Below are 57671 nucleotides of genomic sequence, written 5' to 3' on the forward strand. Positions count from 1 at the left end.
GAATAAAACTGAATTTAAATGGAATGAGCCCGATGGAATATCGAGCTCATTATTACAAATCTAATAACTAAATTCGTCCAAACTTTTGGGGGCAGTCCAGATTTACTCCGCCTTTTCTTGTTTAATCTCCATCCAGCAAATTACCTATTCCGCCAAGTATACTTCCCTCCTCTTTACGGTTCACTGTTCCGTATTGCAATATTCTGCCAGCCAGCCTGCTGATAGGTAGTGTTTGTATCCACACTTTTCCGGGTCCTCTTAACGTAGCAAAGAAAACTCCTTCTCCACCAAACAAAGTGTTTTTTATTCCTCCTACAAACTGAATATCGTAAGAAACTCCGGGGGTAAAAGCCACAATACAACCGGTGTCAATTTTCAGAAGTTCTCCAGGCTGCAGTTCCCTTTCAAATACATGTCCGCCGGCATGCACAAAAGCCATCCCATCTCCTTCAAGCTTTTCCATAATAAAGCCTTCGCCACCAAACAAACCTGTTCCTAATCTTCTCTGAAATTCAATTCCGATACTAACCCCTTTAGCGGCACATAAAAAAGCATCTTTCTGACAAATAATGCCGCCTCCTAACTTTAATAAATCAAGCGGAATGATCTTGCCTGGATAAGGAGAAGCAAATGAAACTTTCTTTTTTCCGTTTCCAATATTTGTAAATGCTGTCATAAACAGGCTTTCGCCGGTTAGCAGCCTTTTTCCTGCACTAAAAAGCTTTCCTAAAAATCCTGAGTTCTGCTGGCTTCCGTCCCCGAAAATAGTTTGCATTTGTATGCCTTCTTCCATCATCATAAAGGCTCCGGCTTCTGCTACTGCAGTTTCCTGGGGATCTAACTCCACTTCAACATATTGCATTTCTTCTCCATAAATACAATAATCGATTTCATGATTTCTTAACATAAGCGCTAAAATTTATTTTAACAATAGACCTTAAAATTACGCATTTGTTACATGCTGCTTCTGGAGGTTTATGGAATTTCTGTTTTTATTTTATCTTTTAGTTCGGCAAGTTTGGTAGATAATTTAGGATCTAAAACCTTCATATCCTTATTTACCAGAACAAACACAGGAACACCATTTCTCCAAACTTTATCATTAGGAAAAAGGTCTTCTAATGTCTGTTTAAGAACAACCTTATGTGCCAGATAAACGTCCGGGCCACTAAAGGCTAATTTATATTTATCAGCAGAAAGCGAAGATTTACCAAGTACCTTGTTTATTTTTTCATCGTCTTTACTTACAGCAACAACAACAAGCTGAGTGGTAGCCGGGTTAATCGTCTTTTCAAACTCTGGCAGTGTTTGCGACAGGGTTTTACGGCAGGGGCCGCACCAGGTAGTCCAGAAATAAACCAACGTGTAATCTTTTTTCTTAATTAACGATTGAAGGCCCGAAACATCAATAGTATTGTCTTCTGAATTCTTTTTTGTGGTACAACCATTTATTAAAAAGGCGGAAAGGAGGAATAGTATAAGTATTTTTTTCATTTTATTCTACGATAAGGTTTAAATTTATGTAACTTAAATCATCCAAACACTTTAACTTCCTTAATTGTTCAGAAATCAAATTTTAATTAACCTAAGATCTTTAAGCCATGAAAAAATTATTCTTACTTCTTTTACTGTCTGCTTTTGTTTTCCAGGTGAACATTTATGCGCAGGATCAAAACGATAAAAGTAAACGTCCCAGCCCTCCTGCAAAAGTTTCTCAAACCCTTTCTTCCGGTTTGGTAGTTACTATTGATTACAGCCAGCCCTCAGTAAAAGGGAGAACTGTTGGAAAAGACATTGCGCCTTACGGAAAAGTATGGCGAACCGGCGCTAATGAAGCTACAGTATTTGAAATCAGTAAAGATGCAAGCCTTAATGGAAAAGCCTTAAAAGCAGGCAAATATAGTCTGTACACTATCCCTGGAGAAAACTCATGGGTTGTTATTTTAAATAAAGCCTGGAAACAATGGGGAACTGTTTATAACGAATCTGAAGACGCTCTTCGTTTTACCGTTAAACCAACAAAAGCTCCTTCATTTACCGAGAAGATGACTTTTACCATTTCTAAAACGGGAGTTGTAAGCTTAATGTGGGGAAATTCTCAGATTAATTTTACTGTAAAATAAATAAGAATATATTGCCAACGCAGACAGGGTTTAAACTCCTGCCTGCGTTAATGCCAACTTTCTCATTCAACATTTACGCTTTTAAAGCTGTTACTGCGCCGATAATAATTATGGCAGGATGCGTAAATTTTTGTTCAAGCGCCAATTGAGGCAGATCGCTTATTTTTCCACGAACTGATTTTTGCAGAGGCAAAGTTGCATGCTGAATAATAGCGGCAGGAGTTTCTCCCTTTCCTGCTTCTTCATAAATGGCAGCAATCTCAGCTAATTTCTTCATTCCCATATATACAACTACGGTAGCTTTGCTGTCAAGTGCCAGTTTAAGGTCTGTAGATAAAGCACCATCCTTTTTAGTTCCGGTTACAACCCAGAAACTTTCGCTTAAAGTACGATGAGTTAAAGGGATATCTTCATAACCTGAAGCCTGCATACTGGTAATTCCAGGAATAAAAAATGTATTAATACCATTTTCTCTTGCAAAAAGGATTTCTTCATATCCCCGTCCAAAAATAAACGGATCTCCACCCTTTAAACGCACTACCATTCCTCTCTCGAATGCCTTTTCCTTAATCAGTTCATGTATTCTTTCCTGCGATGTATAGTTGCCATAGGGTTGCTTACCTACATATATTTTCTCACAATCTTCGGAAGTAAGGTTAAGCAACTCTTTATTAGCAAGATTATCATAAAGGACAACAGGCGTATTTTGCAGAACTTTATATCCTTTAAGAGTAATTAATTCAGGGTCGCCGGGACCTGCTCCTACAATATATAGTTCAGGTTGGATTTTCACTTCGGTCATTTAGCGCTAAATTATGGCCTTTTTTTATAAGCAATATAAAAATTATGTAAGACTTGAATTCTCTGCATATTCCTACCACACGCCTTTATATTCTTTTTGTAAAATATGTAAAAGTATAACACAAACTATAGCCCTGATTTGTAGAAATGAAACATTATATAAACTTATGGCATCAAATTTTTTTAGTGTACTGATAGATGACGAACTTATTACATTAGAACGAAATCGGGTGATTTCAATTGAACCGTATGAAAACGGAACAAAAATATTGCTGGAAGCCTCTCATTTGGAAGAAGAACCCTTCACTTATTTCTGCGCCGAGTCATACGACAAGGTAATGCAATCCTACTTATCAAGATAAAAACGAACAAGCTGCAATATTACTTGTTATAGCTATAAATCCAACAACATGACAGATATTAAAGGAAATCAATGGGTTAAGCCAAATAATAAACCCTCAGAGCAAAATTCGGAACCACGGAACGAGGAAAATGAAAACATTATAAAAGGAGCGCAGCAGGAAGATCAGTTGGAAGGATTGAAGCCGGATGCAGAAACAGACCGGAAAATTGCCAGTGAACCAGCGGATGAAAAAAGAAAAGAAGATGAAGATTCTTCCGGCCCGCAAGACTAACTATACCTAGCCTTCTATTGTTATTTTAAACTTTCATACCTTTGTTATGTCTTTAAATCTTATGAGAATAGTACTTCTTGGCTCATAAGAAAAAGTAAAATCATTTAAATGTATGAAGATTAAATTCGTATCAACTTTAGTTATCGCGTTTGCCGGTACTGTTTTCCTAAAAACACAGGCAGCAGAACCTGTTTTGAATCCTGCTGATTCAACCTTTGATGTAGCTGCAGAATCTTTTGCCGATCTTCAGCTACTCCGTTACCGAGTACCGGGCTTTGATGAGCTTAGTTTACAACAAAAAAAGTTAGCTTATTATTTGTCGGAAGCTGCTTTAGCCGGCCGGGATATAATTTACGATCAGAAAGGAAAATACAATCTCCTTGTCAGAAAAACCATCGAAACTATTTACGGCACTTATAAAGGCGACCGAAAATCTGCAGATTGGGATAAATTTAAATCGTATGCAGGCCAGGTGTGGTTTAGTAACGGCATCCATCATCACTATGGAAACGACAAGTTAATCCCCCAATTCTCTTTCCAGTATTTTACGCAGCTAATTAAAAATTCAGACGCCAACAAATTCCCTTTAAATAAAGGTGAAAATGTATCCGCACTTGCAGAGAGGTTAAAACCGGTTATTTTCGACCCCAAATTTCAACCAAAATTAGTTGATCTTTCACCAAATATTGACAACATTGTTGCCTCCTCAAATAATTTCTATGAAGAAGTAACTCAAAAAGAGGTTGAAGACTTTTATTCTAAATTCGACACAAAAGGCGATGCTCCATCCTGGGGATTAAACAGCAAGGTGATAAAAAAAGACGGAAAGATTGTTGAAAAAACCTGGAAAGTGGGAGGAATGTACAGCAATGCAATTGAAAAGATTGTTTACTGGCTGGAAAAAGCGATACCTGTTGCCGAAAACAACCAGCAGAAAGATGCATTACAGAAACTTGTAAAATATTACCGTAGCGGAGATTTAAAAGATTTTGATGCATACAGTATTGCCTGGGTTGCTGATACTGCATCAAGAATAGATGTGGTAAATGGCTTTATTGAAGTTTATAACGACGCAATAGGAAAAAAAGGTAGTTTTGAAAGTGTTGTTTCTTTAAAGGACATGGAAGCAACTAAAAGAATAAAAGCGATTGCAGACCAGGCACAATGGTTTGAAGATCATTCTCCCTTAATGCCTGAACATAAAAAGAAAAAAGTAAAGGGAATTACTGCCAAATCTATTACTGTTATTATGGAATCGGGCGATGCAGCACCCTCTACTCCTATCGGAATCAATTTGCCAAATGCCGATTGGATCCGCAAGGAACATGGATCCAAGTCAGTTTCGTTAGGTAATATTATCCATGCCTACAATCTATCAGGCAGTAAAAGCGGTGCTTTAGACGAATTTGCCTTGAACGATACTATTAAAAACAGGATCAGAAAATACGGCGCCTTAGCATCCGACCTCCATACTGATATGCACGAATGTATCGGTCATGCTTCTGGCCAAATTAATCCCGGCGTTCAAACTACCGATAAAACACTTAAAAATTATGCTTCTGCACTGGAAGAGGCCCGGGCCGATTTAGTTGGTTTATATTACATAATGGACCCCAAACTTATTGAATTGGGAGTTATGCCGTCTTTAGAAGTTGGAAAAGCAGGCTATGACAATTATATCATGAACGGGCTTATCACCCAGTTAACACGCATAAAATTAGGAAACAACCTGGAAGAAGCACACATGAGGAACCGTCAGCTGAATGCTAAATGGGTTTACGAAATGGGGAAAAAAGATAATGTGATCGAGATGATTAAGGTGAACGGCAAAACCTATACGAAGATCAATGATTACAATAAACTTCGTGACCTGTTCGGACAGCTGCTTCGCGAAATACAACGAATAAAATCGGAAGGTGATTACAATGCAGGAAAAAATCTGATTGAAACTTACGGAGTAAAAGTTGATCAGGATTTATTGAAAGAGGTATTGGATAGGTATTCTAAACTGGACATTAAACCCTATAAAGGATTTATACAGCCGAAATTAGTTCCAATTATGAAGGGTAATGAAATTATTGATGTAAAAGTAACGTATCCTGCTTCATTTTATCAGCAAATGATGGAGTACGGAAAAAAGTATTCCTTTCTTCCAGTTATGAATTAACTATTACTGATTAATTTTAATCAAATATGATACAAAAAAGAAGAGGCGGATCATTCCGCCTCTTCTTTTTAATACTGATGAAAGCCCTGCGAAACAAATTCAAGAACTGTAGGCAAAGCAGTTCTCCAGTACGTCCAGTTATGAGCCCCATCCCTCACACGGAATTCATGCGGAATTTCTTTTTTACGCATTGCAATGTGAACTAGGCTGTTTCCTTCGTACAGAAAATCATCATCACCACAATCAATATACCAACGGATTGCCTTTTTCTGTTCCGGCGTATTTAATTTTTCAAGCAGCGAAAGTGCATTATGGTTGTTATAATAGTTTTGGATAGCTGAATCAGCCACGTCAGGATTATCTTTTTTAATACGTGCAGTTGCTTCCTGTAAAGAAAGAGGACCAATATAAGCACTAAGCGGACAAGCGGAAGAAAACAATTCCGGATGGTGCAGCGCATACATAAAGGTGCCTCCCCCACCCATTGATAACCCGGCAACAGCACGATATCTTCTATCATTTTTTATTCTGAATTTCTTTTCAACATAAGGCATTAACTCCTGGAAAAAGAAATCTTCGTACCGCCATTCTCCTTTTACATCATTAAAATAACCACGCTGGCCGGTATTTGCATCTGGCATCACAATAATCATGGGGGTTGCTTTTCCCTCCCTGATTGCCTGATCTGTAATATTTAAAACTTCCCCGAATTGCACCCAGCCTGTCTGGTCATCTCCGGCTCCATGTAAAAGATAAAGAACAGGATAGGATCGTTGTGAAGTTTCATAATCCGGTGGTAAATAAATTGCAAACTTGCGGTCAGCTTTTAAAATTTTAGAAGGAAGAGATAGATTATCGGATACTTTGCCTGTTTGTGCAGCCAACAGATACGGAATGAGCATAAAAACCCACCCCCAAAAAAAGGAAGCTTTTTTCATCATCGGTTTAAGAAAATTGGTTATAAGTGGTAATATCTTTAAAGACCTAAATTAAGCAAAAAGATCAGTACTCAAATAACGATCGCCTCTGTCGCACACAATAAATACAACAAGTCCTGATTCTAATTCCTGAGCAAGTTTTATCGCAGCAAAAGCAGCTCCACCGCTACTCATTCCTGCAAAAATACCTTCCGTTTTTGCAAGTTGTCTACACATTTGAGTAGCATCGCCTTGTGAAACATCAATTGTCCGGTCTACACGTGACGGATCAAAGATTTTAGGAAGATATTCCACCGGCCATCTCCTGATACCCGGAATAGAAGATTCTTCTGTAGGCTGGCAACCAACAATTTGTATAGCAGGATTTTTTTCTTTCAGAAACATCGAGTTTCCCATTATAGTTCCGGTTGTACCCATTGCACTTACAAAATGAGTGATTTGTCCGTTAGTATCACGCCATATTTCAGGACCGGTTGTTTTATAATGCGCCAAATAATTATCTGCGTTGGCAAATTGGTTCAGCAGAAAATAATTTTCTTTTGAAGCTTTTTCTTCCGCATAATCCCGGCAGATCTCGATACCTTCCAATAAGGTAACTTTTGCTCCGAAAGCTTCCATTGTTAATGTTCGTTCCCGTGATGAATTAGACGGCATTACCAGCTCTATTTCAAGATCAAACAAACGTGCAATCATGGCTAAAGCAATGCCTGTATTTCCACTGGTAGCTTCTATCAGTTTAGTACCCGATTTAATTTCGCCGCGTTCTATTGCACTTCGAATCATATTAAGTGCCGCCCTGTCTTTTACACTACCTCCCGGATTATCTCCTTCAAGTTTTGCAAAAATTTTAACATTGGGATTTGGGTTCAGCTTTTGAATTTCAACCAGCGGTGTATTTCCAACCAGGTCTATAATAGTTGCCATCTTGTTTATTCGTTAATCTGTCTTTCTATAACCTTAATACTTGGCTGATGATATACTGTTGAATAAGGGGGAACACTTTTGGTAAGCCATACATTACCACCGATAATGCTGTGATGGCCAATAACCGTTTCGCCACCTAAAATAGTTGCACCTGAATAGATGACGGCATGATCTTCAACAGTTGGGTGACGTTTTGTTGAAGCAAGGCTTTTATCAACACTTAAAGCTCCCAAGGTTACGCCCTGGTACAATTTAACTCCATTTCCAATAACGGAAGTTTCGCCAATTACAATACCTGTCCCGTGGTCTATGTATAAATATTCACCGATAGTAGCTCCGGGGTGAATATCTATACCGGTTTTTGAATGGGCAAATTCAGTAAGAATGCGTGGTAAAAGCGGGATATCCAATTTTAACAAGGCATGAGCCAGACGATAGAAAGAAATTGCAAAAAAACCGGGATAAGCCCTGATAACTTCAAATTCACTTTTAGCTGCCGGATCACCTTCCAGTATAGCATTAATATCTGTATTTAACAGCCGGTATAATTCAGGCAGTTCTCTGAAAAATATTTCTCCTTTTGTAACATTATTACAATCGCGGCATGCTGTAGTAGCATCCATTATCCGTAACAGCTCCTTCTCCAACCGTAAAAACTCCGCTTTTATTTCATACACAGTAGAAAAATGATTCTTTGCCTGCTCGGGATAGAGCAAACGGATAAGCTGGAAAGCCCACGCTGCAATTTCTTCATTGGAAGGAACTGCTTCTACTGTTTTTTGCTTCTCAAAGATATGATTGTAAAATTCCTTATCCATCAGCGGATTTATAAGATCATTGCCTGATGCAAGTTTAGGAAAAAGAATCTCTTCTGATTGTAAAACTTCCAAATCTATTAACAGTTTTCACTGTACTACTCAAAATTTTACAAATTGTTTTACTTGTAAGAAAATTTTTTATAACCTTTAATTAACTCTTATTAAAAAAATTGCCCCCTGTTTTTTCTTCAAATGTTTTATTACTTTTGCCGTTCATGAAGACAAACCTCTCATTGTTGTTAAAACTTCTGTTCTTCTAAGTAATTCCTTAAGATTTATTCCCTTACCAATAAAGCATAACATTTATTATGTCTTATCCTGAAATAGAAAAAAGAAAAACATTTGCAATCATTAGTCACCCCGATGCCGGTAAAACAACTTTAACGGAAAAATTTCTACTTTTCGGGGGTGCAATCAATACAGCCGGGGCGGTTAAAAGAAACAAGGCGAACCAGAATACCACCTCCGACTTTATGGAAATTGAAAAGCAAAGGGGAATTTCGGTTGCTACTTCGGTGATGGGATTTGAATATAAAGGAAAAAGGATCAATATCCTGGATACTCCCGGTCACAAAGATTTTGCTGAAGATACCTATCGTACCCTTTCTGCCGTAGATAGTGTTATCCTTGTTGTTGACAGTGTAAAAGGAGTTGAGGAACAAACAGAAAAACTGATGGAAGTATGCCGCATGCGTAACACTCCCGTTATTGTTTTCATAAACAAGCTTGACCGTGAAGGTAAAGACCCTTTTGACCTGCTGGATGAAATAGAAAACAAGCTGAATATAAGTGTATGTCCGCTTTCATGGCCCATTGGGCAGGGGCACACGTTTAAAGGGGTTTATAACATCTACAATAATCAACTGAATCTTTTTGAACCGGATAAATCAAAGGTTACCGAACCTGTTATACAAGTTACTGACTTACACGATCCTATACTTGCTACTCATTTACAACCCAAGCAGCTGGTTAAGCTACAGGAAGATAAAGAACTTGTTGAAGGTATTTATGGTGAGCTCGACAAGGAAATGTATTTAGAAGGCCTGTTAGCACCGGTATTTTTTGGAAGTGCAATTAACAATTTTGGAATCAGAGAGCTTTTAGAGACATTTATTGAAATAGCTCCGAGCCCCAAAAGTCGGGAAGCCAACGAGCGTATGGTTGAGGCAACGGAAAAAAATCTGACTGGATTTATATTCAAAATCCATGCAAACCTCGACCCCAATCACCGTGACCGTATTGCTTTTCTAAGAATCTGTTCAGGCAAATTTGAAAGGAATACCTTCTATTACCATACGCGTTTAAATAAGAAACTTAAATTCTCCAACCCCATGGACTTCATGGCCAACGAAAAAAGCTTAGTTGAACAAGCATGGCCCGGAGACGTGGTAGGATTGCATGATACGGGAAATTTTAAGATTGGCGACACCTTGACAGAGGGAGAAAATTTACAGTTTAAAGGAATACCGAGTTTTTCGCCGGAAATTTTCAAAGAGGTTGAAAACCGCGATCCCCTAAAAACCAAACAATTAGAAAAAGGCATTCAGCAACTTACAGAAGAAGGTGTAGCACAATTATTTGTACAGCAACCGGGAAACAGAAAAATAATCGGCACAGTTGGCGAACTTCAGTTCGAAGTAATCAGTTTTAGGCTGGAACACGAATACGGCGCAAAATGTGCCTTCAGAATGCTTCCTTTTAAAAAATCAAGCTGGCTTACTGCTACAGACAAGAAAAACCTGCAGGAGATCGTTCAACGCCGGGCATCTAATATTGCTTACGACAAAGAAGGAAATCCGGTATTTCTGGCTGATAACGACTGGGCGATAAATCTGGCTAAAAGAGATTTTCCGGATGTTGAGTTTCATGCCACTTCGGAATTTAAGCGAGGATAATCTTGCCCCTGATTATGCTTTTTCTGCTTTAAGCATACGTATCATTGGCCCAAAAAGCATGCGTTTTGATAATGCATTTATTGTTTGGGCTATGCGTTTGGTTTTTGTCGGTTCAGTTTTTGCGCTTTCAATCCAGTTAATGAAGTAACTTTGGTTTGATTTGGAGAGGCCATTGAAAAATTGAAACGCTTCTGCGTCATCTTCGAGGCAAACCATTAAATCAGGAGGAATCTTTATAGAAAATTCAAAATCTGCTTCCAGTTTTACACGTACCAATGCTCCGGCACGTTTTCCAATACCTTTTCTAAATTTTTCATTCAGCGCCATTATAAAATTCCCCTCTCCCATTGGAAGCAAGGCAACACCGGATATGGAATACGCATCTAAACACCCTTTAACCCTGAAAGTCTGTTTGTTTCCCGGCTTTAGCTGCTGAGCAATATCTGCAGGAATTTCAATATAGGTCCAGCCGGTTTTTTCACCTTGCTCCTCAAACTGTAGTATCAATGTATCGAACTCAATCATACCAGCCTATTCTTCATAAAACTCCCGAAGTGAAGCAAAATAAGTATGCTCCCACCCTTCTTTAATATCGGCATAATCGTTATCGGGAATATTTGAGTGTCGCAATTCCACAGAAGTTCCATGTTTATCAGGATGAAGGATAATAGTTACTATTGATTCCTGTTCCTGATCTCCGAAATACCATTGCTGTACAATTTTCTTATTTTCAATAAACTCTATATTTTTTCCTGCAATACTTCCATCCCACAAAGAAAACTCCGTACCAGGCACAGCTGCCATTTCTGCATGTTCTCCCGTCCATAAATGAAGTGTTGCTTCGTTTGTAAGGGCAAGATAAACTTCTTCGGGGGTAGCCGGAATGAGAAAATATTTTTTAAAATCTTTCATAAATCGCTTTTTGCAATTTTATTAATCCTTTTTATTTATTTTGTTAAAAATCGGATTTCTTTTTTATCGAAACCATTCTCTCTTTTAATCAGGAACCATGAAAAAATTCTTTATTATTCTTTTTCTTATCGCCGGAAATTTATATCCTGTTATGTCGCAAACTGTTTTACCTCTGTATCCAGATAAAATTCCTAATTCAATTAAAACTGCTAATGAAGAAATCAGTGACAAAAATAATCCCCGGCCCTTTATACTTAAAGTATCACAACCAACATTAACCGTTTTCCTTCCCGAAAAAAGTAAATCAACAGGAACAGCAGTGGTAATTTGCCCGGGTGGAGGATACAGCGGGCTGGCCATTGAACATGAGGGATATGAGGTAGCAAAGGAATTTAATAAGATAGGGGTTGCTGCATTTGTATTAAAATATCGCATACCTGATACGAAAACAATGCAGGATAAAACTATCGGGCCTTTACAGGACGCCCAACAGGCTATTAAAATGGTTCGCCAGCGGGCAAAAAAGTGGGCAATTGATGCCGGAAAAGTTGGAATCATGGGTTTCTCAGCCGGAGGACACCTTGCTTCTACTGCAGGCACTCATTTTAATAAAGCGGTGATTGAAAATAAAGAAGGTATCAGCTTAAGGCCAGACTTTATGATTTTAATTTATCCTGTAATCAGCTTTCAGGATAACCTTACTCACATGGGATCAAGAAATAACCTGATAGGTGAAAATCCACCGAAAGAAACTAAAGATCTATACTCCAATGAACTGCAGGTTAATAAAGAAACGCCTCCTTCATTTCTGGTACATGCAGGCGATGATGATGTGGTTAAAGTTGAAAATTCGTTATTCTTTTATAATTCCTTACATAAAGCAGGAGTGCCTGCAGGAATGATTATCTACCCGAAAGGCGGACATGGCTTTGGCCTGGTAAATCCAACCACTGACAACCGTTGGTTCAATGCCTGTGCCGACTGGTTAAAGAGCAGCAATCTGCTGAAAAAGTAGATAAATATTTTTCTGCCCACAACTTCTTTTAGCGCTTGGGGTTACAATAGCATGCGTAAGCTTTTACAAAAACTATTAAGAAAGCCGGTAAGCTACCTGGCAGAAAAATATGCCTCCAGACCTGATCAAACACGTGTTCACGAATCACTTACACAACTTTACAATCACATTGTAACCAATCCTGGCAAAAAAGGTCCCGTTATCCGCTTCACGAATAAGGAAAAGTACATTATTCTTTCAGATCAGCATAAAGGAGCTAAAGACGGATCGGATGATTTTGCTTTTGCCGAAAACAATTACCTTTCAGCTTTAACCTGTTACAATAAAAACAATTTTTGTTTTATAAGCCTCGGAGACAGCGAAGAGCTTTGGGAAAACAGCCTGGAAGCAGTAAAAAAGAACAATACAGCTTCTTTTGAGAAAGAAAAAGTATTTGCTGAAAGAGATGCTTTTATAAAGATTTTCGGCAATCATGATCTCTATTGGGACAATGATCCGCTGGCCTCCTTCAACCTCGAATCTATCTACAAACAAAAGGTAAAAATATACGAAGGTTTAATTTTAAAAACTTCAATAAAAGGAAAAGAACTGACTTTCTTTCTTACTCACGGTCACCAGGGCGACTTGCAGAGTGATGGAAACTGGTTCAGTAAGTGGTTTGTAGCTACTATATGGGCTCCGCTTCAAATTTACCTTCGTTTAAATCTGAATACTCCTGCATACGATGATCATTTAAAAACTGCTCACAATAGGTTTATGTACGATTGGGCTGCAAAACAAAAAAATGTAGCACTGATTACCGGGCATACGCATCAGCCTGTTTTTGTTTCATTGACACTGCTTGAAGGGTTATACCGACAGTTAGCAATAGCAAAAGAAGCTAACCTGAAGGAAAAAATAGAAAAACTGAACGAAGAACTTAAAAACAGGGTAAAACGAGGTGAAGTAATTCCTGATTTCACTGCCTATAAACCAACTTATTTCAATACCGGGTGCTGCTGTTTTAATGACGGAGATATCACGGGAATAGAAATTGAGAATGGCTTCATCAGGTTGATTAAATGGGAATATAATGAAAATAAAACTTCAGTTAGGGTATTATTAGATGAGATTGAACTTGAATGTTTATTAGATAAACAAGGAGTTTTAGAACAAAAAAATGATTTAAAAGAAAAAATTTAACCTAAAAGAAAACATATCGGTAATTTTATTGTTACATCTACAACCAACTAAACCTGCTGATATGAAAATTCTATTATTCAGAGCATCTTTTTATATGATGATTATTATGTTATCGATAATAACATCTTACATCCTGTGGAAGATAATTATTTGATAAAATTTCTTTTGCTGGTATTATAGAAAATTAACAGGGAGGCAACGATCTCCCCGTTAATTTTTCTACAGAAATTTTAATATGGTTTTGATTCCCTGGATTTCTCTTCCGCTTCCTCAACCGCGGTGTGCGAAGAAGTTGAACCAATGGGTCCTTTTTCAATACTTTCGCTTGCATTCTTCAGTCCTTCTGCCACACGCCTTCCATATTCAGGGTCGCACTTACTGAACATTTCAATCATTTTATCCTGAATATGTTTTTGAGTTGGCTTTAATGTATTTACCAGGTTTTTAATCAGGTCATCCCGTTCCCAATCCTCAAATATTCTGAAGCGTTCTCCGGCTTGTTTAAAATCATTCGTCCGGTCTATTTTTTGCCTAACCAGAGGAGCATTATATTGGGGAGTATAATCTTTTCCTGCTTTTGGTGCTTCCTGTAAACCGTTTAAAGAAGACGGTTCATAATTTACGTGCGGATTTACGCCGGGTACCATGTCCTGGTGGTAAGCCATTTGTCCATCCCGCTGATTGGTAGCTACGTGCGTTTTTGGAGCATTTATAGGCAGTTGCAAATAATTAGTTCCTACACGGTAGCGCTGCGTATCGGAATAAGAAAAAGTACGCCCCTGCAACATTTTATCATCCGAAAATTCCAGTCCGTCAACTAAAACTCCGGTACCAAAAGCCGCTTGTTCCACTTCAGCAAAATAATTTTCCGGATTTTTATTTAATACCATTTTCCCCACGGGCAAAAATGGAAACTGGTCTTCGGGCCATATTTTAGTATCATCTAACGGATCAAAATCCAGTTCAGGATGTTCATCATCACTCATCACCTGGATACAAAGTTCCCATTCCGGATAATTTCCCTGTTCTATTGCTTCATAAAGGTCCTGCGTTGCATGATTAAAGTTCTTTCCCTGGATATCCTGAGCGTCCTCCTGCGTTAAATTTTTAATTCCCTGCAAAGGCTCCCAGTGGTATTTCACTAATACAGCCTGTCCATCCTTATTCACCCACTTATAAGTATTTACTCCCGATCCCTGCATTTGCCGGTAGTTTGCAGGAATGCCCCAGGGCGAAAAAACAAAAGTCACCATGTGCATCGCTTCGGGTGTATTGCTAATGAAATCGAAGATGCGCTCACCATCCTGCTGATTTGTAACCGGGTCGGGCTTAAAGGCATGAATCAGATCAGGAAACTTAATCGCATCACGAATGAAGAAAACTTTAAGATTATTCCCAACAAGGTCCCAATTGCCATCTTCCGTATAAAATTTAACGGCAAAACCGCGGGGATCCCGTAATGTTTCCGGCGAATGTCCGCCATGCGTTACCGTTGAAAAGCGAACAAAAACGGGTGTTCTTTTACCTTTTTCCTGCATTAGCTTTGCCCTTGTGTACTTCGATGCAGGTTCATTTCCAACTGTTCCATAGGCTTCAAAATATCCGTGTGCCCCAGCCCCTCTTGCGTGTACAACTCTTTCGGGAACACGTTCCCTGTCAAAATGTGAGATCTTTTCAAGAAACTGGTAATTTTCTAAAGTTGCAGGGCCCCTGTTTCCAACAGTTCGCAAATTTTGATTGTCTGTCACCGGATGCCCCTGCCGGGTTGTAAGCGTGTTCGATACTTGCTGTGAATCATTTCCTTTAGATTCCATGTCTTTTTGTGGATCGCTCTGATCCGGGCTTAAATTTTGTTCAGGATTCATAATTCAGGATTTAAAGATGAAAGAGATAAAGAATTTTGATGCAAATAAAACACTCTCTTTTTACACCTGTTTGATCTTTCTGATTATAAAACTTTATGGCTCATTACTAATATCTATAAGAGTACAAGCAGGCTAAATGAGGTTTTTTTATGTAGTTTTGATTCTTTCAATTTTTTTAAAATATGAAATTTAAGCTGGGAGATTTTGTACGTTTTGTTGATGAACGCCGGGAAGGATATGTAACAAAAATTTTCGATGAACAAACGATTGGTGTAACCGGAGAGGATGATTTTGAAATACCTGTTTTAGCTTCAAAGGTTACTTTTATTCAGGGCAGAAAACTTTCGGATACGGAAGAAAATAAAACAGAAGAAGCAATACCCGCAGAAGAATTTCAAACAAAGGGAATTTTTTTGGCTCTTATTACCGATCAGCGTATCGGCTCTGTTGTTCACTTTCACGTAGTAAACGAAACATCTTTTCAGTTGTTGTTGAGTTTTACCAGCGAAAAACCGAATCAGTATAAGGGAGAATTTGCAGGTATAATAGCCCCTCAATCATCTGCAAACGTATTTTCTGCTAATTTAAACGAACTTGGCAACTGGCCTAAGTTTTATATAAAAGCGCTTTATTTTAGCAGACAGAACCAGAAACCACCCGAACCACTGTTATGGGAAGAGAAATTTAAAGCGAAAGATTTTGCGGGTGCAAAAAAACAAGTAGCCTTATTAAACCAGCAAGGATGGAGCTTTAAATTAGATAAAGAAGATCTGGTAATTGATGCGGAGAAATTAAAAGAAAGCTTTTATAAACCTGCGGAAAAAAAAAAGGAAATTGAAAAACCTGCCAGGGAGATAGATTTACATATTGAAAAGCTTCGTGACGATTATCAGTTTCTCAGTAAAACAGAAATTTTAAATACGCAGCTTGACAAGTTTAAGAAAAGTCTGGATGCCGCTATTGTTCATAAATTACCTTCGCTCGTTTTCATTCATGGCATAGGAAACGGCACACTTAGAAACGAAATTCATAAGCTTTTAGGAAAGCACCAGCAGGTAAAAACCTTTATGGATGCAAGAAAAGAAAAGTTCGGTTACGGTGCTACGGAAGTTATATTAAAATAATCAGTTCTTCCCCCGAACCAGTTCGTAAGAGTGATCGATCATTTCTAATACCAGTGAAGAATTAATTGACCCATCAATAACAACGGTATTCCAGTGTTTTTTATTCATGTGGAATCCCGGCTTAACGGCATCGTGTTCTTCCCTAAGTTGTATCGCCCTCTCGGGATCACATTTAACATTAAATTGTAAAGGCGAACTGCTAAGTCCGGTAAGAAGGAATATTTTTCCCTTAACCTTAAATACAAGTGTGTCTTCTCCAAAAGGGAAACCTTCTTCTGCATCTTTTTTTGACAAACAATATTCACGTAATTCTTCAATATTCATACAGATCAAATTAAAGAAGAATTCTGAAAATTCATTCTAATTAAAAATACTGTGTATTAATTTTTTTGATGGGAGATATGAATACATTACCCGAATCCTTCAGTGTATGTTTTGATTTAAGAAGATGCAGGGGAATACCAGAAATGATATACTGATTCATCTTTTCACTAACCGGAACTCTTTTTATTGAATCTGCTTTCCGATCCAGAAGGATACTGTTTTTACGAAAAGCGTGTAAAATTTTCTTTTCTGGTCGTGCTGAATCAGAACGCTTCGATTCTTTTTTTGAACAGGCTTCATGAAAGACAAAAAATACTGCGAAAACGAAAAGAAAGAAGTAATAATTTTTCATAGCTTGGTATAGATAACACTTCCCATAATTACACTCCAATAAATCAGCATACTATGAAATGAAACAAGGCATGAAGTAACATGTTTTTTACTTAAAATTGCTGTTTATTCTGAACATTAAACTTTAATCTTGAACCCTCAAATATAAAACCATCATTCTATGCCATTTAACTTTTACCGGAGTATAACTTTTAAAGCAATTTGCGCCTTTTTTTGTTGTACCTTTTTTTTATTTTCCTGCAAAAAAAGATCAGGCAAACCTAAAATCCTCGTATTTAGTAAAACCGCGGGTTTTCATCATTCGTCTATTCCCAACGGAATAGCTGCAATTAAAAAATTAGGTGCAGAAAACAATTTTGAAGTAGATACTACCACTAATTCCAATTATTTTACGGAAGATTCGCTTAAAAATTACGCTGCTGTTGTTTTTTTAAACACCACCGGTGATTTATTAAACAGTTATCAGGAAGCTGATTTTGAACGTTACATCCAGGCAGGAGGCGGTTACGCAGGAATTCATGCCGCAACCGATGCAGAATATAATTGGGGATGGTATGGCCGTCTTGCAGGTGCGTATTTTGACAGTCATCCCGAACAGCAGGAAGCCGTGCTGAATGTGGTTAATTCGGATCATCCCTCAACAAAGCATTTACCTAAAACCTGGAAAAGAAAAGACGAGTGGTATAACTTTAAAAAGATCAGCAAGGATATTAATGTGCTGATAAAGATTGATGAAAGCAGTTATAAAGGCGGTAAGAATGGCAACAACCATCCCATGGCATGGTACCACGAATTTGACGGAGGCAGAGCTTTTTATACCGAACTTGGCCATACAGAAGAATCCTACGCAGACCCTTTATATTTAAAACATATTCTTGGCGGAATTCAATATGCAATTGGTGAGAATAACGAGTTAGATTACGACAAAGCAAAAACATTGCGGGTTCCGGAAGAAGACCGTTTTACCCGAACTGTTCTTAGCCAGGGCGAGTTTTATGAGCCTACCGAAATGGCTATTCTTCCTAACCTTGATATTCTTATTTCACAGCGGCATGGAGAACTGATGATGTACGATCACGATACCAAAAAGATCAAGCAGGTTGGCCTGTTGAACGTTTACTGGAAAACAAGCGTACAGGGGGTTAATGCCGAAGAAGGACTATTGGGTTTAACAGCCGACCCCAATTTCAAAGAGAACAGCTATATCTACTTATTTTACAGTCCTGCAGATACTTCCGTTAATCGTTTGTCGCGGTTTGTTTTTAAGAACGATACACTGGACATGAAGTCTGAGAAAGTAATCTTACAGTTTTACTCACAGAGAAATATTTGCTGCCATACGGGAGGATCACTTGCTTTTGGCGCCGATAATCAACTGTTCCTTTCTACTGGTGATAATACTACACCTTTTGATCAGCCAACGAAATTTTCCAACCACGGCTTTGCCCCTCTTGATGACCGGCCAGGTTACTTAAATTTTGATGCGAGGCGCTCGGCTGGAAACACCAATGATCTGAGAGGGAAAATACTTCGTATCAAAATCAATGCAGATGGAACGTATTCCATACCCAATGGTAACTTATTTGCACCCAATACTGCTAAAACCAGACCTGAAATTTATGTAATGGGCGACAGAAACCCTTATAGAATTTCAGTTGATAAACGAACAGGATTTTTGTATTGGGGAGAGGTTGGACCAGACTCTAACAATGACAGCCTTGAAACCAGGGGCCCCAAGGGTTACGACGAAGTTAACCAGGCAAAAAAAGCTGGTTACTTTGGGTGGCCGCTATTTATCGGAAATAATTACGCCTATCGCCAATACGATTATGCTACGGGCAAAAGCGGCGCACTCTTTGACCCCCAAAAGCCTGTTAACAATTCAAGAAATAATACCGGTTTAACACAGCTGCCACCAGCACAACCTGCCTTTATATGGTATCCTTACGGAGCATCGCCTGATTTCCCTCAGGTGGGAACGGGCGGGCGGACTGCAATGGCAGGCCCTGTTTATTATCCGGAAGATTATCCTGAAAAATCCCGTTATCCGGATTATTACAAGGGTAAGTTATTTATTTATGAGTGGATGCGTCGCTGGATAAAAGTAGTAACCATGACGCCTGAAGGAGATTTCGACAAGATGGAACCCTTTATGGAACACACCAGCTTTAATGCTCCTGTTGATATGGAAGTTGGGCCGGATGGTTTAATTTATGTACTGGAATATGGCAGTGGATGGTTTGCCAAAAATCCCGATGCCGGATTATCAAGAATAGATTATAATTCAGGAAACCGTCCTCCAAAAGTTTCAAACCTTACCGTTGATAATTCCAGTGGCTTGCTGCCCTTTACTTTCAAGGCAAAGGTTGAAGCAAAAGATCCGGAAAATGATGATCTGACCTATATCTGGAGGATCGGTAAAACTAAAAAAGAAACCAAAGAGCCTTCGCTTGAATACAGCATAAAACAAGCGGGCGATTATGAAGTAAGTGTTGAGGTAAAAGATGATAAAAACGCTTCTGCAACAAGCAATAAGCTTACCGTTTATGCCGGCAATGCCCAACCTGTTGTTAACATTTCTATCCAGGGAAATAAAAGCTTTTATTTTGCAGGCCAGCCTGTTATTTACGATATAAAAGTGAGTGATAAAGGCGACCAGGTGGATATGAACAATTTGTTTGTTGCTACCGACTATATTAAAGGCAGCGATCTTGCAGGTGCTTCTATGGGCCATCAGGTAGTATCTGAAGTGGCTATGGGAAAAAACATCATGATGACACTTGACTGTAAGTCGTGCCATAAAATTGATGAACCTTCTATAGGACCTTCCTTTACAAAAGTTTCTCAGCGATATAAGAATAAGCCTGATGCCAACACTTTTCTGCCTAAAAAGATCATTTCCGGTGGCAGCGGCAACTGGGGAGAAACAGCAATGCCTGCACATCCCAATCTGAAAGAAGCGGATGCACGGCAAATTGTACTATGGATCATGTCTTTGGGAAATCCGAAAGATGTAAGGAAATCATTGCCTGCAAAAGGCCAGATTCTGCCAAAAGAATCCACAGCTTCCAATCAGAATACTGTATTTTCTCTTACAGCAAATTATACAGATAAAGGAGCAGCAGGCATCCGCCCAATGTTTGCAGCAGATGCTGCTTATCTGAGAAGTAATGTAATGCGTATGAGAGATTTTACTGATGGAGACGGATTTTCTGTAGTTCAATCCGGAGGTAACCCTGCTTTGGTTTTCCCTGAAGGAGAAGGCTGGATTAAAGTTGATAAAATAGACTTTACCGGAATAAAAAATGTAAATATTTCCGGAGCGGGTGCGGGTGAAAGCAGTGAATATGCTGTTGAAATCAGGCTTGATAACAAAACAGGTGCTAAGATAGGTGAAGGTAAAATAACTTTTAACGGTTCGTCTAAAGCCTCTGCTTCCATTGCTGTTCAGCAAAAAGCAGACGGCAAGCTGCACGATGTATATTTTGTATTTAAAAAGCTTAAAGCTGCAGGAAAGAAAAATCCGTTTTTAAGTGAGATCCGTTTTATGCCTGAATAAAACAGAACAAAATATAATGTGAGGAAAGGTTAAGCATGCGCTTAACCTTTCCTTTTTTAACATATTATCCGTTTTTACAAACGTTATAGGTATGCTTATAAAGAATTAGTAAGTTTAAAGAAAAATGAATTATGGTTTTTTATAAATCGTTAGTAGCTAAATCGCTTGAAAAAAGGCAGGAATTGGAATTAACGCCCACTCAGTTGGCAAACAGAGCCGGAGTTGAAGAACAAACAATTATTGATTTTGAGAAAGGAAGCACTACCATTTCGGTAGAAAGTTTCCTGAAAATTATGGATGCGCTAAATATTGCCTTGTCTGCAAGTTCATTTTAGAATGAGTAAGCCGGATGAGGAAACAGAAAGTAAAAGAAGCTGGTTTTATAAGCCAGCTTCTTTAATAATTTATTATGCCTGATTCAGCTTTGCCTCCAATGTAATTTCTGCTGCTGAAAGTGCTTTACTTACCGGGCAGCCTTCTTTAGCAGCCTTTGCCAGTTCCTGAAATTTCTCTTCCGTTATATTTGGAACAGTTCCGGTTAACGTCAGTTTTATAGATGTAATTTCAAAACCCTCTCCTACTTGATCAATTTTCACAGCGGCTTCGGTTTGTAGTTCGGTTGGCGTGTATCCCGCTCCTACCAGTTGAAAACTTAAGGCCATAGAAAAGCAACCGGCATGAGCGGCAGCTATCAGTTCCTCGGGATTCGTTCCGGCTTTGCCATCCTCATTTTGAAAACGGGCTGCAAATGAATAAGGAGTTTGTTGTAAAACTCCGCTTGTAGAAGTTAAAGTTCCTTTTCCTTCTTTTCCTGTGCCGTTCCAGACAGCGGTTGATCTTCTAATCATATTTATAGGTTTTAGTATTGATAATGGTAAAAATACTAAAATTTAAGAACGAAGGCCTTTCAAACCTGTTATACTTTCCGATATACCATGATTATTACTTATGCAATTTCTGCCGATTCTTCCAGTAATGACAACGCATTAAGATACGGTAAACTATGAGCTTCTGCTACAGCCTGATAAGTCACAAAACCTTCAAGCGTATTAATACCTTTCAACAAAGCTTTATTATCAATGCACGCCTTCTTATATCCTTTATTCGCTATTTCTGCAGCATACGGAACCGTAACATTGGTTAAGGCAAAGGTTGAAGTACGCGGAACAGCACCCGGCATATTAGCTACAGCATAATGAACAACACCGTGTTTAATGTAAGTCGGATTATCGTGCGTGGTCACTTTGTCTGTTGTAGCAAAAATTCCACCCTGATCTATTGCAATATCTACTATTACAGAGCCTTCCTCCATTGATTGGATCATTTCTTCCGAAACCAACTTAGGCGCTTTAGCTCCGGGTATTAATACCGCTCCTATAATCAGGTCAGATTCACGAACCTGTTCTGCAATGTTATATGGATTTGAAATGAGCGTATTAATCGCGCTCCCGAAAATATCATCCAGATAACGCAGCCTGTCTGCATTCGAATCAATAATTGTTACATCTGCACCAATTCCCATTGCAATTTTCGCTGCGTTAGTTCCTGCAACACCTCCGCCTATTATAGCAACTCTTGCCCGACGCACTCCCGGCACACCTCCCAGTAATATCCCTTTTCCACCTTCAGGTTTTTCTAAAAAATGGGCACCTTTTTGTGTTGCCATCCGACCGGCCACTTCGCTCATTGGCGTTAATAACGGAAGGGATCCGTTAGCCAATTGAACAGTTTCATAAGCAATGCCAATTACTTTATTTTCAATTAATGCTTTAGTGAGTTCTCTTTCTGCGGCCAGATGAAGGTAAGTAAACAGTATAAGCCCCTCTCGAAAGTATTTATATTCTGTTTCTATCGGTTCCTTTACCTTCATTACCATTTCCATACTCCAGGCTTCTTCAGCCGAATCCACAATTATTGCTCCTGCTTTTGAGTACTCCCCATCACTAAACCCCGAACCTTTTCCGGCGCTTTTTTCTACAAATAACTGATGCCCGTAATGAACCAGGTTCGCTACTCCTGCAGGTGTTAATGCCACTCTGCTTTCATTATTTTTTATCTCTTTTGGTACTCCTATTTTCATTTTAATAAATTTAAAATACTCTATTTCTTCTACTCTTTCCATCTAAAAAAGTTCATTAAATTCAAATAAAAGTTTGCACCTGAAACCGATTAAGGAATATTACAATTATCAATGACTTATATTGAAGAATTAGGTTTAGGAAATATGGCATAACTTTTAAATATTTGCTTCATTACTATTAAACACGCAAGCATGAAGAAATCAATAGCCATTGATATGGATAACGTAATAGCAGATGTTGAAACTCATTTTATAGACTGGTATGAAAGAGAATTTGGCCTGCGTATTAAAAAAGAAGACATGCATGGTATGTCAGAAACAGAAGCGTTCCCTGATAAAGAAGCAATCTGGAGGTTTTTATTTACTCCCGGATTTTTTCGCACCGTTCCTGTGATGCCCGGAGCTCAGGAAGCAGTAAAAAAATTGATGGAAAATTTCGAAGTGTATATTGTTTCTGCCGCCATGGAATTTCCGCAGTCGCTGCCCGAAAAACACGAATGGCTTCAGGAACATTTCCCTTTCATCTCCTGGAGAAATATTATTTTTTGCGGAGACAAAAGCATCATTGCAACCGATTTCATGATTGACGACCACATGAAAAACCTTAGCTGCTGCCGGGGTAAGGGCATCATGTTTACCGCTTCTCATAATATTAAGCTGGATCACGACTGCAGGGTAAACAGCTGGCAGGAGGCTTTAGACTTTTTAGATCTTGAATTAAAAGAATCTGTAGCATAGTAGTTATAAAAACTTTTTTCATTTCAGCGGGTACTATTAAAAAACTGAAATGAAAAGCAACGCGAGTATTAAGAGTCATCCAATCCACCCTATACTGGTTGGTTTTCCTATTGCCTTTTTTATAGGAACTTTAATTTTTGACCTTCTTGGCTTTTTTAATGATAACAACCACTTTTTAGAAACAGGAAAATACCTGGAAATTGCAGGAATTATAGCTGCGCTGATTACAGCAATTCCGGGAATTATTGATTACTGTTACACTGTTCCTCCAAAAAGTTCTGCAAAGAATCGGGCAACAAAACATGGCCTCACCAATATTACAGTCGTACTGGTATTTTCAATTGCATTGTATTTCCGTTCAAATAACTATGATGTTTTGTGGTTTATAGCAACAGAATTTATTGGTACTATTCTACTCTTGTTTGCCGGCTGGATGGGTGGCACTTTGGTTTACCGTAATCAGATTGGAGTTGACCCACGATATGCTGATGCCGGAAAATGGAAAGAATTGAACATAGAAAAAACAGCAGGACCAATTGAAGTGGCAACAAGTGATGAGTTGAAAGTAAATCAGATGAAACTGCTGCGAATTGAAAATAAGAGAATAGCATTGGCAAGAACAGAAAGCGGATATGTGGCTTTTGACGATCGCTGTACACATAAAGGTGGTTCGCTGGCGGGCGGAGCAATGATCTGCGGAACAGTGCAATGTCCCTGGCATGGTTCCCATTTTGATGTCAGGTCAGGAGCGGTAAAAGCGGGGCCGGCAAAAGAAGCCATAAGTGTTTATCAGGTTAAGGAATTAGATAATAAAGTTTTCCTTTATCTGTAGCAGAGTTATTTATCCTCTATTATATAATTCTACCCATTTTCTTAACCGCTTTTCAATTTTTTTAGTCAACTGACCCGCTTTAAATCGCCAAAGCCAGTTTCCTTCAGTTAACCCCGGTGTATTCATCCTGGATTTTTCGTTTAAACCTATAACATCCTGGAGTGGCAGAATTGCTATGCGGGCAACAGAACTATAAGCAAGACGGGCAAAATCCTTATTAACGGTTTTAGAAATAACCTTTTTTCCAAAATAGTTATTTACCCTTTTTTTAACCTGCTTATCAGCATCGGTTCTATACCAGCCGCAAATGGTATTATTATCATGGGTACCGGTATATGCAACGAAATTGCTGGTATAATTGTGTGGGATATTGGAAGACTCGGCTGCATCGTTCCCGAAAGCAAATTGCAAAACTTTCATACCTGGTAAAGCAAATTTTTCTCTCAACTGATGAACTTTTTCGTTTATGTCCCCCAAGTCTTCGGCCACGAACGGCAGTTTTCCAAATTTATCTTTTACAGCCTGAAAGAATTCGTTTCCCGGCCCTTCCTGCCAGCTGCCATTTTTAGCGGTTTCTTCTCCTGCAGGAACTTCCCAATAATCAGCAAAGGCTCGAAAATGATCTAAACGCAGTAAATTGTACATCTGTAAATTCCTTTCCAACCGCTTCAACCACCAGTCATATCCCTGTTCTTTAAGTACGTCCCACCTGAATGTAGGCATTCCCCACAACTGTCCGTTCTCACTGAAATAATCTGGTGGAACTCCCGCCACACCTGTCATTTTACCATTCTCATCCAGGTTAAAGATTGATTGGTTTGCCCAAACATCGGCAGAATCATAACTGATATAAAAAGGAAGGTCGCCAAAAAGTTTAATATCGCAATCTTTACAATACGCTTTCAATTCGTCCCACTGCTTAAAAAAAATGAATTGAAGAAACTTTACTTTTTCAAGTTCTTCTTTAAAATGTTTTTCCGCCTTTTCAAGTGCAGACGTTTCCCGGTTTTTATATGTATCGGGCCATTGAAACCAGGGATTTCCCTGATGGCTATCTCTTAAGATTGTGTACAAAGCAAAATCGCTTAACCAGTCTTTTTCTTTTTCACAAAACTCATCAAAAGCGGGTTTCAGCTTATTTTCCTCAGATTTAAAACGTTGGAATGCTTTTTCAAAAAGCACCAATTTTACCTCATTTGCTACTTTATAATCTACATAATTTCCTATTGGTAAACAATGCTTTAAAACTTCTTTTTCAGTGAGCAATCCATCCTTAACCAGTTTCTCAGGGCTGATAAGTAATGTATTACCTGCCATGGCTGAAAAGGAACTATAGGGAGAATTAGCATTAGAAGTTGTTGTGGGATTGAGAGGAAGCAACTGCCAATAAGTTTGTTTGCTCCTGCTTAAAAAACGAGCAAATTCCTTCGCCTGCGGGCCGAGATCGCCAATGCCAAAAGATGAAGGAAGAGAAGTTATGGACAGTAGAATACCGGCTTCCCTCGTTTTATTTTTTTTTTGCAATTTCAAAATACCAAAAGGAAGGTTTTTAAATATTTCCTTAACTGGTATTTCAGTATCTTTTTGTCCTTTTGTTCCGTCAAGTATGTTCTCCCATTCTAATGAAATGGATTCTGGTAGAATTATTCGTGTATTCTTCCAGGTAAGTCCTAGAACGTCCTTTTCCTGTTTCTGGCATAGCCCGGCAAGATAAAGCGGCACCACAATGACATAAAACCGGTCTCCTGACTGGCGGAGAAATGCAAGAACGTTTTTCTTTAATTTTCCTTTTATTTTAAGAGGAATATAACTTCCATCTGAAAATAAAGTAGGATTTTCTTTGCGGAGATTGTATAGTATTTGGGTTAACCAAAGTTTTATCTTACCACTGGATCGGTCTTGCCACAGATCTTGTAGGAAATTTTCGCTGCCACCGTGCTGCAATTCTTTAAGCCATACTTCCCTGACCTGGTAATCTACAGGACGACGGTTATCAGGATCTACAAGGCTCAGGTCCCAGAGTTCTGTACCCTGATAAACATCGGGAATACCGGGACATGTAAATTTTAATATCAACTGAGACAAGGAGTTGCTTATTCCAAAATCCGCAATACTCGAATAAAACTGGTTAAAGCTTTTCCAGAAGGGCTTTCGCTGGTCAAATAATTGTTCAATAAAATTTTTCACTGCCTCTTCGTACTCCAGGTCCGGTTCCGACCAGTTTGATCGTACTTTGCCTTCCCTCAGTGCTTTTTCTAAATATTCCTTTAGACGCTGTTTAAAAGTCTCCTGGTCTTGCCCTTGCATGGGAAAAGCACCAAGCATCGTCTGATAAATAAAATATTCGTCATTCCAATCGGGGGCATTATTCTTTTTTAATGCTGCATTTAACTGCTGCCATTCTTTTGCCTGCTTGATCCATTTTTCAGGAAGTTCAGTAAGAACATTTAAGCGGGCACGTACATCTTCTCCCCTTTTGGTGTCATGTGTAGATGTAGAATTAATTGAAAAAAGCCATTTTTTTTGCCTTTCAATCATTGAGTTATGAAAATTTTCAACAGAAATCCCAAAAGCTTCCGGAGAGTCGCCAACTTCATTATGTCCAATAAAGCGATTATAAGTATACATTAGTGTATCTTCAATGCCTTTTGCCATTAAAGGGCCTGTAAACTGCATGCAACGCTGGTAGAACGCAAGAGCCCTCTTATTAAAGTCGGTATCACCAAGTCGGGTTTTTTTAATCAGCACCTCCTCTAAAACAGCAATAGCCTGATCTAATTCAGGTTGTAATTTGTTTATTTGAGCGAATATCTTTTCAATCGCCGTTGCCTCCTCTTCCTTCAAAGGAAAGCTGTTACCATAATACCGATACACCGGACAATGGATCAGGAATTGTGCAATAGCATCTTTTAAAACAGGTTGAATCTTCTTTAACTCCTCTTCTTTAACCAGATCAGACTGAACGAAGAACCGTACCAGATTTTCAAGCTCTCCACCCATGTATTGAAACAGAATGGATGTTTTTTTATCTCTTATCTGCTTCTGAATCTCGGTCGAATTATCTGTAATCTTTTTATAAAACTTTGTAAATAACTTATTCGCAGATTTTTTTGTGAACAAATTATTTACAAGCGATAAAAAATCATAACCAGTATTTCCCTCAACAGTCCAGCTATCAGGCAAACTTTCTTTAGGTTCGAGTATCTTTTCAACCGCAACATATTTATCGTCTCCAACCAAAGCTTTCAACTCCGTCAAATACTTTTCGGGATCAAAAAGTCCGTCAATATGATCAATTCTCAAACCGTTTATAATCCCTTCGTCAACAAGGCTTTTAATTAGCTTATGATACTCGTCAAAAACATTCTTATCCTGAATATTAATGCAAATCAATCCGTTTACTGTAAAAAACCTCCGGTAATTAATTTTCTTATCAGTTTCTGACCAGCGGCATAAATGATAATATTGTCCATCTGCCAATTCTTTTAAAAATGCCTGATCCTCATTTATTAATTCAACGCAGCTTTGGATATAACTCTTGGTAAGTTCAATTTTATATAAAGAGGTTAGTTCAAGTAAAATTTCGTGCCACCGCTCGGAATAAGCTTTAGCATCTTCAATTTTTATAAGTAATTGAATTTGTTCCAGAAGCTGTTGAATAGCTTTGGGAATTTTATCTCCTTGTTGCAGAATAGCAGCATAAGAACGCGGGTTTAAGGGATACGTACTATCATAATAACTAAAAACAAACCTATCTTCATGATATTCTACCTTAAGCTCATTATTAGTTATTACCTCTTCTAAAGAGCTTCCTAAAAAAGGAACCATAATACGGCCCTGGTAAAGATTGCTTGTAATTGACGTATCGAAGAAAGTTGCGTAAACTGATTGAGGGCCTTTTTCCAGTACATCCATTAGCCAGGTGTTTTTTGGATGAAAAGCCATATGGTTGGGAACAATATCCTGCAACCAGTTTATATGTTGTTCCTTTAAAGCTGAATTTAAAGCACGTAACTCTTCCATCGATCCAATTTCAGGATTGATACGATGGGGATTTACTCCGTCATATCCATGTGTACTTCCGGGTACAGCTTCAAAAACCGGGGAAGCATAAACTGTGCTTACACCTAAAAGCCGGAGGTAGGAAATAATCTTTTCAAAATTTGCAAAGGTGAATTCTTTATGAAACTGTATCCGGTAAGTGGCTATTGGATTAATCATACTGATTGATACATTATAATTGATTCAGGATGAACACGAATAACAGAATCACTACTCGCTGAATCAGGGGAAGCTTCCGGCCCTCTCCAACATGGTTCTGCCGAATCCAGTAATTTGTTCCATTGAAAAGCAAAATCAGGAAGCCGGATTTCCTGTTGAATATTTGAAAAATTCATTAAACAAATTACATGCTCCTGTTCAAACCAGCGATGCAGTATAAGCGTATTCTGTTCCTCATTAAATTTTACATCCAGTTTATCTCTATCTAAATGAGATAATGGAGCTATTTGTTTACGCAAACTGATTAAGTATTTATAATAATCAAAAAGCGATTTGTGAGGCTCCTGATTAAGTAAATGCCATTGAAGTTTAGATTCAAGAAAAGTTTTCTCATCTGTAGGATCGGGAGCTTCGCCCTGAGCATGAAAAGCCTTAAACTCTGCTTTTCTTCCTTCCCGAACAGCTTCGGCAAGATCAGGATCGGAATGATCAACAAAATACAGGAAAGGATGAGGTTCACTCCACTCCTCGCCCATAAACAACATGGGTAAATAAGGACTGCAAATTACAGCTGCAGCAAGCAGTTTCTGCATTTCATAACTCACCAGCTGACTTGTACGCTCGCCGAGCATCCGGTTTCCAACCTGGTCATGATTCTGTGAAAAAACTACGAATTGCTTTCCGGGATTTTGCGATGCAGGAATTCCGAATTTTTTATTGCGGTGAGGTGAATATTGCCCATCATACACATATGCGTCTTTATATGCTTTTGCCAACTGTTTAATTCCGTTAAAATCAGAATAGTAGCCCGACCTGTCTCCACCTGCAGTAACTCTAAGTGCATGATGAAATTCATCAATCCACTGCGCATCCATTCCATACCCATGTTCCTCGAGTGGATTTATAAAACGAGGATCATTCAGATCCAGTTCTGTTATCAGATAATGTTTTGTTCCGGAAAACTGCATAAGCCGGTTAACACTTTCTTTTATTTCCCGCAGAATATGAACCGGACTGAAGTCTTTAATAGCATGAACAGCATCAAGGCGTAAGGCATCAATATGAAAATCCCGAAACCACATCAAGGCATTTTCAATAAAATATTCTCTTACTCCATCACACCAGGCATCATCAAAGTTCAATGCATTTCCCCATGGAGTATGGTACTTATCTGTGAAATAAGGCCCAAATTCTCCTAAATAATTACCTTCGGGACCCAAATGATTATAAACCACATCCAGTATGACGGCTATTCCTTTGGCATGGCAGGTATTTACCAACTGCTGTAAACCCTGAGCTCCGCCGTACGAATTTTGAATAGCGAAAGGAAAAACCCCGTCGTAACCCCAGTTTCTGCTGCCGGAAAACTGAGCTACAGGCATGATTTCGATGGCTGTTATACCTAAATCTTTTAAATAATCCAGCTGTTCTTCAATTCCGGCAAAAGTTCCGTTTTCTGTAAATGTGCCAGTATGGAGTTCATAAATAATATATTCTTCAAGTGCATAATTCTGCCATTGCTGATCGGTCCATTTAAATGCGGTTAAGTCAAACACTTCTGAATAACCGTGTACTCCATCAGGCTGACTCACTGTAGCAGGGTCTGGCAATGCCTTTCCATCAACGGTGATTTTGTACCGGTCTCCCGGCTCTAACCCCGAGTCGGCCAGTAACCAATACCCATAATCTGTTTTATTAAATGGCCGAGACTCTTTTTTCTGAAAAACAGTTAGTTCAACCTTTTCTGCCACAGGAGCCCACACTTTCGCCACAGCACTTCCATCAATAAAATTTACACCTACCGTTCTTCTCTTTACGTCCAGTAAATCCATTGCTGTTTAATGAAGTGGCTGTTTAAACACTGCAATTGAACGGCTTTCTACCTTAACCGAATCCTGAGGTTTCAACTCATCCCCCTGTTCAGTTACCATATTTTCGCTGGTGTCCAGCACTTTCAGCCATTTACTTCCGTATTTTTCTCCTGGCAAACTGAAGTTTAGCGGTTCGTGATGAGCATTAAATATTACATAAAAACTATCGTCGAGTATAAGTTCACCCTTTGGCCCTAAATGCTTTATTCCTCTTCCGTTAAGATAAACTCCTAAAGATTTTGCAAAATGCTGATTCCAGTTTTCCTCGCTCATTTCAGAACCATTTGGCAGGAACCAGACAATGTCTTCTACGCCTATTCCTTTTATAGGCTGGCCCTGAAACCATCTTCTTCTTCTGAAAACAGGATGCAGTTTGCGCAGGAAGATAAGTTTTTGCGTAAATTCAAGAAGCTCTTTATCGGCCTGCTGCCAGTTGAGCCAGGAAATTTCATTATCCTGGCAGTAAGCATTGTTATTACCTTTTTGAGTACGGCCAATCTCATCGCCGCACAGCATCATTGGAACACCCTGAGAGAGGAACAAGGTAGTTAAAAAATTACGCTGCTGTTTTTTACGCAATTCCTGTACTACAATGTCGTCCGTTTCTCCTTCGGCACCGCAATTCCAGGAACGGTTGTGGCTTTCACCATCCTTGTTTCCTTCTCCATTGGCTTCATTGTGCTTCTCATTGTACGACACAAGATCTTTTAATGTAAAGCCATCGTGTGCCGTTACAAAATTTATACTTGCTGTTGGCAAACGGTAATCGTTTTTATACAGATCCGAACTTCCGGTAAAACGTTCGGCAAATTCTCCAAGAATACTGTCTTCACCACGCCAGTAATCACGAATGCTGTCTCTGTATTTTCCGTTCCACTCTGCCCATCCCTGTGGAAATTTTCCTACCTGGTAACCGCCTTCACCAATATCCCATGGTTCGGCAATCAGTTTAACCTGCGAAATAACCGGATCCTGATGAATGATATCAAAGAAAGAACCCAAACGGTCTACTTCATGAAGTTCCCGGGCCAGAGTAGCAGCCAGATCAAAACGGAAACCATCCACATGCATCTCTAAAATCCAGTATCTAAGGCTGTCCATTATCAACCGCAGTACGCTGGGCATTTGTGCATTTAATGTATTACCCGTGCCTGTATAATCCATATAATAGCGTTTATCTTCTGTTAAACGATAATAAGACGCGTTATCAATTCCTTTAAAAGAGAGTGTTGGGCCCAGGTGGTTTCCTTCTCCCGTATGGTTATAAACCACATCCAGAATTACTTCTATCCCGGCTTTATGCAGTTCTTTAACCATGTTCTTAAATTCAACAACTTGTTCGCCAAGAACACTGCCGCTTGAATAACGCACATCGGGTGCAAAAAATCCAATGGTATTGTATCCCCAGTAATTGCTCAAATCCTTTTCCTGAAGATACCTGTCGAGAATAAAATGATGCACAGGCATTAATTCAACAGCGGTAATTCCCAGATCTTTTAAATAATTGATAGTTACCGGATGTGCAAGAGCCGCGTAAGTACCTCGTATTTTTTCGGGAATATCCGGATGAAGATTGGTAAACCCTTTTACATGCGTTTCATAAATAATGGTTTTATGGTAAGGAATCTGCAAGGGTTTATCATTCTCCCAATCAAAGCCAGGATCAATTACTACTGATTTAGGAATAAAAGGAGCGCTGTCTGTATTGCTGAAACTTAGATCACCATCCGGATGATTCAGTTCGTAACCAAACAGCGAATCGTGCCAGTTAATGGTTCCCGCAATTGCTTTTGCATAAGGGTCAATTAATAGTTTATTAGGATTGAAACGGTGGCCGTTTTCAGGTTCATAAGGTCCGTAAACCCGGTATCCATACAGCTGTCCGGGATTGATGCCCGGAACATACACATGCCAAACGTGGTGTGAAACTTCTTTTATTCTGATTTTAACTGACTCAACGTCATCTTCAGTAGAATTAAATAAACATAGATCTACCCCTGTTGCATTTTCTGCAAAAAGTGCAAAATTAACTCCTTCCCCATCCCATGTTGCTCCCAAGGGATACGGTTTTCCCGGATAAACAATTGTATTCATATGGCTTGTAAAGCGTCAAGCCTGTGAAAATGTTTTTTATAAAAATTTAAAATTTTATTAAGATACCCGGTTACACTTCAAATAAAGATTTTGTCATTCAGGTTTACAAGAAGCTTACAGTACAAATAATCCTTTTATAACAGTAACTGCTTTTCCGGCCATTAATACCCGGTCGCCATCGAGCTGAACGTTTAGCTCTCCTCCACGTGATGATGCCTGGTAGGCAAACATTTCTGTTTTATTCAGCTTTTCTGCCCAATATGGAACAAGTCCGCAATGCGAAGAACCCGTAACAGGATCTTCATCAACGCCATGAGCACCAGCAAAAGAACGTGAATAAAAATCGTATCTATCGTCGCCTTTGCTTGTAACTACAACCATTTCATTTCTTCTCAGCGCATCAAAATCCGGTGTTAATCCCGATAATTCCTGTGTAGATGAAAGCTCTGCTATAAAACGATCTTTTGCATACACTACATGTACAGGTTTTGCGTTTAACGCCTTATCAATCCAGGCAGGATATTCTACCGGGGTTATTGATGATGCCGGAAAGTTCAGCTGAATCCACTCATTACGCTTTGTTGCGGTTAATATCCCGCTTCGTGTGTAAAAATTAGCAGTTTCGCTTTCAGATAAAATTCCTTCCTGCCAAAGTATATGGGCACTGGCTAAAGTTGCATGACCACATAAATTAACCTCAACTGTTGGTGTAAACCAGCGCAAATTAAAACCATCTTCTCTTTTACTAACGAAAGCTGTTTCTGCAAGATTATTCTCAAAGGCAATTTGCTGCATCGTCTTTTCATCAAGTTCTTCATCCAGAATACAAATTGCTGCCGGATTTCCTTTAAACGGTGTATTGGTAAAGGCATCAGCCTGAAAAAAATTCAACTGTTTCATAAATAGATACTTGGTTTTTAATGTCTGCTAATCAGCTTGAGTTACTTTAACCCAATCTACCAGTACTTTTGCTTTTCCGCTTTTAATTAATTCAAGTGTAGATTCCGGAATTCCGTTATAAGGAGTTTTTATGCCATTCGTTTTGTAGGGATATGCTCCGCCAAGTGCCAGATTTACAATGATGTACTTTGGATTATCAAATGCCCACTTGCCATAATTTTCTACCATCGGACGGGTAACCCTGTAAAAAAGTTCGCCATCTACTTTAAAGAGCAGGGCATCTTTAGTCCAGTCTACAGAATAAACGTGCCATTGTGTTACATCCTTACCGGGTTTAAAAAATACTTTATTAACTAAGGGAGTTTCGCCAAAATAGCCAGGGCCATGTAAAGCAGCTCCAGCCCAATCTGCCTCACCTACATTTTCCATTATATCAATTTCTCCTGTCTCAGGCCAATTTCCTCCACCTAAAAGCCAGAAAGCAGGCCAGAAACCAGACCCGGCAGGAAGTTTCATCCGTGCAGCAGCTGTACCATAGGTAAACTCAACCTTATTCCTGGTATTAATTCTTCCGGAAATAAAATCAAACTTCTGCCCGTCGAAAGTTTTAAAACCCGGTGTATATTTCGGCTCAATCACTAATGCTCCATTTTTTGCTCCCGCAGCTTCTGCACCCTTAACAAAGTAGATGGTAGCCAAAGAATCCACATAAGCCTGTTGCTCATTATTTACATGGAATCCGGTAACAATCACGTTCCATTTAGAGCGATCTAAGCTATTTCCGGAAAAGTCATCGAAAAAAACTACTTTTTCGCCAGAAGATTTTTCATTTTTACTACCAGAGTTTTGTGCTCTTGAAACTACAGTGAAAAAAGAAGCACTTAATGTTAACGAATATATAATCAGTTTTTTACGCATATTTCATTATTTTGAAGCTAAAATAGTTTTTAAAACAGATATTCAATTATAAGATAAATAAATATACTTCGGGTTTGATCTTTATTTGAAAAAATCTATGCTATAAATTACGCTAATTCTTTCATTGATCTTTCTGTTAGCAGGGTTTTTAGTTAATAAAGAAAATGCAAAATATATCCTTTCGGGCTACAATACAATGAGTGAGGAAGAAAGAAGAAAGTATAACCTGGAGGCATTTCTCATATTCTATAGGCATTTTCATCTTTTTCTTTCAGTATCTCTTTTAGTAACCGGATTGCTGCTGGATCTCTTTTATAAAAATGCAGGTGGCATATTTATTGTCCTCTATCCCCTTCTATGCTATTGTTATTTTATATGGAGAGCGCAAGCTTATAATCTCAACAAAAGTAAAGTAAAAAGGCATTTAACTAATGGCGTGATTTTTCTCCTTCTGTTTGCTATTTTTTCTTTAGCCGCACTTTTTTGTTACAGCATGTCTCAAAATACCGTGCTAATTAAAGGGAATGTTATTGAAATAACAGGAATGTATGGAGAAAGCCTGCAAAGCAACAGAATAAGATCAGTAGAAATAGTACATCAATTACCCGGAATAAATTTTAAAACAAATGGGTTTGCACTTGGAGATTATAAAAAAGGAAATTTCAGAACTCAAACAGGAAAAGTAGTAACATTACTGGTCGATGAAACCGCTAAGCCATATTTAAAAATAGTAACGGATAAAAAAGAAATCTTTCTGAGTTCTTCAAAAATAAATGCGGCTGACCTATATCATAAATTAAATAAGAGTATTCCTAAGTATAGGTAATGCTATTAAAATTCTCTCAAACTTAATCTAAATACGCTTGTTCAGAATAAAAACGGTAAAATGGCTTTTAAATTCAGCGATAGGGTAATAACAAACGACGGCAAAACTGGCATTGTGCAGGAAGACCAGGAAGAAGGATCAAAAGATGTTAAGATTCTAATAGAAGGCGATGATTTTGCCCACATATATAAAGAAGACGACCTTAAAAAAGATCCTCACCAGGTGGATTAATTAAAAATTAAAATATAAGCCTCCGAAACAGACAACTACTTAGGGCTTTAATTTAAAGCCCCGCGGTTAACAGCTTCCAGCAACATAAAATACGCATATAGAAGAAATGCCGCGAGCAATATCGCGAAAGAATAAAAAATAACTTTTTGTGTCATAAACAGATGTTTGATAGATTCTACCTAAACATCTGCAATAGAAAAAAGTTTTCTTCCTGTTTAAAAAAATAAAATTACCGATCTACTGATTTCCGTTTGCGGAAGAATCTGTGACTGTAGAGCCGGTATCAACCATACTTCCGCTGGTATCAGTTCCTGCACCTATTGAAGTTGAATCACCGGTATCGCCAGTAGAAGTATTTTGCGAATTTGAACTGCAACCCGCTAGTACAAAAGAAAAAGCCAGGGCAGCAAAAACAGGTTTTAAATTTTTCATATGTGTGTTTTTTATAAGAAATTCATAAATGAAGAAAAGGTTTGAAAAATTAAATATCCTTAAATGTGATGCGAATCAAATATTTTATTGACGCAAATCCCCCTTTCTTTATTTGGATTACTTCTAAATAGGCTTATATTTGTAGCGTTGATGAATACGGTAAAAGAACTGGCAGCAACGCTGCATGAGGTATTTCGCACTGAGAGTGGTGTAATTTACCAATCGGATAAAGAAAAATGTTTGCTGATTGATTTTGACGGGAAGATCTGCAAGTTCAATTACCAGCAGGCTGTAAGATTAAAAAAGATTATTGAAGCGATTGATGTAGAAAAAATACTGCTTGATTCTCAATCTTCTACCCTTGAGATCATTGCCTTACATGGTTGCGAGCATATTTATCTGCTATCAGTTATTCAGATATTACAATTTAAAGAATTATTGCAGGGAGCTTTTGTAATGTTCCAGCTAAATCATATTATTAACGATTGCCTGCATCGCTTAGTTGTTTGAATTTCTATTTAGATTAATTTCATATTATCATTTGCTCCTATTAAACAATAACTTTTCCGAATTGCTTTTGTTATATTAGTATCTCAAACTAATAATATGAAAGATCTTGCAAGAGTTAAAAGCTTACTTTCTACCGAAATAGAAGCTCTTTTAAATCAACAAATAAAAAAAGAAGCGCATTCATCTGCCTTATATTTAGCAATGGCATCCTGGTGCGACAGAAACGGTTTCCAGGGTTCTTCTGATTATTTTTTAAAGCAAGCAGAGGAAGAACGGCATCATCAGTTAAAAATATTCAGATACGTGCTTGATATGGGAGGAACTGCAATCTCTCCTGAAATAACCAATATCCGCCTGGAGTACAGTTCTTTAAGAGAAATCTTTGAAGATTCCCTGGAACAGGAAATTGCAGTTACACAGTCGTTCAAAAATATTGCCGCACGTTGCCATAAGGAGCAGGATTTTGTTACTATGGAATACCTGAACTGGTTCCTGAAAGAACAGCGTGAAGAAGAATATGTAGCCCGCCGTGCGGTAGAGCTGTTTGACGTTATCGGAGAACAGGGAACAGGTTTGTGGGAAATCGACAAACATGTAGGCAAAATCAATTATTCTGAAGAGTAATTAAAATCTATTCTTTAGATGAATGCTCCGCTAAATTTGAAACTAAGCGGAGCATTTCTTTTTCAGACGTTTCTTTAGCCCATAAATTATCAGGCTGAATAGTAGCTACAGGTGCATATTTACAACGGTCAAAGCAATCTACCTTAACAATTTCGATTTCATCTCTCTTTCCCGCATGTTTTAAGAAGGATTTGACTGCTTTATAAATATCTTTTCCACCCCTTTTACCGCATTTGCTTCCAAGGCACACAAAAACTATTTTATCAGGTTCAGTAAATTTGCTCATAATAACAACTTAAAGTATAAGCGTAAATTCACAAAATAGTTTTCCGATACAGAATAGAAGCTTAATTTACAGGTCGGTATTATAGACTGATCTGACAGAATCACGCAGGTTATATGCAGAAGCCATAACTTCGCCGTAAGCACCCGCGGTACGAATTGAAACTAAATCACCTCTTTCACTTAACGGAAGTTCTACTTCCTTGCCAAAACAATCTGTCGATTCGCAGATCGGGCCAACTACATCATAATTAACGAATTCCTTGCCCTTATCAGCCTTACTTAAATTTTCAATCAGGTGATAAGCCTGGTAAAGAGCCGGACGCATCAGTTCTGTCATTCCTGCATCCAGAACGATAAAATTCTTTTTTAATCCGTTTTTCACATACAGCACACGGCTTACCAGGTTGCCACATTGGGCAACCAGAGCTCTGCCTAACTCAAAATGAACTTCTTGTCCGTGTTTCCGCTCCAGGAAACTATTAAATATTTCAAAATAACTATTAAAGTCAACCAGTTGATTTTCATCAGGATGATGATAATCAACACCCAAGCCCCCACCTACATTCAATACTTTTAACTGAAATCCACGTTCACTGAACCATTCACTCATCTCATTTACTTTAACACACAGGCTTTTAAAAACTCCCATATTGGTAACCTGCGAACCTACGTGAAAATGAATTCCGATAAATTCAATGTTTTCAGATTGTTTCAACACTTCTGCACAATCGCTTAATTCCCATTGGTTTATTCCAAACTTATTTTCTTCTAATCCTGTAGTTATGTTATGATGAGTATGTGCATCTACATTGGGATTAATCCGGATTGCAACACGTGCTTTCTTTCCTTTTTTACCGGCAAGCTCATTAATAACAACAAGTTCCTGTATGGATTCGGCATTAAATGAAAAAATATCCAGATCCAGTGCTTCGTTAATTTCTTTATCAGACTTGCCTACTCCTGCAAAAACCACCTTGTCTGCAACAAAACCTGTCTCTATCGCTTTTTTAACTTCGTTTCCGCTTACACAATCGGCACCAAGACCAGCCTTGCAGATAGTATCAAGCACCTTTTGGTTAAAATTAGCTTTCATTGCATAATGAACATGAAAGCCGAATCGATCGGCTGCTTTTTTACACGAGTTAACACTTTCAGTTAAAAGATCCAGGTCATAATAATAGAAAGGTGTCTCAAACTCAGCCAATCGGCTAATTATATCTTTAGTAAACATATAAACAATACTAAGAGCTTCTAATAAGAATGCTTTTGTTTTTAGAGGCTGTTAAAATAACCTGTTATGCAGGCTTCTTAATGCTTCTACTTTATCTGTTGTATTAACAAGGAAAGAAATATTATAACTGCTGCCTCCGTAGGAAATCATCCGGATAGCGATATGTTTCAGTGCCTCAAACACCCTTGAAGCATAACCGTGCTGATTAACGGCAAAATCTCCTACAACACATATAATGGTTTGGTCTGTATCCAGTTCAACGGTTCCAAAATCTTGCAGTTCCGAAATAATATCGCTCAGGCTTGATGTGTCATCAATGGTTACCGAGACAGCCACTTCCGAAGTGGTGATCATATCAATTGGCGTTTTATAGCGCTCAAAAACTTCAAATACTCTTCGAAGGAAGCCGTAAGCCAATAACATCCGGCTTGATTGAATCTTTATTGCGGTAATTCCGTCTTTTGCAGCAATAGATTTAATAAGGCCTTTTTCACTTTCATTGGCAATCAGAGTGCCGGCTGCAGATGGTTCCATGGTATTTAAAAGCCGAACAGGGATTTTATATTTCTGAGCCGGAAATACGCTTTGCGGGTGGAGAATCTTTGCGCCAAAATAGGCTAATTCTGCAGCTTCTTCAAAAGATAACAGAGAAACCGGTTTGGTTCCCTTCACAATACGAGGGTCGTTATTATGCATTCCGTCTATATCAGTCCATATTTGAACTTCTTCGGCACGGATAGCAGCACCAATTAAAGAAGCGGTATAATCACTGCCTCCCCGGCGCAGGTTATCAATTTCGCCAAAGCTGTTCCTGCATATATAACCCTGGGTAATAAATAAGGTCTTATCAGGATATTTATTCAGCAAACGCTGAAGGTGTTCGCCAATATATTCAACAACAGGTTCATTGTCTTCATCTATCTTCATAAATTCAAGCGCAGGTAACAGCACTGAAGAAACCTTGATTTCTTCCAGATAAAAATGGTACAATGCTGTAGAAATCAATTCGCCCTGTGCTAGAATGACTTTTTCTTCAATCGGTGTAAAAAGTTCGTTTGAAAATGAACCTATCAATGTAAAATGATAATCGATCAGCTCTTTCCCCCTACTATAGCCTTCATCCGTAGAAAATAGCTCGCGAATAAAAACCTGGTATTTATCCTTTAAAGTTTTGGTAAGTTCTGTGGCCTTTTGCTTTTCACCGTTTAAATATGCCTGTGCAATTTCCACTAAACTATTTGTAGTTCCGGAAACTGCCGATAATACTACGATTTGCTTTTCCTGGGGACGAATGATATCTAACAATTTTTTCATCCGCTCCGGACTTCCAACAGATGTCCCTCCAAATTTTAGGATCTTCATTTTTTTGCAGCTTAATTCTACTATAAGGTAATTTTTTATTAGTTAATTTGGGCGCAAAATTAGATAAAAGCTTGATATTATTTAACATTCGGGCAAATAAAATTGAGCTGGCAGTTTTTAAATAAGTCTGTATAATTTTAGTTCTTGTTTAAAAAACTTGTATTTACTTTTACTGTTGAACTAACACAATTAGTACAGATTCTTAAATTTTCCAAACATGCATGAATTAGAACCTTCCGTTTTAGAAAAAGTAAATCAATGGCTTAATGGAAGCTATGATGAAGAAACTAAAAACGAAATACAGCAGCTGTTAGATAAGGAAAAATATACTGACCTTACAGATGCTTTTTACCGGGATCTTGAATTCGGAACCGGAGGGCTACGCGGAACAATGGGTGCCGGCTCTAACAGGATTAATAAATATACCATAGGTGCCGCTACGCAGGGTTTGAGTAATTACCTGAAAGAAGCTTATCCAGATGAACAGATAAAAGTGGCAATTGCACACGATAGCCGTAACAATTCTGATTATTTCGCCAGAATTACTGCCGAAGTTTTTTCAGCCAACGGAATATATGTCTATTTTTTCAAAGAGTTAAGGCCAACTCCCGAGCTTTCGTTTGCAATAAGGATTTTAGGATGCAAAAGCGGCGTAATGCTGACCGCATCACATAACCCGAAAGAGTATAATGGCTATAAAGCTTATGGTGCGGACGGGGGACAGTTTGTTGCACCTGAAGACAAAAAGGTTATGGATGAAGTTGCTAAAATACAACGTATTGAAGACGTGAACTTTAATCCCAAACCGGAAAACATAGAATATATTGGCGAAGAGATTGACAAACTTTACCTGGATAAAATTACCGAGCTATCTGTATCTCCGGAAGCAATACAAAGGCAAAAGGATCTTAAAATTGTTTATTCTCCCATTCACGGAACCGGAATTACACTGGTACCAAAAGCTTTGGAACGATTTGGTTTTACCAATGTGATCCTGGTAGATGAACAAACTACACCGGATGGTAACTTCCCAACTGTTATATATCCAAACCCTGAAGAAAAAGAGGCGCTGAGCCTTGCCCTGCAAAAGGCAAAAGAAACAGATGCAGACCTGGTTTTAGCAACAGACCCGGATGCAGACCGTGTTGGAATTGCTGTAAAAAACAATGAAGGTGATTTTATCCTGTTAAACGGAAATCAGACAGGCAGCCTTCTTATAAATTATTTACTTACTGCATGGGAACAAAAAGGGAAATTAACCGGCAAAGAGTATATTGTAAAGACAATAGTTACTACCTACCTGATAGATAAAATAGCAGAAAGCAAACAGGTAACTTGCTACAATACGCTAACAGGATTCAAATATATTGGACAGTTAATGACAAGCCTTGAAGGTAAAAATGTATTTATCGGCGGTGGGGAAGAAAGTTATGGTTATCTGATTGGCGAGTTGGTACGCGATAAGGACGCTGTTATTTCCTGCGCTTTTATTGCAGAAATGACGGCCTACTACAAAGACAAGGGAAGCAGTTTGTTTGATGCACTTGTTGAAATGTATGAGAAATATGGTTTCTACAAAGAGAAACTTCTGTCAATTACAAAAAAAGGAAAAAGCGGAGCAGAGGAAATCAAAGCAATGATGGAACGATTCAGAAGTGCACCTCCGGCTACCCTGGGAGGCTCTAAGGTTATCTTACTTAAAGACTACGAAAAAGGAACACAGACAGATATTATAAAAGGAGAAACTGTAACATTGGATTATCCTAAATCGGATGTTTTGCAATTTATAACCGAAGATGGAAGTATTATTTCAGCCAGGCCCTCAGGAACCGAACCTAAAATAAAGTTTTATTGCAGTGTAAACGGTAACCTTGAAAACAAAGCTGCTTTTTCAGAAACAGACAAGAAACTGGATGAAAAGATTACAGCTATAATGAATGATCTGGAAGTATAATATCTAAACAAAGAAAACCGGAATATTTGCAATTCTGGTTTTCTTTTTCTCTATGAGTCAAACTTTTCTAAAAGTTTAAGAAGTGTTTCAAAATCTTTCGGATAAGGAGCTGTAATTGTAACAGGTTTATCTTCTGAAATTTTAAATGTTACTTCCCGTGCATGAAGCGCAAACCGTTTCATAATCGGAAGTTCCTCCTGGTCTTTTCCTAAACGATAACCTCTTTTAATTTCTGATAGAAAAACCGGTTTGCCGCCATACATTTCATCTCCTGAAATGGAGGCTCGCTGTGTAGCTAAATGGATTCGTATTTGGTGCATTCTTCCGGTTACAGGACGGCATTCTACCAGCGTATAATGCTTAAAATATTTGAGAGAATTAAATATTGTTAAAGCGGGCTTCCCCTCCTGCCTGCTGATAGAAACATTTTTATTCCCCAGGTTTAAGATAGGAAGGTCCACTTCCAGGTTGCTGAACTGATGTGTACCATTAATAATAGCATGGTACACTTTATTTACCTGTCTTTTTTCAAATTGTATAGAAATAAAACGATAAGCTTCGGGGTTTTTAGCAATAATAAGAGCGCCTGATGTTTCCTTATCCAGGCGGTGACAGATCTGAGCATCATCAGAATACTGTTTAGCCAACCGGAGCATATTGATCTCGCCTCCTTCCCGCTCATCAAGCGAACTGATAAAAGCGGGTTTGTTTACAACAATAAGGTCATTATTTTCAAAAAGGATTAAATCCTGAAACTTTGGAATTTTCACTTTGCTAACTTAGGCTGCAAAGGTATGAATTTAACAGGTTCGGATTATTATGCAGTCTGGAATTTGTAACCTACGCCCTTTACGGTTGAAACATAATTATCACCCAGCTTTTCGCGAATCTTTCGTATGTGTACATCAATGGTACGATTTGTAACTATTACAGAATCTTCCCAGATATTTTTAAGGATAACATCCCGTGTGTAAACCTTTCCAGGTTTGGAGGCAAGTAAGTAAAGCAGTTCAAATTCTTTCTTTGCCAAAACTATTTTTTCCCCTGCTTTGTAAACCATAAATGTTTCCCGGTCGATAACGAGATCAGAAATGTCGAGCTTGTTTTCACAAAAGTCTTCAGATTGAGCTGTTCTTCGTAAAATGGCATTAATACGGCTTACAAGAGCCCGTGGTTTAATGGGCTTCGCTATATAATCATCTGCTCCAACGTTAAAGCCGGCAATTTCAGAATACTCTTCGCTACGTGCAGTTAAAAACACCATAAAGGTGTTTTTAAATTCAGGCATGGTACGCATAATACGGCAGGCCTCAATGCCATCCATTTTAGGCATCATAATATCAAGAATGATCAGATCCGGCAACTGCCGTTTTGCCTCGGTTACAGCTTCCTGACCATTCCTGGCGGTAAATACCTGATAGCCTTCTTTTTTTAAATTATATTCAATAAGTTCTAAAATATCCGGCTCATCATCAACAATAAGAACTTTTTGTTTATTAACGCTCATGTATTATAATTTTTTGCTAATGTATAGTACCTGTTACACCAGAACGTTAAGCCAATATTAACAAATTGTTAAGCGCTTCTTTTACATTAACAATTTAAGAAGTTTATCTTAAAGTTTTATTTAAAAAACCTTCCAGTTCGTTAGAAGTAAGATTTTTAGCTACTATTTTACCTTCCGGATTTATCACAAAAGAAGCAGGAATTCCCTCCACCTTATACGTAGCGTTCACTTCCCCGTTCCATTCCTTTAATTCCGAAACATGATTCCAGTTTAAGTTATCGTCCTTAATAGCTTTGAGCCAGGCATCCTTGCTTTTATCTAAAGAAACACCTAAAATGGTAAAATTCTTGTCTTTAAATTTGTTGTATATCCTAACCAGGTTCGGACTCTCCTGTCTGCAGGGTGCACACCAGGAAGCCCAGAAATCAAGCAATACATATTTTCCTTTAAAATCATTCAACTGCATTTGTTTACCATCTGGAGTTGGCAATGTAAAATTTGGAGCTGCATGGCCAACGGAAACTGACTTAACAGATTCCATTCTTTCCACGAAAGATTTTACAGCTTTATTATCCGGAAATTTTGATTTTATATCTTCTGCATATTGTATTAACTCGGGCTCGTATTGGGTTTGATCAATAGTTCCTATTGCATAAAATCCGGCAAGGTTATCTTTATTATCATTAGCAAAATCCAACGCTTCTTTAGAAAACTTATCCATATTTTCCTGAAACTTCGGCATCAGTTCACTCAACACTTCCTCTTTTGATGCAGGATTTGCATTAACCCGCTGCTCATATTCATTCTGGATCTGCATATAAATTTTACCATATTTATTACTGATCTCATTGAATTTCAAGAGTTTTTCAGAATCATCTGAACCGTTTATCTCATAAGCATGAGTAGAATCAGCTAAATTGGTTTTAAATTCCAGTTCCTCACCATTTTGGGCAATTAAAAGGAAATTATTATCGCCAATTGTGAGCGTATAAAAATTACCGTCCGGAGACGACCTTTGAAATTTAAACTCATTATTCTCATTAAGAAATGCCGAATCCACCAATTGATCCGTTTCATACAACATTACCTTTTTAACCTTGCCCGCATTATCAATTGTTCCCTCAATTGTAAACTGGTCGTTATTTTTACAGGACGAAAAGCCCCCCAAAACTGCCAGAAGTATATATAATTTATTTTTCACTTTAACGATTCTAATTTTTCAATTACTAATTTATTTGCTGTTTTAGGGTCGATTTTACCCTTGGATAAACGCATAATTTCACCCATAAACAATCCTAAAACGCCTTTTTTACCTTTGTGGTATTCTGTAACTTTATCGGGGTAACAGGAAATAGCCTGATCGATATAATTATTTAAATCAGCTGAATTGGTATCTATCAGCAGGTTCATTTCCTCTATTAATTGTTTTACTTCAGCCTCAGGACGATCGATTAAGGCCGGAAACACTTGTTGCGTTGCAGCTGTGTTATTAATTACACCTTTATCTACAAAAGAAATAAGCTCAGCGATTTTTTCCGGGTGTAGGTGGAAATCACAAATATTTTTTGCGCTATCATTTAAATAAGACTGAACCGGGCCAATAACCCAGTTAGCAGCTGCCTTATAATTGGACGTATTTTTCACTAATTGTTCAAAATAGTCTGATATTTCTTTTTCTGAAGTGAGGATCAATGAATCGTACATCGACAAGCCCAGCTCCTCAGTATAACGCAGTACTCTTGATTCCGGGAGCTCAGGCAATTGATTTTTCAAATCCTCAACCCATTCTTCAGTTAATTGAAGCGGAGGGAGATCCGGTTCGGGAAAATACCTGTAATCATATGCCATTTCTTTAGAACGCAATACAGAAGTTGTACCTGTAACGGCATCAAAATTCAACGTATTTTGCTCAATTTTCTCTCCTTGTTCTATTAAAGAAACCTGCCTTTGAAACTCAAAAGTAATAGCCCGTTGAAGATTCCTTATCGAATTAAGGTTTTTAACTTCACAGCGGCAACCAAATGCTTCTTCCCCTTTTAATCTTACAGAAATATTGGCATCACACCGTAAACTTCCTTCCTCCATATTACCATCGCAAATTCCTAAATAGCGTACCAGCTTACGCACTTCAGATAGATATGCTGCTGCCTCTTCTGCCGAACGGATATCCGGTTCAGATACTATTTCAATTAAAGGAACTCCTGCCCTGTTCAAATCAATTAAAGAAGATGAATGATCTTTATCATGAATACTTTTACCAGCATCCTCTTCCATATGGATCCGGTTTAAACGAATTCTTTTCTCACTTTTATCTTTTAATACTACCGTGATAAACCCGCTCTGACAGATCGGAAGTTCGTCCTGGGTGATCTGGTAGCCTTTGGGAAGATCAGCATAGAAATAATTTTTCCTGTCAAAACGGTTTAATAAGTTGATGCGGCAATGCGTAGCTAAACCCATTTTTACTGCAGAAGCCACCACGTTCCGGTTTACTTTTGGCAAAGTACCGGGAAGCCCGATCGAAACAGGACTGGTATGATTATTAGGTTCTGCGCCAAAATGTGCAGGGTCGGACGAAAAAATTTTAGAATTTGTAGCAAGTTGTGCGTGTATCTCAAGCCCTACTACAAGTTCATATTTACTCAGGATGCTTTCTGAAACTCCCATTCTTAATAATTCCAGTTAAGATTTACAATGGATATTCCGGCAAATATACCATTTCTAATCAGTAAGCTGCTGATTTACGAAAGCTTAATAAAATTGTGATTCAAGGATTAAATCTGCTGAAAGCCTCCAGTTACTAAACTTCTTTTACGGCCTCTCTTATTTTTAAGAGCTTGGTTAAAAGATTTTCCAGATTATTCAAATGAAGCATATTTGCACCGTCTGATTTAGCATGCTGAGGGTCAGGATGTGTTTCAATAAACAAGCCATCTGCTCCTACGGCTATCGCTGCTTTCGCAATTGTTTCAATCAACGCGGGCTTGCCGCCGGTTACACCTGTAGTTTGATTTGGTTGCTGAAGTGAGTGTGTGCAATCCATAACAACAGGAACGTTGAATGATTTCATTACCGGAATTCCACGAAAATCCACAATTAAATCCTGGTAACCAAAACTGTTGCCCCGGTCTGTTAAAATCACTTTCTGATTTCCCGAATCCATCACCTTATCTACTGCAAACTTCATGGATTCGGCCGATAAGAATTGTCCTTTTTTGATATTGACAGTTTTACCGGTTTTAGCGGCGGCTACCAATAAATCAGTTTGACGGCATAAAAAAGCAGGGATTTGCAATACATCCACAAATTCGGCCGCAAATGCCGCTTCACCGCTTTCATGAATGTCTGTTACTGTAGGAATTCCAAACTCTTTACTTACCTTATTTAAAATTTTCAGAGCAGTTTCATCACCAATACCGGTAAACGAATCGATTCTTGAACGGTTGGCTTTTCGGTATGATCCCTTAAAAATATACGGAATCCTGAGCTTATCTGTAATTTCTACTATTCTTTCGGCTATCCGAAGAGCAATCTCTTCTCCTTCTATTACGCAGGGGCCGGCCATTAAAAAGAAATTTCCGGAATCAGCATGTTTAATTCCGGGAATATGTGCTGCAATCATTAGTTTCCTAATTCTGATAAAAATTTAATACGCATTAACTGAAGTTCTTCGCGGGTATAATCATCATCTCCCAGTTCCTTTAAAGCAGTTTCAATGGAATCGATTTCTGCACTTCTGAAATAATCAAAAACTTCGTCCTGGCGGTCCTCATCAATCATTTCATCGATATAGTAATTCAGGTTTAATTTAGTTCCCGAATTTACTATTGACTCTACCTCTCTCAAAATATCTTCATAAGAAATTCCTTTTGAAGAAGCAATATCTTCAAGAGCAATGTGCCGGTCGATATTCTGGATAATTGAAACCTTTAATGCCGATTTATTGGCAGCACTTTTAATTATCAGATCTACCGGACGATCAATCTCATTTTCTTCTACATATTTGGAGATCAATTCAACAAAAGGCGCTCCAAATTTCAGCGCTTTGCCTGATCCAACTCCATGAATCTGTTTCAGTTCTTCAATAGTAACAGGATAGTGCGTGCACATTTCTTCCAGGGAAGGGTCCTGAAAAATAACAAACGGAGGCAGGTTCTTTTGCTTTCCAATTTTTTTACGAAGATCTTTCAGCATCTGAAGAAGCTGGGTATCTAAAGATCCGCTTCCCTGCTGTGCTCCTTCTTCCTGTTCATCCTCTCCTGCCTCAATTTCGTAGTTTAAGATGAACTTCAAAGAATGAGGAGTTTTGATAAAGTTCAGTCCTGACTTTGTAAGTTTCAACAGGCCGTAATTGTCAATATCTTTCGACAAATAATTATTTAAAACAGCCTGGCGCAAAAGTGATTTCCAAAGGATCAGTCCGTCTTCTTTTCCTGTACCAAATAATGAATGGTTATGATGATTGTAAGAAGTGATCTGCTGATTCTCTATTCCCATCATGATGTTAATGATGTGTTGATCATCAAACTTCTCTCCCAGTTCTTCAATCAGTTTTAATACGTTTTGTAACCGTTCGGTGGCATCAAAGTATGTTTTTGGATGCCTGCAGTTATCGCACATGTTGTTGCAGCCTGCCTCATTAAAATTCTCTCCGAAATAATGAAGTATCTGTTTACGCCTGCAAACAGATGATTCCGCATAATCAATAACTTCTTTTAGTATCTGGGTTCCTATTTCACGTTCGGAAACAGGTTTATCCTTCATGAATTTTGCCAGCTTTTCCACATCTTTTTCAGAGTAGAATGCCAAACAAACACCTTCTCCTCCATCACGTCCGGCCCGGCCTGTTTCCTGGTAGTAGCCTTCCATACTTTTCGGAATATCGTGATGGATGACATACCTCACATCTGGTTTGTCAATTCCCATACCGAAAGCTATGGTAGCAACTATAACTTCCACATCCTCCATCAAAAACTTATCCTGTGTATCAGCACGTACTTTTGCATCAAGGCCTGCGTGATAAGGCAAAGCCTTAATTCCATTCAGGTTAAGTGCTTCTGCAACTTCTTCTACCTTTTTACGGCTTAAACAATATACAATCCCTGATTTGCCCGGATTTGATTTAATGTAGCGGATAATCTCCTTCAGCACGTTTCTTTTTGCACGTATCTCGTAAAAAAGGTTTACACGGTTAAACGATGACTTGAACAAGGTAGCATTGTTCATCTGAAGGTTTTTAATAATATCCTGCTGCACTTTTGGGGTAGCTGTTGCGGTTAAAGCGATAATGGCGATGTTATCGCCAAGATTACCTATAACCTGCCTGATTTTACGGTACTCCGGCCGAAAATCATGTCCCCACTCAGAAATACAATGTGCTTCGTCAACTGCCACAAATGAAATGGTTATCAGTTTCAGAAAATCAATATTTTCCTGTTTGGATAACGATTCGGGAGCTACGTACAGCAGCTTCGTTTCGCCACTTAATACATCCTGCTTTACTTTGGCAATTTCGGTTTTATTAAGGGATGAATTGAGAAAATGAGCAATACTGTCATTTCCGCCGAAAGCTCTTAACTGATCTACCTGATTTTTCATTAAAGCAATAAGCGGGGATATCACTATTGCTGTACCCTCGCTCATCAGAGCCGGAAGCTGGTAGCAAACTGACTTCCCACCTCCTGTTGGCATAATTACGAATGTATCGCGTTTTTGAAGTATGTTAGTAATGATAGCTTCCTGTTCGCCCTTGAAGTTATCAAATCCAAAAAAGTTTTGTAAATTATCAAATAATGACTTCTTAATCTCCATGTCCTCCTGAAAAAAGTTGCGAAGGGCAACTTTTAAAACAACAAAATAACATAATTTTGCGGAATTATAGTACCACTAATTGAAATTTATCAGTTGAAAAATCCTGCAGAAATCCTTGAAATAGCCCAAAAAACCTTGAAAACTGAATCCGAGGCAATTACGGGTTTAATTCCGCGTATAAATAATGACTTTGCTCTGATAATTCAAGCGATTTTAAACCTAAAAGGAAGGGTTATTATTACCGGCATCGGTAAGAGCGCAATCATTGCTCAAAAGATTGTAGCCACTTTTAATTCCACCGGCACTCCTGCAGTTTTTATGCATGCTGCCGATGCTATCCACGGCGATTTAGGCATTATTCAGCAGGACGATTTAGTGATCTGTATTTCTAAAAGCGGAAATACTCCGGAAATAAAAGTATTGATTCCTTTACTAAAAGTTGCCGGTAATACGCTGGTTGGAATGACGGGAGACACCTCCTCTTATTTAGCAAAACAATCTAACTGGATACTGGATACAACGGTAGAAAAAGAAGCCTGTCCGAATAACCTTGCCCCCACAAGCAGTACTACGGCCCAGCTTGCACTTGGAGATGCGCTTGCTGTTTGTCTGCTCGAATGTCGTGAATTCACCAGCCAGGATTTTGCAAGATACCATCCGGGCGGTTCTCTGGGAAAACGTTTATACCTAAAAGTTGGAGATCTTTCTTCTCACAATGAAAAACCTCAGATTTCGGCAGATGCTTCGATAAAAGAAGTGTTGGTTGAAATTACTAAAAATCGACTGGGAGCTGTAGCAGTTATTGAAAATGGTGAGCTGGCGGGTGTTATTACAGATGGTGATATCAGAAGAATGCTGGAAAAATATACTGGCATTGAGGGCTTAAAGGCTGCAAACATCATGACCAGTGCACCCAGAACTATTGACAAGGATGAGCTTGCAGTTATTGCATTGGAGACCATGCGAAAAAATAATATAACGCAATTATTAGTAGTAGATAGCAATAAATACGCAGGTATTGTACATTTGCATGATTTGTTGAAAGAAGGAATCATTTAACCATTAAAACCTTGAACAAGAATTTTTACGCCATAATAATGGCCGGCGGTATCGGAAGCCGTTTCTGGCCTATTAGCCGTACATCTTACCCAAAACAATTTATCGATATTTTAGGTACCGGTAAAACGCTGATCCAAAGCACGTTTGACCGCTTCCTCAAAATAGTTCCTAAAGAAAATATTTATATTGTTACTAACGAGATTTATGTAGAGCTTGTAAAGGAACAATTGCCTGAAATTGGCGCACAGCAGATACTCGCAGAGCCGATTATGCGCAACACGGCACCTTGTATTGCATATGCAAGCCATAAAATTTCAAAATTAAATCCCGATGCTGCCTTTGTTGTTGCCCCATCCGATCATCTGATCCTCAATCCTGAAGGTTTTGTTGCTGATATAACCAGGTCTCTTGAAACTGCAACTAATAATAATTGCCTTATCACCCTGGGAATTAAACCATCGCGGGCTGATACGGGTTACGGCTATATTCAATATACTACTGATAGCATTGAAAATGATTTTCATAAAGTAAAAACCTTTACTGAAAAACCAAATACAGAACTGGCCCGTACTTTTATTCAGAGCGGTGATTTTTTATGGAATGCAGGAATTTTTGTATGGTCGGCAAAAGCGATACTTCATGCCTTTGAAAACCATCTCCCTGATATGAACGATGTTTTTAAAGACGGATCGGAAGTTTTTAATACAGAAGAAGAACACAATTTCATCCAGTCTGCTTATTATCAATGCACCAATATTTCTATTGATTATGGTATAATGGAAAAAGCAGACAACGTATATGTTTTACCTACAGACTTTGGCTGGTCTGATCTGGGAACCTGGGCATCTATTTATTCGCTGGGAGAAAAAGATTACGTGGGCAATGTAGTTATTCCTTCAGAAAAGGTAATTATGTACGATTCTTCTAACTGCATGGTAAATGTTCCTGAAAACAAACTTGTTATCCTTCAGGGTTTGCACGATTACATTGTAGTAGAATCTAATAATACATTACTTATTTGCCGTAAAGACCAGGAACAGAGTGTAAAACATATCGTGGCCGAAGTAAAATCACGTTTTGGGCCAGAGTATATCTAAGTAGAAAGTAATGAGTATCTGGTAGCAAGACTTTCTACTTTCTACTCCCCCACCCGTTGCCTTACTGCTTCGTATAAAATAATTCCAGCCGAAACAGATACATTCAAAGAGGCTATCTCACCAAACATTGGAATTTTAGCAAGATGATCAGAAATACGCAAAAGTTCGGAAGAAATTCCATCTTCTTCCGAGCCCATAATTACAGCCGTAGGAGCGGTATAATCGGGTTTATATAAAAAATCGTTTGTTTTTTCTGTACAAGCTACCAGTTGCAGGCCCGATTCCTGAAGAAAACGTGCCACTTTTAACAGGCTTTCATGCCGGCAAACAGGGATTTTAAACAATGCGCCTGCCGAAGTTTTAACTGTATCAGGATTAATCTGGGCAGAACCTTTGGCCGGAACCACCAAAGCGTGTACTCCCGCACACTCTGCAGTCCGTGCAATTGCTCCCAGGTTTCGCACATCAGTTATGCCGTCTAAAAGAAGTATTAACGGAGTTTCTCCACGCTCAAATATCTGCGGAATAATATCTTCTATCTTCTGATAAATTATAGGAGAAATAAAGGCTACTACTCCCTGATGATTCTTTTGTGTCAGGCGATTTAATTTTTCTACCGGAACCAGTTGAAAGGTTAATTCTTCTTCTTTTAACAAACTTTTAAGTTCCTGAAAAATACTTCCCGTTAAACCCCGCTGTATATAAACCGATTCAATTTCCTTGCCGCTCTTTATAGCTTCAACAACCGCACGTATCCCGAAAATAAGTTGATTGTTTTCCCTTTTCGGCTTAAAAGAGTTAGTGTTCATCCGCGTATCTTTTTGATGGCGAAAGTACCCAAAATTTCTTGCTTTTCAGCTTCCAATAATGGGGAGATACGAAAACAGCATTTTAATAATTAACATTAACGGAAGTTATAAACATCAAGAATTTTTATTGATAGTAAAGCACTTACAGATATTTAAACATGTTATCAACATCGAATGTGAATAGTAAAAACAGAATTCAGCCTAAAAATCAATTAGTGTTATTTGCTAAAATTCTTAGAATGTTCAAAAGTCCTCTTGGCTTTTAATTACATTTGTTCTATGAGTTTAGAGAATGATTATGACCTAAACGGAAGGAATAAAAAAGCTCCCGTTACTGACAGACGTACACGTTTAAATAACCTGGTAAGCGGACTTGGGAAACTGCCTCCGCAGGCAGTGGATCTTGAAGAAGCTGTACTTGGTGCACTTATGTTAGAGAAAGATGCCCTGTCTGCTGTTATTGACATTTTAAAACCTGAAATTTTTTACAAAGACACGCACCAGAAAATATTTGAAGCAATTCAAACACTGTTTCAAAAATCTTCACCCATAGATATTTTAACCGTTACTGCCCAGTTGCGTCAACAGGGTGATCTGGAATTAATCGGAGGAGCTTATTACATTACCGAGCTTACCAATCGGGTTGCTTCTGCAGCAAATATTGAATATCATGCCCGTATTATTTCACAGAAATTTATACAACGCGAACTGATCCGCATCTCCACTGAAATAATCAATAATGCTTACGAAGATACCACGGATATCTTCGACCTGTTAGACAATGCAGAAAAAAACCTTTTTGATATAGCTCAGAATAACCTTCGGCGTGATTCAAGACGTATGGATGATATTGTTCGAGAGTCGCTGGAATCGCTGGAAAAATTAAAAGACCGGGTAGATGGATTAACTGGTGTCCCTTCTGGATTTACCGCACTTGACCGTATGACGTCAGGATGGCAACCTTCTGACCTCGTTATCATCGCCGCTCGTCCAGCAATGGGTAAAACGGCCTTTGTGTTAAGCTGCGCCAGAAATGCAGCAGTTCAGTTTAACAAGCCCGTGGTGGTATTTTCATTGGAAATGTCATCGGTTCAATTAGTAAATCGTTTAATATCAGGTGAAACGGAAATTGAACAGGAAAAACTAAGGAAAGGAAACCTGGCTGAATGGGAATGGCAGCAAATGCATTCGCGTATTGGCAAACTTACAGAAGCTCCGCTTTTTATTGACGATACTCCTGCCCTCAACATTTTTGAATTCCGTGCAAAATGCCGTCGCTTAAAGGCGCAGTACGATATACAAATGATCATTGTTGACTACCTGCAGCTAATGCATGGAAAAGGAGAAGGAAAAGGCGGAAACCGTGAACAGGAAATTGGTAGTATCTCAAGAGCTTTAAAATCTGTTGCTAAAGAACTGAATGTACCTGTTTTAGCGCTATCGCAGCTAAGCCGGGCGGTAGAAAGCCGTCCGGGTGCGAGTAAAAAGCCTATGCTTTCCGACTTACGTGAATCGGGCTCTATTGAGCAGGATGCTGATATGGTTTTATTTTTATATCGTCCTGAATATTATGGGCTTACCGAGGATGAGGAAGGAAGATCAACTATTGGTGTAGGAGAAGTAATAATTGCAAAACACCGTAATGGTGAAACCGGCACTGTGCCGTTGAAGTTTGTGGGTAAATATGTTAAGTTCGCCGACCTGGAAGAAGACTTCTCGCCTTCTTCATTTGGCAGTGCAGATCCGTTTGCGGGAATGGCGCCTTCTGCAGATTTTGACAAGCCTAATAATTTCATTATCCGTCCATCAAGAATGGACGATTTGGATGATGAACCTCCTTTTTAAATTCCAAACAGAACTACTAACTACACATACAATCCAATCAGGATTCCCGCTAAAATCAAGAAGGGAGTCCTGATGGTTGTGAAATTTAGTAAAAGGAACGTGACAATAACTAAACAGATTGATAACAAATTAAAACCAAGAGGCTGAAGCAAAAAGATAAACGCGGCGATCATAAATCCCACAGCAACCGCATTAACACCGGAAAGGGAGGTTTTAATCCGGGTAATTTTTTTAAGATCATTCCAGAAGGGAACAATAAACAATATTAAAAACAAACCGGGCAAATTAATTCCCAGCGTAGCCACTAAACTGCCTATAATCTGAGAGAACGTTCCATAGCCGAATTTTTTCAATGACATGGCTCCTACAAACGAAGTAAAAGAAAATGTAGGACCCGGCAAAGCCTGCTGAAAAGCATATCCTGTTAAAAACTCATCCGCCGATAAATAATGTTTCATCTGCACAAACTCTGTAAACATCAGTGAAACCAGAACCTGTCCGCCGCCAAATAGCATAATGCCGTTGCGGTAAAAATTTTCAAACAAGCGGATGGGTAAACTAAACGGTGAAGTTTGATTTATAATGGCTCCTAAGGCTGCAAAAACAATAAGAGTACCAATAAAATAAAATATCTTGGTTCTGTTAATATTTGAAAAAAGCTTTACCCGAAGCTTGCTTTCCTCTTCTGGAGGTTCCAGAGCAGATGAAATAATACCACCGGTAAGAATCAGGATAGGAAAAACATAGGCATTCCTCAATATCAGCGTAACAATTACCGAAGCCACAGCCAGCCAAACAGATACATTGGTTTTAAGGATTGACCGGGCGAAAGTGTAAGCTGCATATCCTACCGTACCAACAGCAATGGGCTGAACGAATGAAAGAATATTCTTAAAATTCTCAACAGTAGTAATTGTATTATAGGCGATTGCAATAAATGACATCACCGCTGCTGAGGGAAATACCCATATTAAGAATGTAAGAACGGCTATACTCAATCCGCCTACTTTATAAGCAATGCCGACAAGTGTTTGTGTAGAAGAAGGCCCCGGAAGTACAAGGGTTAACGCATTGAGTTCGAGCAGTTCCTTTTCTGTAATGTAGTTTCTTTTTTTAACAAATTCTTTAAGCATAATCGCTAAATGCGCCTGGGGACCGCCAAAAGAAAATAGCGTATACCAAACAACATCACGTAAAAAAAGAATTTTTCGAGGGCTCAATGTTAATCGTCTTCGTAATCTAAACCAACCGCTGAATTATATACAGTTTGCAATTCGGAAAGCGCATGGTTATCTCTTGCATTTCGTGCTACCATCATCCCTTGCTGATAAGTTTTTATCGCTTCGTCTTTCCTGTTAAGTACTTCATATAACCGGCCAAGATGATAATAGGTACCTACATAATCGCTGTGGTTCTGCATCAGATCTTCAAAATAACTCAAAGCCGAAGCGGTTTCATTTAAAGCAAGATACTCGGTAGCAAGCGCATATTTCAGAAAAGGGTCATTTGGTTCATTTTTTGAAAATTCTAAAAGCTTTTGCAGGCGATTGCTGTTCATTGTAATAAGTGGCTTTTTTAATTATTTTTGCAGAAACGGTTTTTTATGAAAGTATTGGTTTGCATCAGCAACGTTCCGGATACCACCACAAAAATAACTTTTACCAACGATAATACCCAATTTAGCACCGCCGGAGTTCAGTATATTCTAAACCCCTACGATGAAATTGCGCTGTCAAAAGGTATTGAATTATGCGAAGGTGGCAAAGGAACCTTAACGGTAATAAATGTGGGCGAAGCAAATACAGAACCTACTATCCGCAAAGCGCTGGCAACAGGTGCAGATGATGCCGTACGCATAAATGCTTTTCCTGCCGATGGATTTTTTGTAGCAAATCAGATTGCTGATTTTGTGAAGGATAAAGATTATGACCTGATACTAACAGGCCGCGAGTCTATTGATTATAACGGTTCGCAGGTTGCTGCCATGCTGGGAGAGCTCTTACAAATTCCGTCCATTTCAATAATAAAGAAACTGGACTATAACGGAACTGAATTTACTATAGAACGTGAAATTGAAGGCGGTAAAGAAGTTTTAACTGCTTCTGCTTCCCTGGTCGTAAGTTGCACAGAGGGAACTGCAGAACCGCGGATACCCAATATGCGGGGTATCATGTCTGCAAGAACCAAGCCTTTGCAGGTGATTGAACCTGTAGAAACTCCTTTTTATACACATTACGAACGATTTGAATCTCCTCCACAAAAAGGAGCAGTAAAAATACTCGCAGCAGAAGAAACCGAAAAATTGGTTGAATTATTGCATACGGAAACCAAAGCAATATAAAATACGTGTTATATTAATTGATAGCTAAATGTCTGTACTTGTATATATCGAACACAACGAAGGGAAAGTAAAAAAATCTTCTTTAGAAGCAGTTTCTTATGCAAAAGAAATTGCAAAACAAACGGGTACAACTTTAGTTGCATTAGCTGTTGGAGATATTTCTACGGATATTCTTGGTACTTTAGGGAATTATGGTGCACAAAAAGTACTATATATCAGCAACAAAAATCCAAAAGCGCTTACTGATTCAGATTATATTGCAGCTATCTGTGACGCTGTTAATAAAGAAAACTCAACGATAGTTATTTTTTCAAATTCTTTTACTGGAAAAAGCATAGCTCCTGCTGTAGCTGTAAAACTTAAAGCAGCTTATGGAGGCGGGGTAATTGATATTCCCGAAATTGGAGAAAGCAGCTTTCAGGTTAAAAAGATGGCTTTCTCCGGAAAAGCATATGCCTTTGTAACTTTATCTTCCGACATTAAGGTACTGGCTGTTAATCCAAATTCTTTTCCAATAGCTGAAACGGGAAACAACCTGGCTGAAATTGAAGAATTCGAGCCCGTGCTGAATCCGTCGGCAGCTACGATAAAAGTACAGGAAGTGATTAAATCAACCGAAAAAGTACCGCTGCCCGAAGCCGAAGTTGTAGTTTCAGGAGGCCGGGGGTTAAAGGGGCCTGAAAACTGGAAAGTTATTGAAGATCTTGCCGAAGTATTAGGTGCAGCCACAGCTTGTTCTAAACCGGTATCTGATGCAGGCTGGCGGCCGCACGAAGAACACGTGGGACAAACCGGAATTACCATCAGTCCGAATTTATATATCGCAGTAGGCATATCAGGAGCTATTCAGCACTTAGCCGGAGTAAGTTCTTCAAAAACCATTGTTGCTATTAACAAAGATCCGGAAGCGCCTATTTTTAAAGCTGCAGATTATGGAATTGTAGGTGACGCTTTAGAGGTGGTTCCTAAATTAACAGAAGCAATACGAAATTTTAAAGAAAAGGGGTAATTCTGACCTGACTTTATCGGATAAAGTCAATCATAAGTTATGAAAAAGATAAAATTAGACATAGTAGGGTTATCATATAGCCAAACGCAATCTGGAGCTTACGCACTGGTTTTAGGCGAAGTAAGCGGAAGAAGACGCCTGCCGATAATTATAGGAGGGTTTGAAGCCCAGGCTATAGCAATTGAAATTGAAAAAATGACTCCAAGCCGTCCGCTCACCCACGATTTGTTTAAATCTTTTGCTCAGGTTTATTCCATCTCCGTACAGGAAGTGATTATTTACAATCTGGTCGACGGAATTTTTTATGCCAAATTAATTTGCTCTGATGGCAAAAAAACCACAGAAATCGATGCCCGCACTTCCGATGCCATTGCACTGGCAGTACGATTTGAATGCCCTATATATACGTACGAATTTATACTTGCTACTGCAGGAATTGTGATTGAAGGCA

Annotated in this window: 53 protein-coding genes (1 of these 53 running past the window's edge); 23 read left to right on the forward strand and 30 right to left on the reverse strand. The window is 38.6% G+C overall.

Going from position 1 to position 57671, the window contains the following annotated elements; translation table 11 throughout:
• Positions 1-121: 121 nt before the first annotated feature.
• Positions 122-907, reverse strand: coding sequence for a TIGR00266 family protein (locus ACLCDL_RS16360; RefSeq protein WP_423149484.1), 786 nt, complete (start codon positions 905-907; stop codon positions 122-124).
• Positions 908-975: 68 nt separating this feature from the next.
• Complete coding sequence (locus ACLCDL_RS16365; protein WP_423149485.1) at positions 976-1494, reverse strand: thioredoxin-like domain-containing protein; 519 nt, start codon at positions 1492-1494, stop codon at positions 976-978.
• Positions 1495-1601: 107 nt separating this feature from the next.
• On the opposite strand from ACLCDL_RS16365, the gene ACLCDL_RS16370 reads away from it, so the two are divergent.
• Positions 1602-2123, forward strand: coding sequence for a DUF2911 domain-containing protein (locus ACLCDL_RS16370; RefSeq protein ID WP_423149486.1), 522 nt, complete (start codon positions 1602-1604; stop codon positions 2121-2123).
• Between the two features lie 73 nt (positions 2124-2196).
• On the opposite strand, the gene cobA is transcribed toward ACLCDL_RS16370, so the two are convergent.
• A complete protein-coding gene (gene cobA / locus ACLCDL_RS16375) occupies positions 2197-2925 on the reverse strand; it encodes a uroporphyrinogen-III C-methyltransferase (protein WP_423149487.1) in 729 nt (242 codons plus the stop codon).
• Positions 2926-3091: 166 nt separating this feature from the next.
• Between cobA and ACLCDL_RS16380 the strand changes: the two genes are divergently transcribed.
• From ACLCDL_RS16380 to ACLCDL_RS16390, 3 genes are all read left to right on the forward strand, one after another.
• On the forward strand, positions 3092-3286 hold the full coding sequence (locus tag ACLCDL_RS16380; protein WP_423149488.1) for a hypothetical protein: 195 nt from the start codon (positions 3092-3094) through the stop codon (positions 3284-3286).
• A gap of 48 nt (positions 3287-3334) precedes the next feature.
• Complete coding sequence (locus tag ACLCDL_RS16385) at positions 3335-3559, forward strand: hypothetical protein (protein ID WP_423149489.1); 225 nt, start codon at positions 3335-3337, stop codon at positions 3557-3559.
• 112 nt (positions 3560-3671) lie between these two features.
• Positions 3672-5726: a dipeptidyl-peptidase 3 family protein gene (locus ACLCDL_RS16390; RefSeq protein WP_423149490.1), complete on the forward strand. Its 2055-nt coding sequence runs from the start codon at positions 3672-3674 to the stop codon at positions 5724-5726.
• Between the two features lie 68 nt (positions 5727-5794).
• Here the strand turns inward: ACLCDL_RS16390 and ACLCDL_RS16395 are convergent, their stop codons facing one another.
• From ACLCDL_RS16395 to epsC, 3 genes are read right to left on the reverse strand one after another with little or no spacing between them, the layout of a single operon-like run.
• Positions 5795-6667, reverse strand: a complete 873-nt coding sequence (locus ACLCDL_RS16395; protein WP_423149491.1) for an alpha/beta hydrolase — start codon at positions 6665-6667, stop codon at positions 5795-5797.
• A gap of 48 nt (positions 6668-6715) precedes the next feature.
• The gene (gene cysM, locus ACLCDL_RS16400; protein ID WP_423149492.1) at positions 6716-7588 is read right to left on the reverse strand and encodes a cysteine synthase CysM; all 873 of its coding nucleotides are present in this window, start codon (positions 7586-7588) and stop codon (positions 6716-6718) included.
• Positions 7589-7593: 5 nt separating this feature from the next.
• Positions 7594-8406 (reverse strand): serine O-acetyltransferase EpsC, encoded by an 813-nt coding sequence (gene epsC / locus ACLCDL_RS16405; protein WP_423149540.1) that lies wholly within the window; start codon positions 8404-8406, stop codon positions 7594-7596.
• A 308-nt stretch (positions 8407-8714) separates the two neighbouring features.
• On the opposite strand from epsC, the gene ACLCDL_RS16410 reads away from it, so the two are divergent.
• Positions 8715-10301 (forward strand): peptide chain release factor 3, encoded by a 1587-nt coding sequence (locus tag ACLCDL_RS16410; protein WP_423149493.1) that lies wholly within the window; start codon positions 8715-8717, stop codon positions 10299-10301.
• A gap of 12 nt (positions 10302-10313) precedes the next feature.
• Here the strand turns inward: ACLCDL_RS16410 and ACLCDL_RS16415 are convergent, their stop codons facing one another.
• Both ACLCDL_RS16415 and ACLCDL_RS16420 read right to left on the reverse strand, forming a co-directional pair.
• Complete coding sequence (locus ACLCDL_RS16415) at positions 10314-10826, reverse strand: YdeI/OmpD-associated family protein (protein ID WP_423149494.1); 513 nt, start codon at positions 10824-10826, stop codon at positions 10314-10316.
• A 6-nt stretch (positions 10827-10832) separates the two neighbouring features.
• Positions 10833-11213, reverse strand: a complete 381-nt coding sequence (locus ACLCDL_RS16420) for an SRPBCC domain-containing protein (protein ID WP_423149495.1) — start codon at positions 11211-11213, stop codon at positions 10833-10835.
• A gap of 97 nt (positions 11214-11310) precedes the next feature.
• Here ACLCDL_RS16420 and ACLCDL_RS16425 point away from each other — a divergent pair, with 97 nt between their 5' ends.
• Together ACLCDL_RS16425 and ACLCDL_RS16430 are read left to right on the forward strand one after the other, a co-directional pair.
• The gene (locus ACLCDL_RS16425; protein WP_423149496.1) at positions 11311-12228 is read left to right on the forward strand and encodes an alpha/beta hydrolase; all 918 of its coding nucleotides are present in this window, start codon (positions 11311-11313) and stop codon (positions 12226-12228) included.
• A 51-nt stretch (positions 12229-12279) separates the two neighbouring features.
• Positions 12280-13410, forward strand: a complete 1131-nt coding sequence (locus ACLCDL_RS16430; protein ID WP_423149497.1) for a metallophosphoesterase — start codon at positions 12280-12282, stop codon at positions 13408-13410.
• Positions 13411-13640: 230 nt separating this feature from the next.
• Here ACLCDL_RS16430 and ACLCDL_RS16435 read toward each other — a convergent pair whose 3' ends face one another.
• Positions 13641-15275, reverse strand: a complete 1635-nt coding sequence (locus ACLCDL_RS16435) for a catalase (RefSeq protein WP_423149498.1) — start codon at positions 15273-15275, stop codon at positions 13641-13643.
• A gap of 182 nt (positions 15276-15457) precedes the next feature.
• On the opposite strand from ACLCDL_RS16435, the gene ACLCDL_RS16440 reads away from it, so the two are divergent.
• Complete coding sequence (locus ACLCDL_RS16440) at positions 15458-16399, forward strand: Smr/MutS family protein (protein WP_423149499.1); 942 nt, start codon at positions 15458-15460, stop codon at positions 16397-16399.
• Here the strand turns inward: ACLCDL_RS16440 and ACLCDL_RS16445 are convergent, their stop codons facing one another.
• Positions 16400-16723, reverse strand: a complete 324-nt coding sequence (locus tag ACLCDL_RS16445) for an MmcQ/YjbR family DNA-binding protein (RefSeq protein WP_423149500.1) — start codon at positions 16721-16723, stop codon at positions 16400-16402.
• Between the two features lie 511 nt (positions 16724-17234).
• Here ACLCDL_RS16445 and ACLCDL_RS16450 point away from each other — a divergent pair.
• Together ACLCDL_RS16450 and ACLCDL_RS16455 are read left to right on the forward strand one after the other, a co-directional pair.
• Complete coding sequence (locus tag ACLCDL_RS16450; RefSeq protein WP_423149501.1) at positions 17235-20633, forward strand: ThuA domain-containing protein; 3399 nt, start codon at positions 17235-17237, stop codon at positions 20631-20633.
• 131 nt (positions 20634-20764) lie between these two features.
• The gene (locus ACLCDL_RS16455) at positions 20765-20968 is read left to right on the forward strand and encodes a helix-turn-helix transcriptional regulator (protein WP_423149502.1); all 204 of its coding nucleotides are present in this window, start codon (positions 20765-20767) and stop codon (positions 20966-20968) included.
• A 72-nt stretch (positions 20969-21040) separates the two neighbouring features.
• Here ACLCDL_RS16455 and ACLCDL_RS16460 read toward each other — a convergent pair whose 3' ends face one another.
• Together ACLCDL_RS16460 and ald are read right to left on the reverse strand one after the other, a co-directional pair.
• The gene (locus ACLCDL_RS16460) at positions 21041-21481 is read right to left on the reverse strand and encodes an OsmC family protein (protein WP_479725328.1); all 441 of its coding nucleotides are present in this window, start codon (positions 21479-21481) and stop codon (positions 21041-21043) included.
• Between the two features lie 98 nt (positions 21482-21579).
• Complete coding sequence (gene ald / locus ACLCDL_RS16465; RefSeq protein WP_423149503.1) at positions 21580-22755, reverse strand: alanine dehydrogenase; 1176 nt, start codon at positions 22753-22755, stop codon at positions 21580-21582.
• Positions 22756-22905: 150 nt separating this feature from the next.
• Between ald and ACLCDL_RS16470 the strand changes: the two genes are divergently transcribed.
• Together ACLCDL_RS16470 and ACLCDL_RS16475 are read left to right on the forward strand one after the other, a co-directional pair.
• Positions 22906-23451, forward strand: a complete 546-nt coding sequence (locus tag ACLCDL_RS16470; protein WP_423149504.1) for a 5' nucleotidase, NT5C type — start codon at positions 22906-22908, stop codon at positions 23449-23451.
• A 49-nt stretch (positions 23452-23500) separates the two neighbouring features.
• Complete coding sequence (locus ACLCDL_RS16475) at positions 23501-24283, forward strand: Rieske (2Fe-2S) protein (protein ID WP_423149505.1); 783 nt, start codon at positions 23501-23503, stop codon at positions 24281-24283.
• A gap of 9 nt (positions 24284-24292) precedes the next feature.
• Here ACLCDL_RS16475 and treY read toward each other — a convergent pair whose 3' ends face one another.
• The 5 genes from treY to ACLCDL_RS16500 all read right to left on the reverse strand — a co-directional run bounded on the left by treY (position 24293) and on the right by ACLCDL_RS16500 (position 34287).
• Complete coding sequence (treY, locus tag ACLCDL_RS16480) at positions 24293-28504, reverse strand: malto-oligosyltrehalose synthase (RefSeq protein ID WP_423149506.1); 4212 nt, start codon at positions 28502-28504, stop codon at positions 24293-24295.
• On the reverse strand, positions 28501-30336 hold the full coding sequence (gene treZ / locus ACLCDL_RS16485; RefSeq protein ID WP_423149507.1) for a malto-oligosyltrehalose trehalohydrolase: 1836 nt from the start codon (positions 30334-30336) through the stop codon (positions 28501-28503). Before treZ ends, treY begins: the two co-directional genes overlap by 4 nt.
• 6 nt (positions 30337-30342) lie before the next feature.
• On the reverse strand, positions 30343-32469 hold the full coding sequence (gene glgX, locus ACLCDL_RS16490; protein WP_423149508.1) for a glycogen debranching protein GlgX: 2127 nt from the start codon (positions 32467-32469) through the stop codon (positions 30343-30345).
• Between the two features lie 114 nt (positions 32470-32583).
• Complete coding sequence (locus tag ACLCDL_RS16495) at positions 32584-33369, reverse strand: PhzF family phenazine biosynthesis protein (protein WP_423149509.1); 786 nt, start codon at positions 33367-33369, stop codon at positions 32584-32586.
• Between the two features lie 27 nt (positions 33370-33396).
• Entirely contained in the window at positions 33397-34287 is an 891-nt protein-coding gene (locus tag ACLCDL_RS16500; RefSeq protein WP_423149510.1) for a glycoside hydrolase family 16 protein, read from the reverse strand.
• Between the two features lie 124 nt (positions 34288-34411).
• On the opposite strand from ACLCDL_RS16500, the gene ACLCDL_RS16505 reads away from it, so the two are divergent.
• Together ACLCDL_RS16505 and ACLCDL_RS16510 are read left to right on the forward strand one after the other, a co-directional pair.
• Positions 34412-35113 carry a DUF3784 domain-containing protein gene (locus tag ACLCDL_RS16505; protein WP_423149511.1) on the forward strand — a complete coding sequence of 234 codons (702 nt, stop codon included), beginning with the start codon at positions 34412-34414 and terminating at the stop codon, positions 35111-35113.
• 60 nt (positions 35114-35173) lie between these two features.
• Positions 35174-35344: a hypothetical protein gene (locus tag ACLCDL_RS16510; protein WP_423149512.1), complete on the forward strand. Its 171-nt coding sequence runs from the start codon at positions 35174-35176 to the stop codon at positions 35342-35344.
• 237 nt (positions 35345-35581) lie between these two features.
• Here ACLCDL_RS16510 and ACLCDL_RS16515 read toward each other — a convergent pair whose 3' ends face one another.
• Positions 35582-35776, reverse strand: coding sequence for a hypothetical protein (locus tag ACLCDL_RS16515; protein WP_423149513.1), 195 nt, complete (start codon positions 35774-35776; stop codon positions 35582-35584).
• 150 nt (positions 35777-35926) lie between these two features.
• Here ACLCDL_RS16515 and ACLCDL_RS16520 point away from each other — a divergent pair, with 150 nt between their 5' ends.
• Positions 35927-36286, forward strand: a complete 360-nt coding sequence (locus ACLCDL_RS16520; protein ID WP_423149514.1) for a hypothetical protein — start codon at positions 35927-35929, stop codon at positions 36284-36286.
• Between the two features lie 96 nt (positions 36287-36382).
• Positions 36383-36910, forward strand: a complete 528-nt coding sequence (locus ACLCDL_RS16525; protein ID WP_423149515.1) for a ferritin — start codon at positions 36383-36385, stop codon at positions 36908-36910.
• Positions 36911-36917: 7 nt separating this feature from the next.
• Here the strand turns inward: ACLCDL_RS16525 and ACLCDL_RS16530 are convergent, their stop codons facing one another.
• From ACLCDL_RS16530 to ACLCDL_RS16540, 3 genes are all read right to left on the reverse strand, one after another.
• Positions 36918-37196 (reverse strand): (2Fe-2S) ferredoxin domain-containing protein, encoded by a 279-nt coding sequence (locus ACLCDL_RS16530; RefSeq protein ID WP_423149516.1) that lies wholly within the window; start codon positions 37194-37196, stop codon positions 36918-36920.
• A gap of 66 nt (positions 37197-37262) precedes the next feature.
• Positions 37263-38426 (reverse strand): diaminopimelate decarboxylase, encoded by a 1164-nt coding sequence (gene lysA, locus ACLCDL_RS16535; protein ID WP_423149517.1) that lies wholly within the window; start codon positions 38424-38426, stop codon positions 37263-37265.
• 51 nt (positions 38427-38477) lie between these two features.
• Complete coding sequence (locus ACLCDL_RS16540; RefSeq protein ID WP_423149518.1) at positions 38478-39788, reverse strand: aspartate kinase; 1311 nt, start codon at positions 39786-39788, stop codon at positions 38478-38480.
• Between the two features lie 217 nt (positions 39789-40005).
• Here ACLCDL_RS16540 and ACLCDL_RS16545 point away from each other — a divergent pair, with 217 nt between their 5' ends.
• Complete coding sequence (locus tag ACLCDL_RS16545) at positions 40006-41742, forward strand: phospho-sugar mutase (protein WP_423149519.1); 1737 nt, start codon at positions 40006-40008, stop codon at positions 41740-41742.
• Between the two features lie 50 nt (positions 41743-41792).
• On the opposite strand, the gene ACLCDL_RS16550 is transcribed toward ACLCDL_RS16545, so the two are convergent.
• The 6 genes from ACLCDL_RS16550 to recQ form a co-directional block, all read right to left on the reverse strand.
• A complete protein-coding gene (locus ACLCDL_RS16550; RefSeq protein ID WP_423149520.1) occupies positions 41793-42512 on the reverse strand; it encodes an RluA family pseudouridine synthase in 720 nt (239 codons plus the stop codon).
• A gap of 47 nt (positions 42513-42559) precedes the next feature.
• On the reverse strand, positions 42560-43249 hold the full coding sequence (locus ACLCDL_RS16555) for a response regulator transcription factor (RefSeq protein ID WP_423149521.1): 690 nt from the start codon (positions 43247-43249) through the stop codon (positions 42560-42562).
• A gap of 103 nt (positions 43250-43352) precedes the next feature.
• Complete coding sequence (locus tag ACLCDL_RS16560; RefSeq protein ID WP_423149522.1) at positions 43353-44450, reverse strand: redoxin domain-containing protein; 1098 nt, start codon at positions 44448-44450, stop codon at positions 43353-43355.
• A complete protein-coding gene (gene gatB / locus ACLCDL_RS16565) occupies positions 44447-45916 on the reverse strand; it encodes an Asp-tRNA(Asn)/Glu-tRNA(Gln) amidotransferase subunit GatB (RefSeq protein WP_423149523.1) in 1470 nt (489 codons plus the stop codon). The genes ACLCDL_RS16560 and gatB overlap by 4 nt, the downstream gene beginning before the upstream one ends.
• Before the next feature lie 133 nt (positions 45917-46049).
• Positions 46050-46871 (reverse strand): 3-deoxy-8-phosphooctulonate synthase, encoded by an 822-nt coding sequence (gene kdsA / locus ACLCDL_RS16570; protein WP_423149524.1) that lies wholly within the window; start codon positions 46869-46871, stop codon positions 46050-46052.
• A complete protein-coding gene (gene recQ / locus ACLCDL_RS16575; protein WP_423149525.1) occupies positions 46871-49060 on the reverse strand; it encodes a DNA helicase RecQ in 2190 nt (729 codons plus the stop codon). Before recQ ends, kdsA begins: the two co-directional genes overlap by 1 nt.
• 93 nt (positions 49061-49153) lie before the next feature.
• Between recQ and ACLCDL_RS16580 the strand changes: the two genes are divergently transcribed.
• Together ACLCDL_RS16580 and ACLCDL_RS16585 are read left to right on the forward strand one after the other, a co-directional pair.
• Positions 49154-50119 carry a KpsF/GutQ family sugar-phosphate isomerase gene (locus ACLCDL_RS16580; RefSeq protein ID WP_423149526.1) on the forward strand — a complete coding sequence of 322 codons (966 nt, stop codon included), beginning with the start codon at positions 49154-49156 and terminating at the stop codon, positions 50117-50119.
• An 11-nt stretch (positions 50120-50130) separates the two neighbouring features.
• A complete protein-coding gene (locus ACLCDL_RS16585; RefSeq protein WP_423149527.1) occupies positions 50131-51216 on the forward strand; it encodes a mannose-1-phosphate guanylyltransferase in 1086 nt (361 codons plus the stop codon).
• A gap of 41 nt (positions 51217-51257) precedes the next feature.
• Here the strand turns inward: ACLCDL_RS16585 and rlmB are convergent, their stop codons facing one another.
• On the reverse strand, positions 51258-52025 hold the full coding sequence (gene rlmB, locus ACLCDL_RS16590; RefSeq protein ID WP_423149528.1) for a 23S rRNA (guanosine(2251)-2'-O)-methyltransferase RlmB: 768 nt from the start codon (positions 52023-52025) through the stop codon (positions 51258-51260).
• A gap of 279 nt (positions 52026-52304) precedes the next feature.
• On the opposite strand from rlmB, the gene dnaB reads away from it, so the two are divergent.
• Complete coding sequence (gene dnaB, locus ACLCDL_RS16595) at positions 52305-53870, forward strand: replicative DNA helicase (RefSeq protein ID WP_423149529.1); 1566 nt, start codon at positions 52305-52307, stop codon at positions 53868-53870.
• Positions 53871-53890: 20 nt separating this feature from the next.
• Here the strand turns inward: dnaB and chrA are convergent, their stop codons facing one another.
• Entirely contained in the window at positions 53891-55090 is a 1200-nt protein-coding gene (gene chrA / locus ACLCDL_RS16600; protein WP_423149530.1) for a chromate efflux transporter, read from the reverse strand.
• A 2-nt stretch (positions 55091-55092) separates the two neighbouring features.
• Positions 55093-55428 carry a tetratricopeptide repeat protein gene (locus ACLCDL_RS16605; protein WP_423149531.1) on the reverse strand — a complete coding sequence of 112 codons (336 nt, stop codon included), beginning with the start codon at positions 55426-55428 and terminating at the stop codon, positions 55093-55095.
• Between the two features lie 45 nt (positions 55429-55473).
• Between ACLCDL_RS16605 and ACLCDL_RS16610 the strand changes: the two genes are divergently transcribed.
• The 3 genes in view from ACLCDL_RS16610 to ACLCDL_RS16620 are tightly spaced (at most 39 nt apart) and all read left to right on the forward strand, a layout consistent with a single transcriptional unit that may run on beyond the window.
• Positions 55474-56211, forward strand: a complete 738-nt coding sequence (locus ACLCDL_RS16610) for an electron transfer flavoprotein subunit beta/FixA family protein (protein ID WP_423149532.1) — start codon at positions 55474-55476, stop codon at positions 56209-56211.
• A 28-nt stretch (positions 56212-56239) separates the two neighbouring features.
• Positions 56240-57220, forward strand: coding sequence for an electron transfer flavoprotein subunit alpha/FixB family protein (locus tag ACLCDL_RS16615; protein ID WP_423149533.1), 981 nt, complete (start codon positions 56240-56242; stop codon positions 57218-57220).
• A 39-nt stretch (positions 57221-57259) separates the two neighbouring features.
• Positions 57260-57671: the 5' portion of a bifunctional nuclease family protein gene (locus ACLCDL_RS16620; protein ID WP_423149534.1), read on the forward strand. The gene runs 185 nt beyond the window's last position; 412 of the gene's 597 nt are visible here — the first part of the coding sequence; the start codon lies at positions 57260-57262; its stop codon lies beyond the right edge, outside the window.

The sequence above is a fragment of the Rubrilithobacter danxiaensis genome (genome assembly GCF_047272945.1).
Taxonomy (GTDB): Bacteria; Bacteroidota; Bacteroidia; order Sphingobacteriales; family Sphingobacteriaceae; genus Rubrolithibacter; species Rubrolithibacter danxiaensis.

Coding starts and splice junctions, on each gene's coding strand:
- ACLCDL_RS16360 (WP_423149484.1), bottom strand. CDS start 907: ATGTTAAGAAATCATGAAATCGATTATTGTATTTATGGAGAAGAAATG.
- ACLCDL_RS16365 (WP_423149485.1), bottom strand. CDS start 1,494: ATGAAAAAAATACTTATACTATTCCTCCTTTCCGCCTTTTTAATAAAT.
- ACLCDL_RS16370 (WP_423149486.1), top strand. CDS start 1,602: ATGAAAAAATTATTCTTACTTCTTTTACTGTCTGCTTTTGTTTTCCAG.
- cobA (WP_423149487.1), bottom strand. CDS start 2,925: ATGACCGAAGTGAAAATCCAACCTGAACTATATATTGTAGGAGCAGGT.
- ACLCDL_RS16380 (WP_423149488.1), top strand. CDS start 3,092: ATGGCATCAAATTTTTTTAGTGTACTGATAGATGACGAACTTATTACA.
- ACLCDL_RS16385 (WP_423149489.1), top strand. CDS start 3,335: ATGACAGATATTAAAGGAAATCAATGGGTTAAGCCAAATAATAAACCC.
- ACLCDL_RS16390 (WP_423149490.1), top strand. CDS start 3,672: ATGAAGATTAAATTCGTATCAACTTTAGTTATCGCGTTTGCCGGTACT.
- ACLCDL_RS16395 (WP_423149491.1), bottom strand. CDS start 6,667: ATGATGAAAAAAGCTTCCTTTTTTTGGGGGTGGGTTTTTATGCTCATT.
- cysM (WP_423149492.1), bottom strand. CDS start 7,588: ATGGCAACTATTATAGACCTGGTTGGAAATACACCGCTGGTTGAAATT.
- epsC (WP_423149540.1), bottom strand. CDS start 8,406: ATGGATAAGGAATTTTACAATCATATCTTTGAGAAGCAAAAAACAGTA.
- ACLCDL_RS16410 (WP_423149493.1), top strand. CDS start 8,715: ATGTCTTATCCTGAAATAGAAAAAAGAAAAACATTTGCAATCATTAGT.
- ACLCDL_RS16415 (WP_423149494.1), bottom strand. CDS start 10,826: ATGATTGAGTTCGATACATTGATACTACAGTTTGAGGAGCAAGGTGAA.
- ACLCDL_RS16420 (WP_423149495.1), bottom strand. CDS start 11,213: ATGAAAGATTTTAAAAAATATTTTCTCATTCCGGCTACCCCCGAAGAA.
- ACLCDL_RS16425 (WP_423149496.1), top strand. CDS start 11,311: ATGAAAAAATTCTTTATTATTCTTTTTCTTATCGCCGGAAATTTATAT.
- ACLCDL_RS16430 (WP_423149497.1), top strand. CDS start 12,280: ATGCGTAAGCTTTTACAAAAACTATTAAGAAAGCCGGTAAGCTACCTG.
- ACLCDL_RS16435 (WP_423149498.1), bottom strand. CDS start 15,275: ATGAATCCTGAACAAAATTTAAGCCCGGATCAGAGCGATCCACAAAAA.
- ACLCDL_RS16440 (WP_423149499.1), top strand. CDS start 15,458: ATGAAATTTAAGCTGGGAGATTTTGTACGTTTTGTTGATGAACGCCGG.
- ACLCDL_RS16445 (WP_423149500.1), bottom strand. CDS start 16,723: ATGAATATTGAAGAATTACGTGAATATTGTTTGTCAAAAAAAGATGCA.
- ACLCDL_RS16450 (WP_423149501.1), top strand. CDS start 17,235: ATGCCATTTAACTTTTACCGGAGTATAACTTTTAAAGCAATTTGCGCC.
- ACLCDL_RS16455 (WP_423149502.1), top strand. CDS start 20,765: ATGGTTTTTTATAAATCGTTAGTAGCTAAATCGCTTGAAAAAAGGCAG.
- ACLCDL_RS16460 (WP_479725328.1), bottom strand. CDS start 21,481: ATGATTAGAAGATCAACCGCTGTCTGGAACGGCACAGGAAAAGAAGGA.
- ald (WP_423149503.1), bottom strand. CDS start 22,755: ATGGAAAGAGTAGAAGAAATAGAGTATTTTAAATTTATTAAAATGAAA.
- ACLCDL_RS16470 (WP_423149504.1), top strand. CDS start 22,906: ATGAAGAAATCAATAGCCATTGATATGGATAACGTAATAGCAGATGTT.
- ACLCDL_RS16475 (WP_423149505.1), top strand. CDS start 23,501: ATGAAAAGCAACGCGAGTATTAAGAGTCATCCAATCCACCCTATACTG.
- treY (WP_423149506.1), bottom strand. CDS start 28,504: ATGATTAATCCAATAGCCACTTACCGGATACAGTTTCATAAAGAATTC.
- treZ (WP_423149507.1), bottom strand. CDS start 30,336: ATGGATTTACTGGACGTAAAGAGAAGAACGGTAGGTGTAAATTTTATT.
- glgX (WP_423149508.1), bottom strand. CDS start 32,469: ATGAATACAATTGTTTATCCGGGAAAACCGTATCCCTTGGGAGCAACA.
- ACLCDL_RS16495 (WP_423149509.1), bottom strand. CDS start 33,369: ATGAAACAGTTGAATTTTTTTCAGGCTGATGCCTTTACCAATACACCG.
- ACLCDL_RS16500 (WP_423149510.1), bottom strand. CDS start 34,287: ATGCGTAAAAAACTGATTATATATTCGTTAACATTAAGTGCTTCTTTT.
- ACLCDL_RS16510 (WP_423149512.1), top strand. CDS start 35,174: ATGGCTTTTAAATTCAGCGATAGGGTAATAACAAACGACGGCAAAACT.
- ACLCDL_RS16515 (WP_423149513.1), bottom strand. CDS start 35,776: ATGAAAAATTTAAAACCTGTTTTTGCTGCCCTGGCTTTTTCTTTTGTA.
- ACLCDL_RS16520 (WP_423149514.1), top strand. CDS start 35,927: ATGAATACGGTAAAAGAACTGGCAGCAACGCTGCATGAGGTATTTCGC.
- ACLCDL_RS16525 (WP_423149515.1), top strand. CDS start 36,383: ATGAAAGATCTTGCAAGAGTTAAAAGCTTACTTTCTACCGAAATAGAA.
- ACLCDL_RS16530 (WP_423149516.1), bottom strand. CDS start 37,196: ATGAGCAAATTTACTGAACCTGATAAAATAGTTTTTGTGTGCCTTGGA.
- lysA (WP_423149517.1), bottom strand. CDS start 38,426: ATGTTTACTAAAGATATAATTAGCCGATTGGCTGAGTTTGAGACACCT.
- ACLCDL_RS16540 (WP_423149518.1), bottom strand. CDS start 39,788: ATGAAGATCCTAAAATTTGGAGGGACATCTGTTGGAAGTCCGGAGCGG.
- ACLCDL_RS16545 (WP_423149519.1), top strand. CDS start 40,006: ATGCATGAATTAGAACCTTCCGTTTTAGAAAAAGTAAATCAATGGCTT.
- ACLCDL_RS16555 (WP_423149521.1), bottom strand. CDS start 43,249: ATGAGCGTTAATAAACAAAAAGTTCTTATTGTTGATGATGAGCCGGAT.
- gatB (WP_423149523.1), bottom strand. CDS start 45,916: ATGGGAGTTTCAGAAAGCATCCTGAGTAAATATGAACTTGTAGTAGGG.
- kdsA (WP_423149524.1), bottom strand. CDS start 46,871: ATGATTGCAGCACATATTCCCGGAATTAAACATGCTGATTCCGGAAAT.
- recQ (WP_423149525.1), bottom strand. CDS start 49,060: ATGGAGATTAAGAAGTCATTATTTGATAATTTACAAAACTTTTTTGGA.
- rlmB (WP_423149528.1), bottom strand. CDS start 52,025: ATGAACACTAACTCTTTTAAGCCGAAAAGGGAAAACAATCAACTTATT.
- dnaB (WP_423149529.1), top strand. CDS start 52,305: ATGAGTTTAGAGAATGATTATGACCTAAACGGAAGGAATAAAAAAGCT.
- ACLCDL_RS16605 (WP_423149531.1), bottom strand. CDS start 55,428: ATGAACAGCAATCGCCTGCAAAAGCTTTTAGAATTTTCAAAAAATGAA.
- ACLCDL_RS16610 (WP_423149532.1), top strand. CDS start 55,474: ATGAAAGTATTGGTTTGCATCAGCAACGTTCCGGATACCACCACAAAA.
- ACLCDL_RS16615 (WP_423149533.1), top strand. CDS start 56,240: ATGTCTGTACTTGTATATATCGAACACAACGAAGGGAAAGTAAAAAAA.